Below are 56,042 nucleotides of genomic sequence, written 5' to 3' on the forward strand. Positions count from 1 at the left end.
AGGCCCTTGAGGATCTCGATCGCGTGTGCGACGGAGGGTTCCTTGACCTGGATCGGCTGGAAGCGGCGCTCCAGCGCGGCATCCTTCTCGATGTGCTTGCGGTACTCGTCCAGCGTGGTGGCACCGATGGTCTGGAGTTCGCCGCGGGCCAGCATGGGCTTCAGGATCGAGGCCGCATCGATGGCGCCTTCGGCGGCACCGGCGCCCACCAGGGTGTGGATCTCATCGATGAACAGGATGATGTCGCCGCGGGTGCGGATCTCCTTGAGGACCTTCTTCAGGCGCTCCTCGAAGTCGCCGCGGTACCGGGAGCCGGCCACGAGGGACCCGAGGTCCAGCGTGTACAGCTGCTTGTCCTTGATGGTCTCCGGGACATCGCCGCGGACGATCGCCTGGGCCAGGCCCTCGACGACGGCTGTCTTGCCGACGCCGGGCTCACCGATCAGCACGGGGTTGTTCTTGGTGCGGCGGGAAAGGACCTGCATGACGCGTTCCATTTCCTGCTCGCGACCGATCACAGGGTCCAGTTTGTTCTCGCGCGCCGCCTGGGTCAGGTTGCGGCCGAACTGGTCCAGGACGACGGACCCGGCCGGAGTCCCCTCAGCCTGCCCGGGGCCGACACCGGCGCCCGTGGCTTCCTTGCCCTGGTAACCCGAGAGCAGCTGGATGACCTGCGAGCGGACCCGGTTCAGGTCTGCGCCGAGCTTGACGAGCACCTGGGCGGCAACGCCTTCGCCTTCCCGGATGAGGCCGAGGAGGATGTGCTCGGTACCAATGTAGTTATGGCCCAGCTGCAGCGCCTCGCGCAGCGAGAGCTCCAGGACCTTCTTGGCGCGGGGGGTAAAGGGGATGTGGCCGGAGGGCGCCTGCTGGCCCTGGCCGATGATCTCCTGGACCTGCTCGCGGACACCGTCGAGCGAAATGCTCAAGGATTCAAGGGCTTTGGCGGCAACACCTTCACCCTCATGGATCAGACCCAAGAGGATGTGTTCGGTACCAATGTAATTGTGGTTCAGCATGCGTGCCTCTTCTTGGGCAAGCACAACTACGCGACGGGCACGGTCCGTAAATCGCTCAAACATTTCGCCACACTCCTAGCTACGACGTACTTTGATGCTACGTGGCCGGGTTCGAGATTTGGGGCTTGTTCGCCACAGGGGAAACCGGAGGGTTGCGCAACCGCGTCCGGACCGGGTCCCGGACACGGGGCAAGAACCGTCCGGGACCCTCCGGGCGGGCGCATCCGGACCTTCCGGAACGGCGCGATGTGCCCTCGGGAAGGGCGCATCCGGCCCTTCCGGAAGGGCGCAATGTGCCCTTCCGGAAGGGCGCAACCGGCCGATGAGCGGGCCGTTCCGGCCGGGCGGACCGCCGGACGGGCGCCGCCGGACGGGCGCTTTCGCCGCCGGCATGGCAAAGGTTCTCGAATTGCCGAAGATGGCCGCTAAGCCTGGACCCATTGCGGCCATCTTCGGCAAATGGTTCACCTCGTGCTGGACATGTGCCTGGAAATGCTGCAGGGAGGAACATGCGCGGCGGAGCCTGTTCATCGCCGGACGGGCGGGCCGATCCACCGGACGGGCGCTTTCGCCGCCGGCATGGCAATGCCCCCGTCAGATAACGGGGGCATTGGCATTTGACAGACGCTCGATTTCGACGCCATGTAACGTGCTTGCGGCTTGATGCTGCGCCCTCATGCCGGGCCCGGCACTGCGCCCTGCCGCGGGTCCCTGCTAGGAATTGGCCTTTTGGTAAGCTTCCTGAATTTCAGCCTGGATGCGTCCGCGGCTGTTTACCGCATAGCCGTTGTCCCGTGCCCACTGACGGATCTGGGCAGAGTCCTGATTGCGCCCGCTGGAAATTTTCGTGCGCGTGGCGCGTCCGCTTGACGTTTTGCGCGCGTGCGTCACAAATCGGTCCACTGCGGAGCGCAGTTCTGATGCATTGCTTGACGACAGGTCTATTTCGTAGCTGACGCCGTCAAGGCCAAACCGGACAGTTTCGTCCGCGGATCCCCCATCCAGATCATCAACGAGGATGATTTTTACTTTCTGTGCCATAAAGGACTCTCTTTCCAAAGATCGAGCGTTTAGAAAAGCAGGATGTATCTGGAATAAGTATCCTCCGCGTTACAGCAGGGAGTCAAAGCGCAAAACTCTGTCCAAAGGAAAACCTAAGGCGGCAATAGGGAACTATTACTTTTTCCGGGTAATTAGCTTCCCGGGGTCCCGGAATCCGGTCCTTTGGCCCTAGTTTCGGCTTCGGCATGGGCGCGGGCTTCTGCCTGCCGCTCTGATTTGTCGGCATTGAATATGGATTTCATGGCAAACCAGAAAAGCAGGCCCACCACGATGGGGGGCAGCAATACGGCGATATAGTCCATGCTCAGTGTCCTTCGGGCTTCAACAGGGGGAAGAGGATCGTTTCGCGGATGCCGGCTCCGGTGAACAACATCACGAGCCGGTCGATGCCGAGGCCGATCCCGCCCATGGGCGGCGCGCCGTACTCGAGCGCACGGAGGAAGTCTTCGTCCAGCTGCATTGCCTCCACGTCACCCGCGGCGGAACGGCGGGACTGTTCAGTGAGGCGTTCGCGCTGGATGACCGGGTCGATCAGTTCGGAGAACGCCGTGCCCCGCTCCATGCCGCCGATGATGAGGTCCCAGGCCTCGATCAGGCGGCCGTCTTCGCGGTGCTGGCGGGCCAGCGGCTGCGCGGACGGCGGATAGTCGTAGACGAACGTGGGGTTGAGCAAAGTCGGCTCCACCAGTTCGCCGAAGAGTTCGACGACGAGCTTCTCGGCCTCCCAGGCGGCGTCGACCTTGACCTCGTGCTTGGCAGCCAGCTCCAGCAGCTCGGCAACCGTGGTGTCGGGGGTTATTTCCTGGCCCACGAAGTCGGACAATCCCGGGTAGACAGCCAGCCAGGTCCATTCGCCGTCGAGGTTGATCTCCCCGGCTTCGGTCTGGAGCACGCGGCCCACACCGGCGGCGTCGGCGGCGTCCAGGATGATCTCCTTGATCCGGTCCGCCATGACGAACTGGTCCGCCCACGCCTCGTAGGACTCCAAGGTGGTGAACTCGGGGCTGTGCGTGGAGTCCACGCCCTCGTTGCGGAAGACCCGGCCCATGTCGTAGACGCGGTCGATCCCGCCGACGACCGTGCGCTTGAGGTAGAGCTCGGTGGCGATGCGCAGCGTCATCTTCTGGTCGAAGGCGTTCATGTGCGTCTCGAAGGGACGGGCCGTGGCGCCGCCGTGAACCAGCTGCAGCATGGGGGTTTCCACCTCAACGTAGCCCTGGCGGTGCAGGGTTTCGCGGATGGAGCGGGTGATCGCGGCGCGGGTGTAAACCATCTCGCGGGCTTCGTCGCGGACAATGAGGTCCACGTAGCGCTGGCGGACACGCGTTTCTTCATTCAGCCCGGCGTGCAGCACGGGCAGCGGGCGCAGCGCCTTGGAGGCCATGGTCCAGGAATCCGCCATGACGGAGAGTTCGCCGCGGCGTGAGGAGATGACCTCGCCCTTGATGAAGACGTGATCGCCGAGGTCCACGAGGGACTTCCACTCCGCGAGCGCCTCCTCACCGATGTTGGCCAGGCTCAGCATGACCTGCAGCCGCACGGCCTTGCCGTCCATGCCGCCCTCCTGGAGGGTGGCGAAGCAGAGTTTGCCCGTGTTGCGGATGAAGACGATGCGGCCGGTCACGCCAACGGCGTCGCCGGTGGTTTCATCGGCCTGCAGGTAGGCGTATTTCTCCCGGATTTCCGTGAGCGAGTGCGTGCGTTCGACACCCACCGGATATGCCTCGACGCCGCGTTCGATCAGCTTGGCGCGCTTCTCCATGCGGATGCGGGTCTGTTCGCTGGCATCATGCGGCTCGGCGGCGGTGTTCGGGGCGGGGGTGTTTTGGGAAGTCACAATCCCCAAGTTTACCGTCGATTTGCGTCCGGGAAGGTCCCGGCCCGGTTCTGCCCGGACGGCAGCCAGGCGGGCGGGGTGCGGGAATAGACTCGAAGTTGTGGAGACATGGACAGTGAGGACCGACGACGGCAAGGGACACCTTGAGCTGCACACCATCCGCCCGGTGGGGCACGGACCGGGCAGGGCAGCCGCGTCCGACGACGCCGTGGCGGCCCGCGGCGAAGGATCCGGCGTCGTCGTCGTACACGGGACCCTGATCACCGATGCGCTCTACCAGTCCTTTGCCCGAAAACTTTGCCGGCTGCTGGACCAGCCGGTGCACTGCTACAACCGCCGCGGACGGGCCGGTTCCTCGCACCAGCCGCCCGACTATTCCGCCGCCACCGAGGTTGCCGACCTGGCAACCGTGCTCCGCGAGACCGGCGCCAGCGACGTTGTGGCCCACAGTTATGGCGGGTTCGTGGCCCTCGAGGCCGCCCGGCGCCTGCCGATCCGCAGGATGGTGACTTACGACGCCGCCGTGAGCCTCTCCGGGAACCTCACCCAGCGCTGGCGGCCGGAACTGGAAAGGTCCGTGGCTGCCGGCGAACTCGACCACGCCTGGGCGCATTTGGTGCAGGGCCTGGAGACGGCCGGCCCGGTGTCCATGCTGCCCCTGGGCGCGCTGCGCATGCTCAGCATCCTCTCGGCCCGGACCAGGCTCGGCGCCGAAATGCGGCAACTGCTGCCCACGGCTGTCGCCGAGATGCGCGCCGTCCTGGATGCCGACGCCGAACTCGAGGATTTTGCCGCCATCACCACCCCCACGCTCATGCTCAGTGGCGGCTGGAGCCCCGGCTACTTCGCCGACACGAGCCACCAGCTTGCCGACGCCGTCCCCGCAGTCAGCTTCGCCGTGGTCCCCGGGCAGCTCCACGAGGGCCCGATCCGGCCGGGAAGCCGGCTGGCCCTCCGCACGGCCCGGTTCCTCCGCGGCGGACCCGGGGCCGCGGCCCCGCCGCCCGTCAGCCTGGCCGGCAGCCTTGCAGCCGCGGGCGTGCCGGCCCGGTGGCGGCGAAGTGGGCCCGGCCGCTGAGGGCGGCGGCGCGACCGACCGCTAGAATCGGGGGCGACCCTTTCGAAAGGACCCCCTTGGCCAAGCTCTACTTCCGCTACGGCGCCATGAACTCCGGCAAATCTACGGGGCTTCTGCAGGCGGCCTTCAACTATGAGGAACGCGGCCAGCGGGTCCTGCTGGCCAAGCCGGACGTGGACACCAAGGGTGACTCCGACGTCGTGTCCCGCCTGGGCATGACCCGTTCGGTGGACTTCCTGATCCCCGCCGGCGCATCGGCCCGCGACCTGTTCACCGCCCAGGCCCACGGAGACGATCCCGACGCCCTGCTGCAGCACGTGGACACCCCGCCGGTGGCCTGCCTGCTGGTGGACGAGGCCCAGTTCCTGGAACCGGAGCAGGTGGACGACCTCTTCCGCATCGCGGTCCTCGACAACGTCCCCGTCCTCGCCTACGGCATCCGCACCGACTTCCGGACCCGCGCGTTCCCCGGTTCCCTGCGCCTGCTGGAGATCGCGCATACCCTCGAAGAGCTCAAGACCATCTGCCGCTGCGGACGGAAGGCCATCTTCAACACGCGCCGGATCGGGGACCACGTGGTGTTCGACGGGAACCAGGTTGCGATCGACGGCCAGGACGTCTGGTACGAGTCGCTCTGCGGCGCCTGCTACCTCGAGGTCTCCGGCGGCCGGCTGGGCAACTAGCGCCGGCGACAGTGCAGCGCAGCGTGGCGGGACCACAACTGAACTGCGGTCATACTGAGCTGCGCCTTGCTGGACTGCGCCCTACTGGACTGGCGCCATAGTGCACCGCGGCGTACTGCACTGGGGCGTGGCCTCGGCTAGGCTCGGAGCATGACCCGCGAGAACATCAGAACCCCCGACGGCGGAACGATCGAGCTTTTGAGCACGGGCGCCGAGCTCGCCTCGGCGGGTTCGGGCATCGTCGTCGTGCCGGCCTCGATGGTGACGGCCGCCGACTACACCCGTTTCGCGCAGAAACTCAGCGCGTCACTGGGACGGCCGGTGCACACCTTCAACCGTCGCGGCCGCGGCGCTTCCTCCCCGCAGCCTGAGGACTACACCCTCGACGTGGACATCCACGACCTCGACGCCGTCATGAAGCACACCGACAGCACGGACGTCTTCGGCCACAGCTTCGGCGGGGCAGTAGCCCTGCACGCGGCCCGCACCCTGCCGGTGGAACGTCTGGCCGTGTATGACCCCGCCGTGTCCGTCAACCACAGCGTCACGGCGGACTGGACGCCCGAATACGAGCGGGCGACCGCAGCCGGCGACGACGACCGTGCCCTCGCCGTCCTGCTCAAGGGCTTGGAGACCGGCAGCGCCCTGTCCCGGATGCCGCTGTCCATGCTGACGCTGGCGAACAAGCTTTCGGCGGGCACCCCGATCGGCAAGCAGCTGCGCGACCTCATGCAAACCGGTGTCCGTGAGATTAAGGCGATCATCGCCGCGGACATGCCGGCCGAACCCTTCCTGGAACTGCCGCTGGAAACGCTGATCATCGTGGGCGAGAAGAGCCCGGCTTACTTCGGCGTGGCCTGCGCCCAGATCCACGATGTCCTCTCCGGCTCCAGTTATACGATCCTGCCGGGCATGGGCCACGACGGTGTCAACAAGGCGCCGGACAAGCTGATCGCCGAGCTCAGCGCGTTTTACGCAGGCTGACCTTCGGCCTCAAACCAACGCGGGGTCACCTCGCGCCCTTCCCGGACCCCCGGACCGGCGCTACGTGACCCCGCGTTGGTTGTTGGCTGCTACTAGTGGGCGCCCGGGTGTGCCGCGCCTTCGGTTTTGCGCATCATGGTGGAGAGCACGACGGCGGCGACGGCTATGACGGCCGCCGTCAGGAACGCAGCATGCATGCCGGCGACCATGCCCGAGGCAACGGCCACGAAAGCGTAGATCGAGACCAGGAGCGCCGTTCCGGCGGCACCGGCCACCTGCTGCAGTGTGCTCATGATGGCCGAGCCGTGGGAGTACAGGTGCGGCGGCAGCGGGTTCAGCCCGGTCGTGAAGGCGGGGGTGAACAGCAGCGCCAGGCCCAGGCTCAGTGCCACGTGCAGGGCGATGATCCACCCCAGCGGCGACGTGGCGTCCAGCATGGAGAACTGCCAGAGGGACAGCACCATCATGATCGAGCCGGTCACTGTCAGCGGCAGGGGCCCGACCCTGTCGAATACGCGGCCGATGAAGGGCCCCAACAGGCCCATGGCGAGGCCGCCGGGCAGCAGCACCAGGCCGGTCTCGAGGGACGTCAGGCCGCGGATTTCCTGCAGGTACAACGGCAGCAGGATCACCGCGCCGAACAGCGCGATCATGGCCACGACCAGCAGCAGCACGGACACGGTGAACATCCGGAAGGTGAAGGCGCGCAGGTCCAGCAGGGGGCCGTCGGTCTTCTGCAGCTTCAGCTGGCGCAGGACGAACGCTGCCAGGGCCAGCACACCCACGGCCAGTGCCACCACGGCGGGGGTGCGGGAGCCGACCTGGCCGCCGCCGATCTGGCTCAGGCCATACACCAGGCCGCCGAAGGCGGGGACCGTGAGCACCACGGAGAGGGCATCGAGCCGGGTCTTCTCGGTTTCACCGATGTTGGTCAGATACCTGGCCCCGATGGCAAGTGCGGCGAGCGCGATCGGCAGCACGAAGACGAACATGAACCGCCAGGAAAAATGCTGAAGGATCAGGCCGGAAACTGTCGGGCCCAGTGCCGGCGCCACCGAAATGGCGATGCTGACGTTGCCCATGACGGCGCCGCGGCGCTCCAGTGGCACGAGCGTGAGGATGGTGGTCATCAGGAGCGGCAGCATGATGGCGGTGCCGCCGGCCTGGACGATTCGGGCCAGCAGCAGGACTTCGAAGCCCGGCGCGAGGGCGGCCAGCAGGGTGCCGCCGGAGAACAGCCCCATGGCCAGCATGAACACGGCACGGGTGGTCAGCCGCTGCAGAATGAATCCGGTGGTGGGAATCACGACGGCCATGGTGAGCATGAAACCGGTAGACAGCCACTGCACGGTGGGCGCATCGACGTTCAGGTCCACCATCAGCCGTTGCAGGGCCACATTCATGATGGTCTCGTTGAGGATCACGACGAAGGTGGCCACCAGCAGCGTGGCGATGATGGCCACGGACTCCCGGGACATCTTTGCCGGCGCGGTGGGCCCCGCCGGCGAGGCCGGCGCCGTGGTCGCGGTGGATGCCGCGGGCGCGGGCGGAGTGGCCGATCCGGGGATGGCGGGGGCAGCGCCCGGTGCGGGATCGCCAGAGGCGTTGGAAGAGACGTCTGTTGACATGGGAATTCCCTCAGGGAGTTTGGTGTGGGTCCGGCGAGCGTCGGCGCTGCTGCAGGTTGCAACAGTCTAAGGCCCGGGGTCATTCCCGTCACCGGAAAACCAACGCGGGGTCATTTACAGCCCATCGGAAGTGTCGACATGGGCGGTAACTGACCCCGCGTTGTTTCTGGGTTTGGGGCTAGGAGTTCAGGGGCGCGTTGTCGATCAGGCGGACGGGGCCGACCTTGGCGGCGATGATCGCCAGCCCCTCGCCGCGGAACGGGGTGTCCCGGCAGTTCTCCGCGAGGGGCTCGAGGGTGCGCGGATCCACCACCTCGAAATAGTCCAGCTCCACGAGCGGCTGGGAGCGGACGAGGGCCTGCGCGGATTCGATGTCCAGCGGCTCATGGGCGTTGGCGCGCTCCTCGATGAGCCGCAGCGCGCGGGAGAGCACCAGGGCCGCCTCGCGCTGGTCTCCGGAGAGGAAGCGGTTGCGGCTGGACAGCGCCAGGCCGTCGGCCGAGCGCACAATGGGCACCGGCACGATCTCCACAGGAAAATTCAGGTCAGCCACCATGCGCTGGACCAGGGCCAGCTGCTGCGCGTCCTTCTGGCCGAAATAGGCGCGGTACGCGGGCTGGCCGCCACCGGGCAGGCCGGCCCCAGGGATGCCGTAGTGGAGCAGTTTCGCGACGACGGTCAGCGCGCCGTCGAAGTGCCCCGGCCGGGACGCGCCTTCCCACTTTTCGCCCAGGGGTCCCGCCGTGATCCGCACGAGGGGTGCCCCGCCGGGGTAGACCTCCTCAACACCCGGCGCGAACGCCAGGTCCACCCCTTCGGCGTCGAGCAGCGCGAGGTCGGCGTCGAGCGTCCGGGGGTAGCGTTCGAGGTCCGCGGCCTCGCCAAACTGCAGCGGGTTGACGAAGATGGTGGCCGCCACGACGTCGTTCTGGGCGACGGCCGTCCGGGCCAGCTGGGCATGTCCCTCGTGCAGGGCGCCCATAGTGGGCACGAGGCCCTGGGACGTGCCGCCTTTCTGCGCCAGCAGCCGGGCGCTGGCCGCGCGGAGCTGGGCAGCAGTGGTGACGAGTTGGATTGCCATGTCAGGGTCCTTCCGGGGCGGGCGTCCCGTTCTGGCCGGGGACGCCGAGCGCCTGTTCGATGCCGTCGAGTTGTTCCGGCTTCAGGAGCCCGCGGCTCCCTGCCCGGCGGGCTGTCGCCCGGGCCATGGCCACGTACGCCTCAAGAATATCGCCGGCCGCGCCGCCGTCGTACTCGCGGAGGGCGCCGGCGTGCGCGGCCACCGTGCCGGTGTCGCCGCGGGCCACGGGCCCGGTCAGGGCTGTTTCGCCGGAGGCGAGGGCGTTCTCGAGGGTGGCGCGCAGCAGCGGGCCCAGCATCCGGTCCGGGGCGTCGACGCCGACGTCGCGGAGCAGCTGCGAGGCCTGCGCCACGAGCGTGACCAGGTGGTTGGAGCCGTGCGCGAGGGCAGCATGGTAGAGGACGCGGTCGGCCTCGGCGATCGCGACGGGCTCGGCGCCCATTTCGACGACGAGTGCCTGGGCGATCGGCAGCATCGCGGCGTCGGCCGTGACGCCAAAGGTGCAGTCCAGAAGCCTGGTGAGGTCCAGGCTCATGCCCGTGAACGTCATGGCCGGGTGCAGCGCGAGCGGCACGGCACCGGCGGCGCGGACCGGATGCAGGATCCCGACGCCGAAGCGCCCGGAGGTGTGCGCCACGAGCTGGCCGGGCTGCCAGGCGCCGAGCTTGGCCAGTCCGTTCACCAGCGGGCCCAGGGCATCGTCCGGAACGGCAAGCAGGACCAGTTCGGCACGCTCCACGATGTCCTGCACGTCCAGGATCGGGACGCCGGGCAGGAGCGTTTCGACGCGTTCTTTGCTGGCGTCCGAAACGGCGGACGCCCCGATGACGGCGTGCTCGGCTCCGCGCAGCGCCGCCCCCAGGACGGCGCCGACCTTCCCTGCGCCAATGATTCCGACGCCGAGGCGTCCTGGTTTAGCCATGATGCGGGCCTTCCTGGGGGTCTTCTGCGGGTGGGGCGGCCGGCTGGGCCGCCGGCTCCAGCCAGTGTTCACTCTTCTGGTGCTTGCGCGCGGCGCGGGCGCGGGCCGACTGGGCATCGAACAGGGCACGGGCTTCGTCGAGGCCGGCCTGGATGAGCCGCGGGGCCACCGGACCCGCCGTGGTGTGCAGGACCAGGTCCGCCACCCGGAACCGCCGGGCGAGCGGGCCCTGCTGGAGCGCCATGGACTGGGTGCGCTGGTGCGGCACCACCACGAAGTTCCGCCACCAGCGGCCCGACCTCAGGAGCAGGGCGGTCTCCGTTGCCGCGAAGCCGTTGCGCCGCCAGCCCAGCGGCGCCAGGAGCCGGGCCCGGCGCGGGCTGGTGACGAAGCCGCCGCCGGCGTCCTTCCCGGCTGCGCTGCCCGGGGTCCCGGCCGGGTCCGCGAGGCCGGAGATCCCCGCGGTGAACAGCCCCACCGGGTCCTGGGTCCCGGGATCCGGGAGCACCAGGGAGAGGATTTCCATGACGTCGCCGAGGTGTCCCACCGGAAGCAGCGTGGTCCGGGCCGACCCTTCGCCGGCGCTGCCAGCCAGGCCGTAGCCGGCCACGTTGACCTGGATCCGGTACCAGCCGAATATCCGCCACAGCGGCGGCTGGCTGACCTTCAGCGCCTGGATCCTGCCCGGCGGAACGGTCTGCGCCTGCGTGTCGAGCAGGCCGTAGCGCAGCCGGATGCCGTCCGGGGAAATGGCGGCCGTGAAGTTGTAACCCTTGTTGAACGAGGACCAGTAGGAGGCGATGAGCCCGATCGCGGCAGGGATCAGGAAGACCGTGAAGTTCCGGTTTTCCGTGACGGCGGAGAGCATCACCGAGGCTATGCCGCCAGCCAGGATCACGACGCTTTGTTCGCTCAGGAGCAGCGAGCCCACCAGGCGCGGCGGCGGCACGGTGAGCACGGCCTGTTCTGGGGCTTCCACGGCGGCTGGCGCCAACTCTCCGGTCTCCGGGTCCCCCTCCGGCGCCGGCGTCCCGCCCGCGGCACCGGAGGCGCGGGCCAGGATTGTTGCGCGGAGCTGGCGGGCCTCGCCCGCGCGCAGGTACGCCAGGCGCACCGCGGACTGGCCGGCATCGGCGACTTCGAACCGCAATTCAGCCAGTCCGAAGATCCGTGCCAGCAGCGGTTGCACGACGTCGATCGCCTGCACCCGGTCCAGCCTGGCCTGCCGCTGCTGCTTGAACAGGAACCCGGTGTTGACGCGCACGTAGCCGCCGGCCACCTGGTAGCGCGTGAAGTACCAGCTCAGCACATAGCCGAGAACGGTCAGCAGAATCAGGGTGCCGCCGCCGAGCAGCAGCCAGGGCGCCCGTCCGGCCAGCCGCTCGTCAAAGATCGGGCCGCCCTGCAGGAACCGTTCGAAACTGTCCCGTCCAAAAAAGAACAGCAGTGCAGCCAGCGCCACCCAGCCGCGGACAAAAGGCGACGCGGGGTGCACGCGCAACCAGCCGGCGTCGGGAGTTCCTTCGATACCGGAGCCGACGGCGGTCCCGTCGGCGGCGCGTCCGGCACTCTCCGGTGTCAGCGCCATCCCGTCACGGCCTTCCCGTCACAGCCCGGCCAGCCGGGCTTCACCGCGGGCGGACAGTTGTTCGCGGAGCCGGGCGCCTTCGCTCGCGGGCAGCCCGGGAATCTCGGCGCTGGTCGCGGCGGCCGCGGTGTGCAGCTTCAGTGTGCACAGGCCCAGCTGACGTTCGACCGGGCCCACGGCGATGTCGACGTACTGCATCCGCCCGTAAGGAACCACAAGCGTGCGCTGGAAGAAGATGCCGCGCCGGATCAGGAGGTCATCCTCACGCTCGGCGTAGCCGATTGAGCGCACCTGCCGGGGAATCAGCACGAGCCGCCACAGGGCCAGCAGCAGCGCGACCGCGGGCAGGGCGACGGCCAGCCAGACCGGCAGCCAGGTCCACACGCCGGTCAGCACCAGGACGAGCGGAAGCGACAGCAGCGCCACCGCGATCAGGGTTCCCAGCGCCCATCCCACGACGCGAACGGTGACGTACTTCGGGGAGACCCGGAGCCAGTCGATGCCCGGAGGATCAATCGCTTCGGTACGCATATTCGCCTTCCGCCGAGGGCTTGCTGCGCTTTCCCTGCACGCCGGGCCGGGAATCGGCGTCACCGTCCTCGGGGGGAATCCGGCAGAACCGCTCGACGACGAGCCCGACGATCACCATGATCAGCCCGCCGCCAGCCATGGCCAGGGCCTGCCAAGTGATCTCCTGGTTGCTGCGCAGGTTCCACAGCCGCAGTTGCTCCACCACGATTCCCGCGTGCCAGCCCAGCAGGACCGACCCGGTGTAGGCGCAGGCCTGCGCGAGGACCAGGGTCCAGGCAGCCAGGATGGGGTTGAGGATTTTCTTCTTCTTGCCGTTGCGCCACCGGAGCACGCGGATGCCCAGCACCAGCGTGAGGGCCACGATCACGCCCATGGTCACCAAGCCCGTCAGCGGCAGCACCGGGGTGGCCAGCCCGTAGCGGCCGGAGAGCATGGTGGCGAACCAGCCGGCCACGGCCAGGACCACGCAAATGGCCAGCAGGAGCAGGGGGCTGGTCAGCTTCACGGCCGCTCCGCCGCACCGGGCAGGCCGGTGATCTCCGTGGCTGTGGCATCCGCTGCGGCCTGGCCGTGGAAGCCGTCAAAGGTGGCAAGGTCGGCGAAATCGGCGGCTTTCGCCGCGAGGTCGCCCACGCGTTCGCCGTTGAGCTCCGCCGCGGGATCGATCAGCGACCACGGATAGAGCACGAACGCCCGTTCCCCGGCCCGGGGGTGCGGCAGGGTGAGCTCGGGATCGGAGCTGACCACATCCCCGTACGTGATGATGTCCACGTCCAGGGTCCGCGGCCCCCACCGGACCTCGCGCACGCGCAAATGCTTCTGCTCCACGTCGTGGCAGTGCTCGAGCAGTCCGCGCGGCGGCAGCGACGTCTCGACGGCAATCACCATGTTCAGGAAGTCAGGCTGGCCCGGCGGGCCTCCCACGGCCTTGGTCTGGACGATCGGCGAGATGGCCAGCAGGCGAACCTCCGGCGGGTCGACGAGGTCCGCGACGGCGGCGGACAGCGTGTCGCTGCGCTCCCCCAGGTTGCTCCCCAGTGCGATCACGGCACGGGTGTAGAGCGGGCTCACGTCCGCCTCCGGTGCACGCTGACGGCGACGTCGCCAAAGTCGACTTCGATCGGGGCCTTGGGCTTGTGCACGGTGATGTCCACGGCGGTGACGGGGAATTTCTGCAGGACGTCCTCGGCAATCCGCACCGCGAGGGCCTCGATCAGGTTCAGCGGCTCACCGGTGATCCAGTCCCGGATGCACTCGGCCACCTCGCCGTAATGCGCGGTGTCCAGGACGTCGTCGGAAGCGGCCGCCTTGCTGAAGTCCAGGTGCAGCACCGCGTCGACAACGAAGGGCTGCCCGTCGCGGCGCTCGAAATCGAACACACCGTGATGGCCGACGGCGGTGACGCCGCTCAGCGTGATCTGATCCATGGTGCCGGCCGGATCAGTTGGTGCCGGCGTCGGCGGAACCGGCCGGCGCCGGGGGGACCATGCGGGCGGCGACCTTGACGGCGTCCAGGCTCGCGCCGACGTCGTGCACGCGCACAGCCCAGGCGCCGCGGAAGGCGCTGATGGCGGTGACGGCGGCGGTGGCGGCGTCGCGTTCAACCGGCTGGGCGGCCTTGCCGGCCACGGTCAGCAGGCTGCCGAGGAAGCGTTTGCGTGAGCCGGCGACGAGGACCTTGTGGCCCATGGCCTGCAGGACATCCAGGTGCTGCAGGAGCTCCCAGTTCTGGCCGTCGTTCTTGGCGAAGCCCAGTCCCGGGTCCACAATGATCTGTTCCGGCGCGACCCCGGCGGCGTACAGCTTGTCGCGGACGCCGGCGAGCTCCGTCACGACTTCCCCGGCGACGTCACGGTAGTCCGTCAGGGAGTTCATGGTGCTGGCGTCGCCGCGGCGGTGCGTGAGGATGTAGGGGACCTTGGTGCGGGCGGCGAGGTCGGCCATCTCCGGTTCCATGGTCAGGCCCGAGACGTCGTTGATGATCGCGGCGCCGGCCTGCAGCGCCGCGGCAGCCGTCGCGGCGTGGGTGGTGTCGATGCTGACCAGGGCGCCGGCCTTGACCAGGGCCTCGATGACCGGCAGGACCCGGCGCTGTTCCTCGTCAGCGCCGACTGCCGTGGCACCCGGGCGGGTGGACTCGCCGCCGACATCGATGATGTCCGCCCCGGCGTAGAACATCCGCAGCCCGGCCGCGATCGCCGTGTCCGCTGTCGCGTGGGCTCCGCCATCGCTGAAGGAGTCAGGGGTGACATTGAGGATTCCCATCACCAGTGTCCGGTCCGTAGGCAGGTCCTGGAACTTCGCCGCCGGGCGCGGCTTGCGCAGGATGGGCAGGGGCGAAGTGGCGGGGCCGGTGCCCGGGGCTGCAGCTAGGGAGTCCATGGTCTGTGTTCTTACCTTCCGAGTATGAGGCTCATGGCTTCGGCACGGGTGGCCGGGTCATGGAGTTGCCCGCGCACTGCGCTGGTGACGGTCTTGGCGCCGGGCTTGCGGATTCCCCGCATGGACATGCACAGGTGTTCGCATTCGACGACGACGATCGCGCCACGCGGATTCAGGTGCGTGACGAGGGCCTCGACGATCTGGGTGGTCAGGCGTTCCTGGACCTGCGGGCGCTTGGCGAACATGTCCACCACCCGCGCCAGCTTGCTCAGGCCCGTGACCTTGCCGTCGTGGGACGGGATGTAGCCCACATGCGCCACCCCGTGGAACGGCACCAGGTGGTGCTCGCAGGTGGAATAGAACGGAATGTCCTTGACGAGCACGAGTTCCTCGTGCTCGAGGTCGAAGGTGGTGGCCAGGATCTCGGCGGGGTCGTGGTGCAGGCCGGCAAACATCTCCACGTAGGCCTTGGCCACCCGCTTCGGGGTGTCAACGAGGCCGCCGCGGTCCGGGTCTTCACCGATCGCCAGCAGGATTTCCCTTACCGCCGCTTCGATCCTGGGGCGGTCCACTTTGGACTTTGAATGCGGGGCTCCCCCGTCCCCCGCCGAAGCAGCGGCGGGAGCGGGAACGTCGTCGTCGAAGTTAGAAGTCACAGAAGAAGCCTAGCCGGGATGACCATCAGTCCCGATATCTGTTGCACCGCCCTGGAAGGACTCCTGCCCGCCGACTCCTTGGGCATGCGGGGGCTGGGCATCCAGGGGCTCTTCGAGCCGGGCGTGGGTGGCTTCCTCCTGCGCTTCACGCTCCGCCTTTTCGCGGCGCGACTCCACCGGTCCGGCGGACTGGAGCGTGCGGGTCTCCTTGGAGAGCCAGACGTCGCGGAAGTCGCGCTTGCGGATGTTGGTGAAGATTTGCGCGATTTCGGCCTGGTTCAGCGTTTCGCGTTCGAGCAGTTCCAGCGCGAGCTCGTCCAGGACGTCCCGGTTCTCGGTCAGGATGGCGTAGGCCTCATCGTGCGCGCCGTCGATCAGGCGGCGTACTTCCTCGTCGACGATGTACGCGATCTGGTCCGAGTAGTTGCGCTCGTGCCCGGCGTCGCGGCCAAGGAACGGCTCGCCGCCGCCCTGGCCGAGGCGGACGGAGCCGACCCTTTCGCTCATGCCGAACTCGGTGACCATCTTCCGGGCGATTCCGGTGGCCTTTTCGATGTCGTTGGACGCACCCGTGGACGGATCGTGGAAGACGAGTTCCTCGGCGACGCGGCCGCCCATGGCGTAGGCCATCTGGTCGAGCAGCTCGTTGCGGGTGACGGAGTATTTGTCATTCTCCGGGACCACCATGGTGTAGCCCAGGGCACGGCCGCGGGGCAGGATGGTGATCTTGGTGACCGGGGCGGAGTTCCGCAGGGCAGCCGCGACCAGGGCGTGGCCGCCCTCGTGGTACGCGGTGACTTTGCGTTCGTGTTCCTTCATGACCCGGCTGCGCTTCTGCGGGCCCGCCATGACGCGGTCGATCGCCTCGTCGAGGGCGCGGTCATCGATCAGGTTCGCGTTGGAGCGGGCCGTCAGCAGGGCGGCCTCGTTCAGGACGTTGGCGAGGTCCGCGCCGGTGTAGCCGGGGGTCTTCTTGGCAACGGCCTTGAGGTCGACGCCGGTGGCCATCGGTTTGCCCTTGGCGTGCACCTGCAGGATCTGGTCACGGCCGATCAGGTCGGGGGCTTCGACCGAGATCTGCCGGTCAAAACGGCCCGGGCGCAGCAGTGCGGGGTCCAGGACGTCGGGGCGGTTGGTGGCGGCGATCAGGATGACGTTGGTCTTGACGTCGAAGCCGTCCATTTCCACCAGCAGCTGGTTCAGGGTCTGCTCGCGCTCGTCGTTGCCGCCGCCAATTCCGGCGCCGCGGTGCCGGCCGACGGCGTCGATCTCATCGACGAAGATGATCGCCGGCGCGTTGGACTTGGCCTGCTCGAAGAGGTCGCGGACACGGGACGCGCCCACGCCGACGAACATTTCCACGAAGTCGGAACCTGAGATGGAGAAGAAGGGCACGCCGGCCTCGCCGGCAACCGCGCGGGCCAGGAGGGTTTTGCCGGTACCCGGAGGGCCGTAGAGCAGCACGCCCTTGGGGATCTTGGCGCCAACGGCCTGGAACTTGGCCGGTTCCTGGAGGAATTCCTTGATCTCCTCGAGTTCCTCGACGGCCTCATCGGCGCCGGCGACATCGCTGAAGGTCACCTGGGGCATGTCCTTGTTGACAAGCTTGGCCTTGGACTTGCCGAACTGCATCACCTTGGACCCGCCGCCCTGCATCCGGGAGAGCAGGAACCAGAACAGGACGCCGAGCAACAGGACGGGCACCAGCAGGGAGAAGAGCCCGGAGAACCAGTTGTTTTCGATCGGCTGGTCGGTGAAGCCGCCGGACGGTTTGGAGTCCGTGACCGCCTTGACGACGTCCTGGGCGCGGGCGTTGACGAAGTAGAACTGGACGTTCTTGCCCTTGTCCTGCCCGTCGACCTGCAGGTTGTCCTTCAGGACCAGGTCCACCCGGTTCTCGGCGTCAAAAATCTTTGCCTGTTCAACTTTGCCGCCTGCTGTCAGCAGCTCAAGGCCCTTGTCGGTGTCGATCCGGCTGGCGCCGCCCGGCGCAAGCGTGGCAAATGCCAGCAGCAGCATGGCCACCACGACGACAATCCAGATGCCGGGGCCCTTGAAGAAACTCTTAGCTTTCATCTGTTCGGGGCTGGCCCCGTCCCTCCTGGTAGTGGTGCACGGCGACCGGTCTGCGCGCGTGTGGTGCTGCGTCAGGTTCTAGCTATACACCGTCGCACTACCTCACGCACGGCAAAGGGCAAAAGTTCCCTGTGGGCGTAGCGGGACCGGGCCTCCGGCCGCCCGGGGCCCGGACGGGGTGCCTTCGCGTGAACGATCTACTCGTAGACGTGCGGGGCCAGGGTGCCGACGAAGTCCAGGTTGCGGTACTTCTCGGCGTAGTCCAGGCCATAGCCCACCACGAACTCGTTGGGGATGTCATAGCCGACGTACTTGACGTCGATCTTGACCTTGGCGGCCGTCGGCTTGCGGAAAGCGGTGCAGATTTCCACCGACGCAGTGCCGCGGGATTCCAGGTTCGTCTTGAGCCAGGACAGCGTGAGGCCGGAATCGATGATGTCCTCGACGATCAGGACGTCTTTGCCCATGAGGTCGGTGTCGAGGTCCTTCAGGATGCGGACCACGCCTGAGGACTGCGTGCCCGAGCCGTACGAGGACACGGCCATCCAGTCCATGGAGACGTGGGTGTGCAGGGCGCGGGCCAGATCTGCCATGACCATGACGGCGCCCTTGAGCACGCCGACGATCAGGAGGTCGCGGCCCTCGTAGTCCTTGTCGATCTGCGCCGCGAGTTCGGTGATCCGTTGCTGGATCTGTTCCTTGGTGTAGAGAACGTGTTTGAGGTCTGCCTGGACGTCGTTTGAATCCACCAATGGCTCCTGTGTAGATGCGGGGTGCGACTAATTTCGGGGCGGCTTTTGAGGCCGGAATACAAGCTTCCCACAGCGGGCGGCTTCGCGGGGAACACCGGCGGCGGCTGACGGCTCCGCCGCAAGGAGCTGCGCGAGTGAGAGCCGGTAGACGCTGACCGCTCCGGGAAGCTCCACCGGGCCGGCCGACCCCTGCCGGCGCAGGAGCGCTTCCGCCGCGAGCAGGCGCTGGTAGCTGGGCTGCTGACCTCCGACGGCGGCGGCGGCCTTGGCGATCACCCGGAACCTCACGGCCGGGGCAAGATCCCTCAGCTCGGCCTCCGGAAGGCTGATCTCCTCCCCTGTCTGCTGGCGCAGCCGCTCGAACGTGTCATTCGCCACGTCCTCCAGGTAATCGGCGTCGAGCTGAAGGATCGCGGCCGTGCGGGCGAGCGATTCGGCCACGCCGGGGCCAAGCTTGTCCTCCAGCAGCGGCAGCACCTCAACCCGGGTCCGGGACCGCGCGTACACGGGATCGGTGTTGGACGGGTCGTGCCAGGGTTCCAGGTCCTCCACCCGGCAGATCTCCAGGGTGTCCGCACGCCGCAGGCCCAGGAACGGGCGCAGCAGCCGGCCGCGGGCCGGCCGCATCCCGGCGAGGGACCGGGTACCGGACCCGCGCGCCAGGCCCAGGAGCACTTGTTCGGCCTGGTCATCGAGGGTGTGGCCGAGCAGGATCGCGGTTGCACCTGCCTCGTCCGCGGCGGCCTCAAGGGCCGCATGGCGGGCGTCCCGGGCGGCGGCCTCTGGGCCCGCGCCGCTGGAGGCGACGTCGACAGTCCTGACCGTCACGGGAGAGAGCCCGAGCTCCTCAAGGGTCCGGGCCGTGGTGGCGGCGACCCCGGCCGAGCCCGGCTGCAGCTGGTGGTCCACGACGACGGCGCCGACAGAGACAGGATGGCCGTCCACGTGACCCCGGCGCCCGAAATAGGCGGCGACGGCGGCGAGAGCGAGCGAGTCCGGGCCGCCGCTGCAGGCGACCAGGACGCGGTCCGGGTAGCCGGCCCCGGCGAGGGCGTCCTGCAGCATTTTTCGTGCCGTGCCGACCACCGGCGCGAGGCGGCCGGGCCGGCGTCGTCCGCTGGAAATCGAGGTCGAACCGGCGCCGTCGGGGGCAGTCATGTCGGCTAGAGGCCCATCCGGTCGAGCCAGAGCTTGGAGTCGTGGATCTCGGGTTCGCTGGGGAGGTGCTCCGCGGACTCCCAGACTTTGTTGAAGCCTCCCATGCCGGCCGCGGCCACCACTTCCCGGACGAACTTGGCGCCGTCACTGTACTGGCGCATCTTGGCGTCGAGGCCGAGCAGGTTGCGGATGAATTTCTCGATCATGCCGCGGTCCTGGCCGCGGTCGTTGAAACGTTGCCGGATGGTCTTCACCGAGGGAACGATGCTGGCGTCCACGGCGTCCATGACCACATTGGCGTGACCCTCGAGCAGGCTCATGAGGGCAGTCAGGCGGGACAGGGCCGCCTTCTCCTCCGGGTTCTGGAGCAGGTCCAGGATGGCGCCGCGTCCGGGCGCGGCGCCCGGTGCCGCGCGGTCTTTCAGCGACTTCGCGACCGCCGAGGCCCGTTCCATCAGGGAATCGACATTGCCCAGCAACAGTCCGCTGAGGTTCTCGATCTCCTGGAGCATGTGGTGCCGCAGCCAGGGTGCGGCGGCGAACTGCACCCGGTGGGTCTGTTCGTGGAGGCAGACCCAGAGCCGGAAGTCCGCGGGTTCGACTTTCAGTTCGCGTTCCACGGAGATGATGTTCGGCGCGACGAGCAGCAGCCGTCCGGAAGCGGGGGCCGTGGAGTTTTCGGCCAACGCGGAGAATGGATCGTACTGGCCCAGGACTTTGCTCGAGAGGAAGGCCAGGATGGCGCCGAGCTGGCTGCCGGTGATGGCGGCGCTGACCCCGGCAGCTCCGGGGCTGAGGGAACCGCGGCCCTCCAGCAGCTTCCCCATGGCGGGCTTGAGCATGACGGCGAAGCTCTGCGTGTTGGCCTTGGCCCATGAGGCCCGGTCCACGACCAGGACCTCGGAGTCGCGCAGGTCCCGGGCGGCGTCCAGGCCGGTGATGTGGTGGACGTGCGGCACGGAAATGTCCGCCATGTGCCGCAGATTTTCGACGGCGGCGGCGATCTCGGCGCCGCCCAGGACGGGGCCCGCCGGCGTCAGCCGGGCTGCCGTGGACGCGGCGAGCTCCCAGTTGATCAGATCCGGGACCTGGGCCGATGCCCCACTCGGCGTCTTGGCTGATGTCTCGCTTGATGTCTGGCTTGCAGAGGACTCCATGGGGTCCATCAGATCACAGGGGCCCGACAATGCGCCTTAATTTTCGCTGACCGGCGAACCGGCCGGGGCTCCGGGACCCCGGCGCGCGGGCCAGACCGGCGCGGGCGGTGCCAGACCGGCGGGTGGGGTCCCGGCGGCCCGGCGACGTCAGCGGCAGCCGCAGCCGGCGAGGACCGCTGCGGAGCGGTCCAGTGCGGCTTTGTTCGCGGCGCCGGGGGTCAGCCCGTTGCCGACGAAGGAAAATACCAGGAGCCGGCCGTCGGCGTCGACCACGGAACCGCTCAGCGCAATGACCGTGTTCAGTGTGCCCGTCTTGGCGCGGACCAGCCCGGCGCCCGCCGCCGATGCCGCATCCGTGTAGCGGTCCCCCAGGGTGCCGGTGAGCCCGGCGACCGGGAACCCGCTAAGGGCGGCGCGCAGCCGGGGGTCTGTGCCCGAGGTCATGGCCCGGACCACGTCCGTGAGCTGGCGGGCCGAGACCCGGTTGGCCAGGGCCAGGCCGGAGACGTCCGCGGCCCGGAGCGAGTCAGTGGGAACGCCCATGTCCTGGACCTGCTGCAGCACGACGGCAATGGCGTCGTCGCTGCTGCCGGGCCGGCCGACGCCGAGGGCGGCCATCCGTCCCATCACCTCTGCAAGGTAGTTGTCCGAGGTCTGCAGCATTAAGTCCACCTGCTGCCCCACCGTGGCGGACTGGACCTCGGCCAGGACTTTGGCGTGCCCGCCCTCCGGCGCGTCACCGGGCCTGCCCCGGGCGACGCCGGGGGCCACGGACAGCCCACCGGCCTCCGCGGCCGCCGTGAGCCGGGCGGCGAACACCTCGGCGGCGGTCATGGCGGCGTCCTGCGGGCGGGGTCCGGTGGTCTTGGCGGGATCGAACCTGGCGGAGTTCAGCGCCAGCGGGTACAGGGGGGCCATCTCCCCGGCGGCGACGTCCTCGGGGCTCCACGCCTGGCTGAGCGAGGGGCCGCTGAAGAGGGAGTCATCCAGCAGGACGGTCACCGGCCCGGTGACGCCGCCGGCTTTGAGGGCATCGATGGTGGCCTTCGCGAGCGTGGTCAGCCCGGCGCGGCCCAGAACGGCGCCCGGGGCCGATTCTCCGGCGCCCAGAAGGACATCGCCCCCGCCGGCCAGGACCACGGAGCCGGGGGTCGGCCCTGCCAGCACGCGGGTGCTGAAGCGGCGCTCGGGGCCCAGGACACGCAGGGCGGCGCCGGCTGTGAGGAGCTTCATGTTCGACGCCGGAACGCGGGCCTCGTCGGCAGCCCGGTCGAAGAGGACCTGCCCCGTGGCAGCGTCCTGGACGATGCCGGTGAAGGTGCCGGCGCCGTCGGGCTTAAGGGTCTTGTTCAGCTGCGCGGCGAGGGCGGCGCCGGCCGGAACCGGCGCGGAAACGCTGAGGGGCCCGACTGCCCCAGAACTGTTGCCGGGATGGCTCAGGGTGGCCGGGATCTGCTGCCAGGGCGGTGCTGTCTGCGAGGCGTCGGAGGAGCTGTCATGGCCGAGGAACGCCGGGGCGATGGCGATCCCGGCCGGCACTGCCAGGGCCACCACAAGGAGGGTCTGGAGCAGCAGCGCGGGAATCCTGCGACCCCTGCCGGGCGCCGGCGCGGTACCCTCGCGACTGGTTCTCGGTTTCATGCTGCAGCTGGTCCTTAGTCCTGAAATGTCCCCACTAGTTCCTGAAACCAGCGCCTCTCGCTATATCCTCAATAGTAGTCGGCGGCACCGACAGCCCTTATGCACGTGCCGCGCACCCCCTGAATTCGTCAAGGAGCATTCCATGAAGCATGACGTGACCATCGAGATCCCCAAGGGATCGCGCGTCAAGTACGAAGTCGACCACGAGACCGGCCGCGTCCGCCTGGACCGCGTCCTGTTCACGTCGATGCAGTACCCCACCCACTACGGTTTCTTCGAGAACACCCTGGGTGAGGATGGAGATCCGCTGGACGCGCTGGTGCTCCTGCAGGACTTCGACCTCTACCCCGGCGTGATCGTCGAGTCCCGCCCGATCGGCGTGTTCAACATGACCGACGACGGCGGCGGCGACGCCAAGGTCCTGTGCGTCCCGACCGATGCCCGGTTCGACCACATCAAAGAGATCAGCGATGTCAGCGAGTTCCTGATCAAGGAAATCGAGCACTTCTTTACCCGTTACAAGGACCTGGAGCCGGGCAAGTGGGTCAAGGCCGAGGGCTGGGGCGACCGCGCCGCCGCCGAAGCCGAACTGGCTGCTTCCATCAAGCGTTACGTTCCGGCAGCCGGCCACTGACCGTTCCTGCACTCCAGCGCGGGGTCACGTACCGCCCATCCGGGGTTCCGGAACGGGCGGTAGGTGACCCCGCGTTCTTTAAATTGGCAGGGCCGCGGTGATGCGGACTCTCGGCGTCGACCTCGCCGCCGCCGCGAAGAAGACGGCAGTGGCCGTCGTCGAATGGGACCACGGCGCGGCGCGCCTGGCGCATCTGTCGTTGGACGTGGGCGACGAGGAGATCCTCCGCCTCTTCGGCACCAGCGCCATGACGGGGATCGACTCCCCCCTGGGCTGGCCGGACGCGTTTCTTCCCTTCATCGCCGGGCACCTGACCTTCGAACCCCGTCCGGTGCTGGACCATGACGGGATCGAGGGCCGCCGGCTGCTCGCCTACCGTGACACCGACCGTTTCGTCACCGGCACCACCGGCCTGATCCCGCTCAGCGTCTCCGCGGACCGGCTGGCCCACCCGGCGATGCGTTGCGCGGTGATCCAGGCGAAGATCGCGCGGGAATACGGGCCGCAGGCCAGGGACGGCAGCGGCCGGCTCGCCGAGGTGTACCCGGCCGCATCGCTGAAGCTCTGGGGGATCCATGCCCGCGGCTACAAGGGGCGCGGGGCGCCGGAGGCGGAAAAGTTGTTCTCAGCGGTGGCGGATCTGGCCGTGAAGGCGCCGTGGCTGGACCTGGCGGAGTACCGGGCCGATCTTGCGGCGTCCGATGACATGTTCGATGCCCTCATCGCCTCCCTGTCCGCGCGGGCCGTAGCCCTCGGCGCGACGCTGCGGCCCGGGCCCGGGCACGCCGCGGCGGCCCTGACAGAAGGCTGGATCCACCTGCCCCGGGGCGGGCTGCACGAGCTCCCGGGCTAGCCCCGGCGGGCTCTGCTCACATCCGCAGCGACCAGCTGCTGATCTCCGCCGGGTCCTCGCCGTGCTCCCGGGTGTGGTCGCGGGCCCGCATGCGGCTGTCCTGCAGGGACTGGCGCAGCAGCGAGTGCCTCCCGGACAGTCCGGGGACCCGGTCTATCGCGTCAATTGCCAGCTGGAACCGGTCGATCCCGTTCAGCATGGCCATGTCGAACGGGGTCGTGGTGGTGCCTTCCTCCTTGTAGCCGCGCACATGCAGGCCCTCCCGGTTGGTGCGCCGATAGGTGAGCCGGTGGATCAGCGCGGGGTAGCCGTGGTAGGCGAAGATCACCGGTTTGTCCGCCGTGAAGATGCCGTCGAAGTCCCGGGCCGTCAGCCCGTGCGGGTGCTCGCTGGCGTCCTGGAGCCGCATGAGGTCGACCACGTTGACCACCCGCACTTTCAGCCCGGGCGCCCCCTGCTTCAGGAGCTCGGCCGCGGCGACGGTTTCGACCGTCGGGACGTCGCCGGCGCAGGCCAGGACGACGTCGGGCTCCTCACCAGCGACTTCGGAGCCGGCGAACTCCCAGATGCCCAGGCCGCGGCGGCAATGATGCGAGGCCGCGTCGGGCCCGAGCCAGGTTGGCGAGGGCTGCTTGCCGCTGACCACGATGTTGACGTAGTCGCGGGAGGCCAGGCAATGCTCCATCACGGCCAGCAGCGTGTTGGCATCCGGGGGCAGGTAGACCCGGATGATTTCGGCCTTCTTGTTCACGGCGTGGTCGATGAAGCCGGGGTCCTGGTGCGAAAAGCCGTTGTGGTCCTGCTGCCACACGTGGGAGGACAAGTGGTAGTTCAGTGAGGCCACGGGCTGGCGCCACGGCAGCTGCCGGTGGACTTTGAGCCATTTGGCGTGCTGGTTGAACATCGAATCGATGATGTGGATGAACGCCTCGTAGCAGTTGAACACCCCGTGCCGGCCCGTCAGCAGATATCCCTCCAGCCAGCCCTGGCAGAGGTGTTCGCTGAGGACTTCCATCACCCGCCCGGCACGGGCAATATGCTCATCCAGCGCATCAATCCTGTACTGCCAGACCTTGTCGCTGGCCTCGTAGACGTCCTGCAGCCGGTTCGATGCCGTCTCGTCGGGGCCGAAGAGCCGGAAAATCTCGGGGTTCAGCGCTATGACGTCGCGCAGCCAGGGGCCGAGCGTCGCCATGGGGCTGATCCTTTCGATGCCGGGTTCGGCGACGTCGACGGCGTGCCGGCGGTAGTCAGGCAGGTTGAGCGGGCGCAGCAGGATCCCGCCGTTGGCATGGGGGGTTGCGCTCATCCGCAGCGCACCGGCCGGCGCGTTCCTGGCCGTCTCCGGCCTCAGGCGTCCGCGGTCGTCGAAGAGTTCCGCCGGCCGGTAGGACTCGAGCCACTGCTGCAGCTGGCTCAGGTGCCCAGGATTGGTGCGGACTTCGTTCAGCGGGACCTGGTGGCTGCGCCAGGTGCCCTCCACCTGCTTCCCGTCCACCGTCTTGGGCCCGGTCCAGCCCTTGGGCGAACGCAGCACGATCATCGGCCACTGCGCCGCACCGTCCTGCGCCGCGCCGTCCTGGACAGTGCCGTCCTGCGCAGTGCCGCTTCGGTGGCGCTGCTGGATGGTCCGGATCCCGGCCAGGCAGGCGTCCAGTGCGGCCGCGAAATCCCGGTGTGCCGCGGCGGTGTCCGCCGGATCGGCCACGGTGACGAAGTGCGGGACGTGCCCATAGCCGCGCAGCAGCTGTTCCAGCTGCGCCTCGGGCATTCGGGCCAAAATCGTGGGGTTGGCGATCTTGTAGCCGTTCAGGTGCAGGATGGGCAGCACGGCGCCGTCGGCGGCCGGGTTCAGGAAGTTGTGCGAATGCCAGCTGGCAGCCAGCGGCCCGGTCTCGGCTTCGCCGTCGCCGATGACGACGGCTGTGATCAGGTCCGGGTTGTCGAAGACAGACCCATACGCGTGTGCCAGCGAGTAGCCGAGCTCGCCGCCTTCGCTGATCGAACCGGGGGTCTCCGGGGCGGCGTGGCTTGGAATGCCGCCAGGGTAGGAGAACTGCCGGAACAGCTCGGACAGGCCGGCTTCGTCGTCACCAACGTGGCCGTAAATTTCCGAATAGGTCCCCTCCAGCCAGGCGTTGGCCACCACCGCGGGGCCGCCATGGCCGGGACCGGCGATGAAGAGCATCTCCTGGCTGTCCCGGCGGATGGCCCGGTTCAGGTGGGCATAGACAAAATTCAGTCCGGGTGTGGTCCCCCAGTGGCCAAGGAGCCTGGACTTCGTGTGTTCCGCGCGGAGGGGTTCGCGCAGCAGCGGATTGGACCGGAGGTAGATTTGCCCCACCGAGACATAGTTCGCCGCCCGCCACCAGCGGTCCACCAGGTCCAGTGCCGCGCTGTCCAGGATGCCTGTGTCCAGGCCCGCATTGTCCAGGCCCGGGCCGTCGGCCGGCATCTGTGTGCGGGTGGTTCCATTCACGTCTCTGCTCACTGGGGTCCTCGCATCGTGGGTCCTGCCTCGGCACATTTGGTCCATCGCAACACGTTCGGCGGACGGGGCACAACCCCGGTCCGTCACCGGCCGCCGGCAACTTGCCCCGCAAGTGCCAGCAGGTAGTGTGTCATCCAGAATGTTCACGCTGACCATCAATCAAACCGACAGCCGGCGCGACGGCGACCGCGTGCCGCAGCTCCTCAAGGACCTGCGGCACATTCCGGCGCGCCTTGATTTTGACCGGTCCGTCGAGGACGAGGTCCAAGGGATCCTGGACTGTCCGCATCAGACGGTGGAAGCGGCCATGATCGCCCTGCGCAGCGGCAGCTGGTACGTGGGCATTGGCGTGGGCCCGGTCAATGAACCCCTGCCGAACCAGATCAAGGACGCCTCCGGGCACGGGCTGATCTATGCCCGGCGCGCGGTGGATCGTCTGCGGAACCACAAGGACCGTGTCCGGGTGGCCGTGGAGGGGCCGCTGGCCGATCTTGCCGCAGAGGCTGAAGCCGTGCTGCGCCTCCTGGGCCACATTGTGCACGACCGCAGCCAGGCTGAATGGCGGGTACTGGACCTGCTCACCCCGGGGGTGCGGGGTCAGCAGAAGGCGGTCGCAGAGGAACTTGGGATCACCACCCAGGCCGTGAGCAAGGCCGTGGCCCGGTCCCAGTGGAACGAAGAGCACGCGGCCCGGCCCGCTGCGGCGCGGCTCCTGAGCCTTATCCTCGACGTCCGCTAGCCGTCCCGGCCCCTCCTCGGAACCGCCCGACCCTGCCGCGCCCTCGAGGCCTTAGAGGAGGCTGCGAAGCACGTGCGCGGCGCCGTCGTCGTAGACCGATTTCGTCACTTCATCCGCGGCGGCAATCACCTCAACGGGGGCCTGGCCCATGGCCACGCCGCGGCGCGCCCAGGTCAGCATCTCGATGTCATTGCGGCCGTCGCCGACGGCGACAGTGCGGTGGGTTTCGATGCTGAGCCGGTCGCGGAGCTGTTCCAGCGCGCTGGCCTTCGTGACACCGGCGGCGGCGATGTCCAGCCACGCCGTCCAGCCCACCGAATACGTGACGCCGGCGAGCCCGATGTGGCGGATCGCGGTGTTGAATTCTTCGGGCGTGTTCTCCGAACTGAAGACCACCACGCGCACGGCGGTTGCCTCCAGCATGGTCTGGAAGTCGACGCCGACCGCTTCGACGCCGAAGCTGGCGTCCTGGAAGCGTTCCGTGGACAGGAAGTTGCCGTCCCCGTCCTCGAGCGCGTACTTGGCCGAGGGGAGCCGCTTGCGCAGCGCGCGAAGAACCGGCCCGGGGTCAAACGTTGCCTTGTGGAGGATTTCGTAGCCCTCGGGCAGGCCGGAGTCGACGCGCAGGATCACCCCGCCGTTGGAGCACACGGCGTAACCGTTCTCGATCCCGATGTGTTCGATGACGGGCAACGTGGCGTTGAGGGAGCGGCCGGTCGCGATCATGACGTGGTGGCCTGCAGCCACCACGGCCTGGGCGGCCTCGCGGACAGGAACCGACATGTGCCCGTCGTGGTCCACGAGGGTGCCATCGACGTCCAGGGCGATCAGCATCTTGTCGCCGGCGCGGTTCCGGGAGTTGGCCGCCCGGGCCGCGCTGGCCGGGGCCGCCGTGTTCTGGTCTGCCGTGTTCTGGTCTGTCGTGTTCTGGTGTGTGGTGCGCCGGTCATCGTTGCCGGCGACTGAGGATTCAGTCATTGTTGTCATCTCACAAGTAGAGCAGAGACCCCCGACTGCCGCTAGGACACACGCCACAGCAAGGCGTGAACTTGCGGTAAACACCCACAAAATCTCCCCGCTGTGGATGTTTACCCGGCGGCCATCGGAGGCCTGGCTGGGGTCGGGACGTGGGTTAGAGGACGGGGAAGACGGTCATGCCGCCGAGGTACTTCTGCAGGGCGGCGGGCACGTTGACGGAGCCGTCGGGGTTCTGGTGGTGCTCCAGGATGGCGACGATCCAGCGGGTGGTGGCCAGGGTGCCGTTGAGGGTGGCGACAGCCCGAGTGCCCTTGGGCGCACCGTCCTCGTTCAGAACCCGTTCCCGGATGTTCAGCCGGCGCGCCTGGAACGTGGTGCAGTTCGACGTCGAGGTCAGCTCCCGGTATGCGCCCTGGGTGGGGACCCAGGCCTCACAGTCAAACTTCCGGGCCGCCGAGTTGCCCAGATCGCCGGCGGCGGTGTCAATGACGCGGTACGGGAGCTCGCACTTGGCCAGCATCTCCTCTTCCCATGCCAGCAGGCGGGCGTGCTCGGCGGCAGCGTCCTCAACCGTGGTGTAGATGAACATCTCCACCTTGTTGAACTGGTGGACCCGGATGATGCCGCGGGTGTCCTTGCCGTGCGAGCCCGCCTCGCGCCGGTAGCACGAGCTCTGGCCGGCGTAGCGGATGGGGCCGGAGGAAAGGTCCAGGATCTCGTCAGCGTGGTAGCCGGCGAGGGCCACCTCCGAAGTGCCCACGAGGTACAGGTCGTCTTCGGCGAGACGGTAGATCTCGGCGTCGTGCTTGACGTCAAAGCCCGTGCCCTGCATGGTTTCCGGGCGGACGAGGGTGGGCGTGATCATGGGGACGAACCCGGCGTCGATCGCCTGTTCCATGGCCATCTGGAGCAACGCCATTTCCAGCCGGGCGCCGACGCCGCGCAGGAAGTAGAAGCGTGAACCGGAAACCTTCGCCCCGCGTTCCATGTCGATGGCCCCGATCAGCTCACCGATCTCGAGGTGGTCCTTCGGCTCGAAGTCGGGGAATTCGCGCGGCGTGCCCACGGTCTTGACCACAATGTAGTCGTCCTCGCCGCCGGCCGGGACGCCGTCCTCGATCAGGTTGGGGATGGTCCGGAGGAGTTCGTCCTGGGCGGCCTGGACGAGATCGGCCTCGGCGGACGCCGCTTTGACGGAGGCCGCCAGAGCCTTGACCTCGGCGAGGAGGGCCTGCTTTTCCTCGCCCTTGGCCTGGGCGACCTTCTTGCCGTACGCATTCTGCTCGGCCCGCAGGTTCTCGAACCGGATCAGGGCTGCCCGCCGGGCAGAGTCCCCAGCGATGATCGCGTCCACCGCGGATTCGTCGGCGCCTCGGGCGCGCTGGCTGGCACGGAACTTGTCCGGATTTTCGCTGAGGTCTTTTACGTCGATCACCAGACAAGAGTATCCAATCCGGTCACGGTTGCCCGGCAAGCCGGCCTGCATGCACTGGCGGGATACTGTTGGATCACAATGCGCGACTGGCTGCTCTACCTCGTCATCGCTGGGGCCCTGGTCTTTGCCGCCTCCAGCTGGTGGGGGGTGCGCCGGCTGAAGGTCAAGCACACCCGCCGTGCCGTATGGGAGGAAACCCACAGCCCGGGCCCGGGCCGCCAGAAGGTGGCCGTGGTCCTGAACCCCATCAAGGCCAAGTCCGCCGAGGCCCGGCGCCAGATCGAAGCCTCGTGCGCGGCGGCCGGATGGCCGGCGCCCCGCATCTTTGAAACCACCGCGGAGGACCCCGGCTTCTCGCAGGCGCGGGCCGCGGTGGCCTACGGGGCCGACGTCGTCCTGGCCGGCGGCGGCGACGGTACCGTACGCGTGGTGGCGGAGGTCCTCGCCGGGACGGACACCGCCATGGGCGTGATCCCGCTGGGCACCGCGAACCTCCTGGCCCGCAATGTGCATCTGGAGGTCAACGACCTGCCCGGCAACGTGCAGGCCGCCCTGTTCGGGCACCAGCGGTTCATCGATACGGCGCGGATCACCCTGGAAAATTCCCTCACCGGGGAGTCCGCGCAACACACGTTCCTGGTGATTGCGGGCATCGGCATGGACGCCGAAGTAGTCAGCGACACCCTTGACGGCCTGAAGCGGGCGGTGGGCTGGCTGGCATACACGGAAGCCGGGGCCCGGCACCTGCTGGGGCGCCGCAAGAAGGTCTCCATCGCGCTGGATGGCCAGCCTGAGCAGGCCCGGAAGATCCGCAGCGTCCTGTTCGCGAACTGCGGCCTGATCCCCGGGGGAATCGACTTCATCCCGCAGGCCATGATCGATGACGGGATGCTGGACGTGGTGGTGATGAGCCCGCGCAGTGCGATCGGCTGGCTGGCCATGTACACAAAGATCGTCCTGAAGCACAAGAAGGACCTGCCGGTCATGACGTATTACCGGTGCGGCAAGATCACCATCCGGTGCCCGGAACCTATGCCCACCCAGGTCGACGGCGATCCTTCCGGCGAGGCCACGATGCTCACCGTCGAGGTGGACCCGGGATCCCTGCTGGTCCGGGTCAAGGACGGCACCGTAGGGCGCTAGGCCGACGGTGCCTGGAGCGTGCTGCTGCAGCGCGCCAGGGGCGAGGGGCTAGGCGCTGGCGGCCTTCTTGGCCTCTGCCGCTTTCTTCGCCTCGGCCGCAGCCTTGGCGGCCCGGGCTTCGGACTGCTCACGGATCATTGCCTGCTCCTCTTCGAAGCGCAGGCGGTCCGCGCGGTCGGCGTCGTCGCCGTCCCAGTCCTGATTTTCAGCTGTCGGCTTGGGATTGACAATCATTCCCTGGCCGTCATTTTCTGTGCTGGTGCCTGACATGACCCGCTCCCTCCCGTAGGGGAATTCCCCAATATGGATCAGGCAAGCATACGCACAGTTGGGAGGGGGTGGAAGTGCGCCATATGGCATTTGCCTACGCTCTGGGCGAAGCCCCCGGGGTATATTTCGGCAGAGCAGATGCGCCGTCCAGTATGTCTTTCACCCACGCATGCGCGGCGCGGAATGCCTGGTCGGAGGTATGCGGTGCGACGCTGGTCCGGCGGCCGTCGGCACGCCGGTAGGACCCGAGGAAGCGGGTGGCCGGGCTGATCCGGTGAAGACCTGCCAGCGCGTCGGCCACCCGGGCGTCGGCGACATGGCCGTCGGCGTCAATGCTGAAGAAATAGTGGCCCAGGTACTGCCCGGTGGGCCGGGATTCGATCCGGCTCAGGTTCACGCCGCGGGTGGCGAACTGGTCCAGGATCTCCATCAGCGCGCCCGGCCGGTCTTCGGGCAGCGGCACCACGACAGTGGTCTTGTCGGCTCCGGTGGGGGCCGGCAGTTCGCCCGGGCGGCCCACCAGCACGAACCGGGTGACGGCTCCGGGGTTGTCGCCGATGTTTTCCGCCAGCACCTTCAGGCCGGGCTGCTCGGTGGCCACGATCGGGGCGCAGATCGCGGCGTCGTAGTGGGCGCCGTCGCCATCCAGCAAACCCATGGCGGCAGCGGCGGTGGACGAACCGGGGATGTATTCCGCATTGGGAATATTTGCGTCCACCCAGAGCCTGCACTGGGCCCAGGCATGCCCGTGGGTGGAGACGCGCCGGATGTCCCCGAGCGCCACGCCGGGCCTGGCCACCAGGACGAAGCTGATGGGCACCAGGGCCTCGCGGAGGATCCTGAGGTCCTGGCCGGTGGCGATGGCGTCCAGGGTGGCGGTGACCCCGCCCTCGACCGAGTTCTCGATCGGCACCATGGCCGCATCGGCGGAACCGTCCCGCACCTTGTCCAGCGCCGTGTTCACATTCGAGGACGGGATGCGGATGGCCTCCGCCGCGTCCGGGACCTGCATCAGGGCCGCCTCGGTGAAGGTGCCCTCGGGTCCGAGGAATGTGTAGGTGGGCGTTGGTGCGGGCATCAGTTCTTCCTTGTTCAGTTACAGGACGACCGGTTTGAGGCCGTTGTCGGACACCAGCGGCATGCCGGTCTCGACCCACTGGTCCATGCCGCCGCCCACATTCACGGCGGAATATCCCATCCCGACCAGCCACTGGGTGGCCCGGAAGGAGCGGCCGCCGGTGCGGCAGATGACGTAGACGTCCTCGTCCGGGTCCAGTTCCTCGATCCGGGCCGGCAACTGGTCCATGGGAATGTGCAGGGCACCCTCGGCGTGGCCCGCAACCCACTCGTAGTCCTCGCGGACGTCCACGATCTTGGCACCGTCGGGGATGCCAGACACGCTTACGCTCTGGAAGTCGCTCATGTTGACCCTTTCCGCAGAATTCAAGCTCCGATCCCAGCGTATCCCCCGCCGCTGGCAGCGCGCCCCCGCTGGCGGCACGTTACGCTTCTGGGGACCGCAAAGGAGACCTCATGGCTGCCGAACACCCCGCGGAGCGGCCGGGCCGCGGCCCCCGCCACGGGACATGCCCTCCCCTGGCCGCGAGCGCTGGGCATGATGCCAATGTGCCCTTCCGCCCCTCCCAGGAATGGGCATGTCCCCCGGGCAGCCGGCCCGCGCGGCCCCACCTACGGCCGGAGTCCCGCCTCCTTGGCTGAAATCCACGAGCTCTCCGCCGTCGAGCTGCGCGACGCGCTCCGTTCAGGAGAGCTGTCCGCCAGGGCCGCCACCGATCATTTCCTGGACCGGATCGACGCCCAGAATCCGCACCTCGGCGCCTTCATCACTGTCACCGCGGACCAGGCCCGGAAAGACGCCACGGCAGCTGACCGGCGCTACGCCCTCCGGAACCGAAACGGCGGGGCCTTGCCCCCGCTGCATGGAATGCCGGTCGCCTTCAAGGACCTGACGGATGTGGCAGGGATCATCACCACGCATGGAAGCGCGGCCCTGGAACGCAAGCCGGCCCTGGCCGACGGCGCGGTTCCCGCCGCGCTCAAGGCCGCCGGGGTCCTCTCGCTGGGCAAGACGCAGGTCCCGGAGTTCGGCCTGACCGCCTACAGCGAGAACCGGATCGCCCCGCCGTCGCGCAATCCGTATGCACTCAGCCGCAGTTCGGGCGGCTCCTCGGGCGGCAGCGCGGCGGCGGTGGCCGCGGGGCTGTTGCCGTTCGCCCCCGGGTCCGACGGCGGGGGCTCCGTGCGGATCCCGGCCGCGGCATGCGGGCTGGTCGGGTTGAAGCCCGGACGTGGGCTTGTGCCGGCCGGGGAAAGCTCGGGCGATCCCGCGCAGCTAGTGGTTGCCGGACCGCTCGCCCGCTCCGCCGCCGACGCCGCGCTGCTGCTGGATGCATTGGTGCCGGGCCCCGGCAACGAGGGTGCGGGCGAACCCGGTGCCGGCGGTCCGGGCATGGGCGGCCGGGCGCACGCCAGCTACCACGAACTAACCGCCAGGGAGCCCCGCCGGCTGAGGATCGGCGTAAGTCTCGACAGCCCGTGGCAAGCGAAGTTTCCCTTCATCCCGGACAGTGAGGCGCTCGACGCACTCGCGGATGGCGTCTCGCGGCTGGAGGCGGCGGGGCACGAGACCTCGGAAGCCGCGATTCGCTACGACAACCGCTACCCGGATGCCTTCACCGCAGCGTGGACGGCAGGCATTGGCAGCGCGCGCATCTCGCCGCAGCGCGAGGCGCTCCTGACGCCGCTCACCAGGACTTTCCGCCGGCGGGCACAGCAGCGCAGTGCAGCCAAAGTCAACGAATCCCTCGGGTTCCTCCGGCAGTTCCAGCAGGACACGATTGCCCAGTACGCCCAATGGGACCTCATGGTGACGCCGGCCCTGGCACAGACGCCCCGCCCGGTGGGCTGGTTCACGGGCGCGACCCACGGCGGAGGCTACTGGCCGGCCGCGGAATGGGCGGGCGACGCCGACGGCGACTACCGCAAACAGTGCGAGTACGCGCCGTGGTCATCCATGGTCAACGTCTGCGGGCTGCCGGCCATCAGCATCCCGGTGCACTGGACCGGCGGCGCCCCTGGTTCCGGCCTGCCGATGGGCATCCAGCTGATCGGGCCGATGGGCTCCGAGGGGCTCCTGCTGCAGGTGGCCGCCCAATTGGGCTTCTAGCCATGGACCCGGCACCCGCCCGGGGACATGCCCACTCCTGACGCCGCGCGCGGGACATGTCCGGCGCTCACATCGGGCACCGGACATGCCCATCCACCACCAGTCGGGACATGCCCGTTCCTCGCGCCGCAGATCGGACCCGCCCGCCCCTAACTCCGCGCAAAGGACATGTCCAGCGCTCGTCACGGACATGTCCGCCCCTGGCTGTGACGAGTGGACATAATGCCATGATGTCCACGCCCGGGGACCAAAAATGGGCATGTCCCCAACTGGCATTCAGGAACTCAGCCAACACGCACCCCCGGGCACCAAAAACGGGCATGTCCCCCGGTGAGGCCCAGGAAACCAGCCACCCCGTGCCCGCGGCAGCCGTCGGGCCTCCCCCCAAATGGACGCTGGCGGCGGCCGGCGGCTATCGTTCACTCAAACCCGACGAGGCGGCGAAAGAGGATCGATGAAGATCACCGGTGCAGTACTTGAGGAAATCGGCCGCCCCCGCCCCTTTGCGGAGTCCAGGCCGATCAGCATCTCCGAGCTGGAACTGGCGGCCCCCGGGCCCACCGAGATCCTTGTCCGGATGGAGGCCGCCGGGATTTGCCATTCGGACCTGAGCGTCGTCGACGGCAACCGGGTCCGGCCGGTGCCCATGCTGCTGGGCCACGAGGCCGCGGGCCGCATCGTGGCGGTCGGTTCCGGGGTCACGGACCTGCAGCCCGGCCAGCGCGTGGTCATGTCCTTCCTGCCCCGCTGCGAGAACTGCGCGAACTGCGCCGAGGACGGCCGGCTGCCCTGCACGGCAGGCTCCAAGAGCAACAACGACGGGACCCTGCTGCACGGATCCCGGCTCCTGAGCCGCGGCGGCGAGCCCGTCCACCACCACCTGGGCGTCTCAGGCTTCGCCACCCACGCCGTCGTGGACCGCGCTTCCGCCGTGCCGGTGGACGACGACATCCCCGCGGACATTGCGGCAGTGCTGGGCTGCGCCGTGCTGACCGGCGGCGGCGCGGTGCTCAACGCGGCCCGGCCCCGCCCGCAGGACAGCATCATGATCGTCGGCCTCGGAGGGGTGGGCATGGCGGCGCTCATCACCGCCGTCTCGCAAGGAATCTCGCGCATTGTCGCTGTGGACACGCTGGAGCAGAAACTCGATCACGCCCGCCGCCTCGGCGCCCACGAGACGTACACCCCGCAGCAGGTCCTCGACGGCGGGGTCAAAGCCAGGTTCGTGATCGAGTGCGCGGGAAATGCCCGCGCGTTCGAGACCGCGTTCGCCGCCACCTCCCCCGGCGGCACCACCGTCACGGCGGGACTGCCCTCCCCCGAGGCCCGCGCCCAGCTGGCGCCGCTGACCGTCACCGCCGAAGCCCGGACAATCGTGGGCAGCTACCTGGGCTCCGCCGTCCCGTCGCGGGACATCCCGAAATACGCCCAGCTGTGGCGGGAGGGGAAACTGCCCGTCGAGGAGCTCATCTCGGACCGGATCGCCCTGGCCGACATCAACCGGGCCATGGACCAGCTGGCAGACGGCCACGCCATCCGGCAGATCATCATGTTCGACGGCGGCGAGCCCGCCCAGGAGCCCGCCGGCGAGCCCGCCTAGGACACAGCCGCCACCCCGGGACGCCCCGCGAAATCGGCCGAAACAGAGGCGAACGAGAGGCGAAACACCATCCGGGTTGCTTGCCTCGGGCCTGCTCGAATGTGACAATCGCGCGTCACAATGTCACCATTAAGTAAATGAGCACAACTCATTTATCCAATCCCCCCGCTATAACGCCGGGCGATCCCTCGTTACGTCCCCCCACGAAGACACCGGGCGACACCTCGTTTTTTGGCCACCCAAAGATGCTGGCCAGCCTTTTCTCCGTAGAGATGTGGGAGCGCTTCTCCTTCTACGGAATGCAGGGGATCCTCCTCTACTACATGTACTTCACGGCTGCCCAGGGCGGCCTTGAGATTCCACAAGCTTTGGCGGCCGGCCTCGTCGGCGCCTACGGTGGCGGCGTCTACCTCTCCACAATCCTCGGCGCCTGGCTCGCGGACCGGCTCTTCGGGTCCGAGCGGGTGCTCTTCGGCGCTGCCGTTCTGATCATGGCCGGCCACATCGGGCTGGCACTTGTGCCCGGCATACCTGGCCTGATCGCCGGACTGGTCCTGGTGGGCGTCGGCTCCGGCGGCCTGAAGGCCAATGCCACCGCCCTCGTCGGCAGCCTGTATGGGGAGAAGGACGAACGCCGCGACGCCGGGTTCTCCATCTTCTACATGGGCATCAACGCCGGTGCGCTGATCGGCCCGCTGGTCACGGGCTGGCTGCAGGAAAGCCAGGGCTTCCACTGGGGCTTCGGCGCCGCCGCCGTCGGCATGGCCATTGGCCTTGTCATCTACTCGCTGGGCCGCAAGAAGCTGCCCGAAGAAGCACACCGGGTACCGAACCCCCTCCCGGCCGCCCAGCGCACCCGCTACGGCCTGGTCTTCGCCGGCATCGCCGTGATCATCGCCGTGCTGCTCGTGACCGGCACGGTCAACGCCGAAAATCTGGCCATGTCCATGGCCTACGCCGCAATCGGCGCGTCGGTGCTGTACTTCGCGCTGATCTTCAGCAGCAAGAAGGTCACCCCCACCGAGCGCGGACGGGTCGCGGCATTCATCCCGCTGTACATCGCCTCCGCCGCGTTCTGGGCCCTGTTCCAGCAGCAGTTCACCTTCATCGCCGTGTACTCAGAGGAAAAGCTGGACCGGAACCTGTTCGGCTGGGAAATGCCTGCCGCCTGGGTCCAGTCCATCAACCCGGTGTTCATCATCATCTTCGCCGGCATCATGGCCGCACTCTGGACCCGGCTCGGCCGCAAGCAGCCCGGTTCGGCCCTGAAGTTCTCGATCGGCCTGTTCGTGATGGGCCTTGCGTTCCTGGCCTTCATCCCGCTGGCCGGCGGTGGCAAGACCCCGCTGCTGGCTCTGGTTGGCATCCTGCTTCTGTTCACGCTTGCAGAGCTGTTCCTTTCCCCCATCGGCCTGTCTGTGACCACCAAGCTGGCGCCCAAGGCCTTCCACACCCAGATGGTGGCGCTGTTCTTCCTGTCCGTGTCCCTGGGCACCACCCTGGCCGGCATCCTGTCCGGTCTGTACAACCCGCAGGACGAGCTGCCCTACTTCATCGGCATCGGCGGAACCGCAATGCTGCTGGCTGTGGGTCTGGCGGTCGCCTCACCGGCGATCAAGAAGCTCATGGGCGGCGTACGCTGACCCGATGAGCACCGCACGTCGGGTTCCGGTTGCTTCGCGCGTCTACACCCCCGCCCCCGGCGAGGCGTCCGACGTCGAACTCATGCCGGCAGGCGATGTCACCGACGGCGTGGTGCGGGTTGGCGGAACTATCCGCCGCCCGCACCAGCCGCAATCCCTCGCCGTCGCCGGGTACCTCGACTGGCTGGACGACGCCGGTTTTGAGGGCTCCCCCCGATTCCTCGGCCGCGACACGCAGGGCAGGGACGTCCTGACCTTCGTGCCGGGAGACTGCGCCGGGTCGCCGCCGGAACCCTGGGTCCAGTCCGAGGACCTGCTGGCCTCCGTGGCCCGCCTGGTGCGGCGCCTGCACACCGCGTCCGCGGGCTTCGTGCCGCGGGCCCACGCGTTTCCGCCCCGGCCGGTCCGGCCGAACCCCACCGACGCCGCCGGACTCATCTGCCACCTGGACGTGACACCCCAGAACGTGGTGGTCCGGGACGGCGTGGCCGCGGGACTGGTGGATTTTGACCTCGCCGGACCCGCCACGGCACTTCACGATTCGCTCAACACCGCCATGCACTGGGTGCCGCTCCGCGACCCGTCAGATGCGTGGCCGGGCTGGGAAGACCAGAATCCGTTCCACCGGCTGCGCGTCTTCGCCGACGCCTACGGCTGGAGCGATGATGAACGACGCCGGGTGCCCGGCGCCGGGATCGACGCCGCGGCGCTCGGCTACGAGCGGATGCGGCACAACGCCGCGGCCCTGGGCGGGGGCTGGGCGCGGATGTGGCAGGACGGCGTGGGCGGCCAGATCAACCGCCGGCGCGCCTGGCTTGAGGCCAACGCGAAGCCCCTGGTGGCTGCCCTGACAGCCTGACCCGGCGCGGCTCCGCCGCCGCAGGGCAGACCTAGGCTCCGTACCCGCTGTTGCGCGCGGTGCCTATGACCAGTCCGAAAATGACCAGGACCAGGATGGTCACGGCGATGCCCACGTACCCCATCACCAGGCCGGCGATCGCCATGCCCCGGCCGGCCGGTTCGCGCCGCAGGGCCATGTGCCCCAGAATCACGGCGGCCAGCTGCGGGAGCAGGAAGAATCCGAAGCCCACCAGCGCGGCGATGCCGCAGCACATGCTGGCGATGCTCAGACTCTTGGGCGACTGCGGCGCGCCGTAGTATGCGGGCTGGCCGTAGGCGTTGGGGCTGCCCGGCTGGGCATACGGCGACGGCTGGCCATACGGCGCGGCCGGCTGGCCGTAGATCGGGGGGTACGGGCTTGCGTACTGGCCGCGGTCATGTGCCGCCTGTCCGGTGTAGGGCTGCTGTCCCGGGTAAGGCTGCCCGACGCGGGGCTGCTCGCCCGTGTCGGGCTGCTGGCCTGGCTGCTGGCCTGTGTAGGGCTGCTGGCTTGTGTAGGGCTGCTGCGGGGATTCGGGTTGCGCGAACTGCTGCGTCGCCGACGGTCCCTGGTCCTGGCCGGCCGGTGGTGCCTGCCCCGGCGGAACGTCAGGTTGCTGGTCCGGGAGGCGCAGGGTCGGCTGGTAGCCCTCCGGGGTCTCGTCTTTGCCTTGTTTTGGCTGTTCAGTCATGGCTTGTCCCCTCAAGAAGTCTCTGGATCCAGCGTACCGCCGCACGGTTGGCTTGGGACCGGGCCTATTGGCGGGTTTTCTTTCGTCACAGGAACGGGTTTGGCGCGAAACCGTGTTGCACCCCGCCCTCGTCTGGCATGCTGGTGCCATGGCTAGCCGCGCGGGCACTGTTGCCCAACCCCAAGACCTTGTTGACCTCACTGCGCTTTTGGATGCGTATTACGACGTTTCGCCGGACCTCTCGGACCCGGGCCAGCGGGTGGCCTTCGGCACCTCCGGGCACCGGGGATCGAGCCTGAAGGCGTCCTTCAACGAACCCCACATCCTCGCCATCACGCAGGCGATCGTGGAATACCGGGCAGGCCAGGGCATCACCGGCCCCCTCTACATGGCCAAGGACACCCACGGCCTGAGCGAGCCCGCACAAAACTCCGCCCTTGAGGTGCTGGCCGCCAACGGTGTGCACGTCCTCATCGACGCCCGCCACGGCTACACGCCCACCCCCGCCCTGAGCCACGCCATCCTGACGCACAACCGCAAGGCCGCCCCCGGCGCGCCGCAGGCCGACGGCATCGTGGTGACCCCCAGCCACAACCCCCCGGGCGACGGCGGGTTCAAGTACAACCCTCCGCACGGCGGCCCCGCGGACACCGACGCCACCGGCTGGATCGCCAACCGCGCCAACGAGCTGCTGGAAAACGGCCTGCGCGGCGTCAAGCGGATTCCTGTGGCCGAGGCCCTCGCCGCCGGGACCACCGGCAAGTTCGACTTCCTGAGCAGCTACGTCGATGACCTCCCCTCGGTACTGGATCTCAATGCGATCCGCGAGGCGGGCGTCCGGATCGGCGCCGACCCGATGGGCGGAGCGTCGGTGGACTACTGGGGTGAAATCGGTGAGCGCCACCACCTGAACCTCACCGTGGTCAATCCCACCGTCGACCCCCAGTGGGCTTTCATGACGCTGGACTGGGACGAGAAGATCCGGATGGACTGCTCCTCGCCGTCGGCGATGGCGTCCCTGATCAACCGCATGTCCGAGGGCGCCAAGTTCGACGTCGCCACCGGCAACGACGCCGACGCCGACCGCCACGGGATCGTCACACCTTTTGTTGATGGACAGGGCGGGCTGATGAACCCGAACCACTACCTCGCCGTCGCCATCGATTATCTGTACCGGCACCGGACCGGCTGGAACCCGCAGTCCGTGATCGGCAAGACCCTGGTTTCCTCATCCATCATCGACCGCGTGGCCGAGAGCCTGGGCCGCAAACTTGTCGAAGTGCCCGTGGGCTTCAAGTGGTTCGTCCCCGGGCTGCTGTCCGGAGAGGGCGCCTTCGGCGGCGAGGAATCCGCCGGTGCCTCCTTTAACAAGATGGACGGGAGCGTCTGGACCACAGACAAGGACGGCATCCTGCTGGCCCTGCTGGCCTCGGAGATCACGGCGGTGACGGGCAAATCACCGTCGCAGCTGTACAAGGGCCTCACCGACCAGTTCGGCGACCCCGTCTACGCCCGCATCGACGCGGCCGCCACCCGGGAGCAGAAGGCGGCGCTGGGCAAGCTCTCGCCGTCGGACGTCACCGCGACCGAACTGGCCGGCGAAACGATCACGGCCAAACTGACCGAAGCGCCGGGCAACGGCGCCGCGATTGGCGGCCTCAAGGTCGTTACCGAAAACGCCTGGTTCGCAGCCCGGCCTTCCGGCACGGAAGACGTCTACAAGATCTACGCCGAGTCCTTCAAGGGTGCCGACCACCTCAAGCAGGTCCAGGCCGAGGCGAAGGCGCTGGTGGACGGGGTTATCTCGTAGTTCAGCCGCCGGTGGCCAGCTCGGCGCGGTCCCTGCCAAGCGTCTTTGCCTGGTAGAGGGCCGCGTCGGCCGAGATCACTGCGGCGTCGAGGCTGCCCGGTCCGGCGCCGGTGGACGCGATGCCGTAGCTCACGGTGGGCAGCCGGGGAATGACTGCGGACCCGGATTGATGGAGCCGGACGCTGATGTCGGCAGCGATTTCCCGTGCCCGGTCCGGCGTGACGCCAGGGAGCAGGAGGATGAATTCCTCACCGCCGTAGCGGCCCACGAGGTCGGTGGAGCGGACGGTGCCGGCGCAGGCCCTGGCAAAGGCCTGCAGGGCGGAGTCCCCGGCCGAGTGGCCGAACTGATCGTTGATGGCCTTGAAGTGGTCCAGGTCCGCGAGGATGATCGATGCCGTGGTGCCGGTGCGGCGCAAACGGCGCAGTTCATTTTCGGCGAGGTCCAGGAACGCAGAACGGTTGAGCAGGCCCGTGAGGCCGTCCACGGTGGCCCGGGACCGGAGATCCTGGGTCTGCTGTTCGTAGCTCAGCTCGGCCATGGTGAAGGAAGCAACCACCAGCGTGATCGTCGAGAACACCGTCATGGGGACGGAGCCGAACACCGACGTGAAGACGGCACCGTCCGGTCCGTTCGCCAGGAAAGCGACGAGCCGGCCCAGGTAGAACACGGCCAGGATGCCGGCGCCCACTGCGAGGGGGCGGTGGACCCGCGAGTAGTCGCGCTCGAGCAGGAACAGCTCCCGGGATCCCAGGCCGATCAACACGGCCATGAATCCCAAGTATACCGGGCCTCCCGCCCAGACGTTGGTGGCCGGGTGGTCGATAAAAGAAGCGACGGCGGTGGCGGCAGGACCGGCCGCGAGCTGCCAGGGCCGGAGGGAAGGCGCGCGGAGGGACCGTCCGCCGGCCCAGATGCTGGCGGCACCGGCGACCAGAAGCACGTTGCCGGCAGGGATGGCCCACCCCTGGTGCGCCGTACCGTCCAGCAGGTACGCGGCATTGCCGACCAGGAACAGCAGGAGCGCCATGCACCACCAGCCGCTGTAGTGCGACCGGGTGCGCCGGAACGTGATGAAGTAGAAAAGCATGAGCAGTGTGAGGTCGACAAGCGCCAAGGCAACCCGCAGTGTCGCGGCGTCAAGCATCATTTAGTGGTCCCCCCGGTCCGCTGTGATTTGCCCGAATACTCACTTCGTCATCGAATAACCGTCGAATGGCTGCCGAAGTTGACCCAAGTATGGCACCCGGTCCGCAGGAATCCAGCGCCGGCGTCCCGGATATGACGTCGGGCCCTCCCAAGAGGCCATTCTGGCGCCTACGCCTGGCCCACGGTCCACAACTTCAGGATCCGGCGCGTGGCGTGCCCGCCGTCGGGCGCCATGTCCACGAGCGCTATTCGGTCAAGCGCGAACGTGTCGCCCTGCCGAAGCCGTTTGTCGCCGTGGTGCGAGACGTGCGGCCGGTACCCCTCCAGGGTGTAGGCGGGGGTTGAGATCCGGCCGGGCAGCTGATCCACGATCCGGACCAGCTCATTGTGGAGGACCTGCAGCTCATCGCTGGGTTCAATCAGGTTGACCGGGATGGACCCTGCGCGCCCGAACCCGGCTTCGCCGCCCACGTTGATCCGGCAGCCCAGGGCAGCGGCGACCGGGTCCGCCATGAGGGCGGCGATATGGTCGGCGAGGGGATCGCCCGCGGCCGGCGGCGTGCCCGGCCCGGGTTCCGCGCGGGTTTCCTGGCCGGGTTCGACGACGTCGGACTTCACAATGTCGTCGGACTTCACAATGTCGTCGGACTTCACCACGCCGACCTTAGCCACGTCGAACTTGACCAGGGTGAGGTGCAGCGGCCAGTCATCCCGGGGAAACTCGAGCCCCTCGGCTACCGGTTCCACGAAGGCCACCGCGATCAGGTTCCGCATGGGAAAAGTGTGCCACCCCGCGGCACCTCCGGGGCCGGGCGGGCGCGGCAAACGCACAGTGCCGGCGGCGACGGCGGGGACTAAAATGGGAAGTGGCCCTGGATGTGGGCCTTGCGCTGAACCGCAGAATCGCATCCCGCGTGCCTCCGGCCTGTCCCCCATGGTGCCGGAGGCACCTCCGCGGGTGGACAGCGCCGGAGGCACCTCCGCGGGTGGACAGCGCCGGAGGCACCTCCGCGGGTGGACAGCGCCGGAGAACGGTGGCTGTTAGACGGTGCGGACAACGTCCTCGTAGGCGAATTTCGGCTTTGCTTCGCCCCAGGCGTCTGCCCCGGGCTGGCCGATGTTGACCACCAGGAAGCTCTTCTGGCTCCCGTCGGGGAAGAACGCGGCGTCGATCTTGGCGAAGTCGGCACCGGTCATGGGACCTGCCGCGAGGCCCAGGGTGCGGACCGCGAGGATGAAGTAGCCGGCCTGCAGGTGGGCGTTGTTGTTGCCGGTGGCCGCGGCGAGATCCGGCGCGGCGTCATACATGGCCTTGGGGGCGTTGTAGCCGGGAAGGAACGCGTCCCACTGGTTCTGCCAGGCGGTGTCGTAGCTCAGGACCGCGACGAGCGGAGCTGATGCCGTCTTGGCGCGGTTCCCGGCGGCCAGCGCATCAACGAGCGTGGCGCGGGCTTCGTCGGAACGCACGTACGTAACGCGCAGCGGCTGGGAGTTGAAGGCCGTGGGGCCGAACTTCGTCAGTTCGTAAATCGCGCGGGCCTGCTCGTCGGTGACGTCGCCGGTGAAGGCGTTCGCCGTGCGGGCTTCGGCGAAGATGGCGTCGACGGCGGCGGCCTCGATTACTGCTTCATCGTGGGCGAGTGTCATGGGCATCCCTTTCGCTGGGCCGGCGCACTCTTGGGCGGCCGGCGTCTCCTGCTGTCAATAGTTGCAACTTCAACGGACCGCGCCTGCTTCCCGCTGCGTCCTGTGACCTCGGGCACATCGCCCGGCGCGCACCACGCCGGCCCGGCGGGACGGCCGGTAAATGCTGCGCGGTAAAGTTGCTCCGGAAGATTCCTTCCCGCCCGCCCCACATTCTCTGAAAGGCTCCCGGCATGAGCATGCTCGGCACCAAATGGAAGCTCCACGGCAACGGCAAGTCCGTCCGCCCCGGCGAGGTCGTCAGGCCGGATGAGCGGCTCACCTGGCCCCTGACGGTAGGGATCGGGATGCAGCATGTTGTGGCCATGTTCGGTGCCACCTTCCTGGTCCCGATCATCACGGGCATGCCGCCAGCCACCACCCTGTTCTTCTCCGGCATTGGCACGCTCCTGTTCCTGGTCATCACGCAGGGACGGGTGCCCAGCTACCTCGGTTCCAGCTTCGCGTTCATCGCCCCGATCATGGCTTCCCAGCAGCAGTTCGGCGTCCCCGGGGCACTCGGCGGCGGGGTGCTGGCGGGCGCGACCCTCGCCGTCGTCGGCGCCGTAGTGCAGAAGTTCGGCGCCGGCTGGATCAACCGGGTCATGCCGCCGATCGTGACCGGCGCGATCGTGGCGCTGATCGGCCTGAACCTGGCGCCCGCGGCGAAGGCCAACTTCGACCAGGCCCCCGTCACCGCCTTCATCACCCTGGCCGTCATCATCGTGGTCAGCGTGCTGTTCCGCGGCATGCTGGGCCGGCTGAGCATCCTGGTGGGCGTCCTGGTGGGCTACCTGGTTGCGATGATCCGGGGCGAGGTGGACTTCTCCAAGGTGGACAGTGCCGCGTGGGTGGGCCTGCCGCATTTCCAGACCCCCGAATTCCACCTGGGCGTCGTGGGCCTCTTCGTGCCGGTCGTACTGGTGCTGGTGGCGGAGAACATCGGCCACGTGAAGTCCGTGTCCGCCATGACGGGGCAGAACCTCGACGGCGTCTCCGGCCGCGCGCTGCTGGCCGACGGCGCCGCCACCGTGCTTGCCGGTCTTGGGGGCGGGTCCGGGACCACCACGTACGCCGAGAACATCGGCGTCATGGCCGCCACCAAGGTGTATTCGACGGCGGCGTACTGGGTGGCCGGCGCCTTCGCTGTGATCCTGAGCTTCTCGCCGAAGTTTGGCGAGCTTATCGCGACCGTGCCCGCCGGCGTCCTGGGCGGCGCGGCCACGATGCTGTACGGCATGATCGGCGTGCTGGGCGTGAAAATCTGGGTCCAGAACAAGGTGAACTTCTCCAACTCGATCAACCTGACCACGGCCGCCGTCGCCCTTATTGTCGGGATTGCCGACTATACCTGGACCATCGGCGACTTGAAGTTCACCGGGATTGCGCTCGGCTCGGCCGCGGCCCTGGTGATCTACCACGGCATGAAGGCGATCGCGAAGGTGCGCGGCACGGTGGCCGAACCGGAAACCGAAGATCCCTCGCCGGCCGCAGCTTCGACGGCCGCGGTCAAGGCAGCCGTCAAGCGCCCGCCCAGGAAGCGCCGCTAAAGAACGCCGCCGGAAGCGCGCGCCGAGCGGGCAATCCCGCAGACGAGAAAGGCCGGACTCCGCCCACGGGCAGGAATCCGGCCTTTCCGCTGTCACGGCCGGCAGCGCCGGCAGCGGCTGGGCGGGGCGGCCCTAGGACTAGCCGGCGTCGAAGGCGTCCTTGTCATCGTCGCGGTCCTTCGGCGACTTGCTCTCCGGCAGGTCCGTCCCGGAGCCGTCCGGCAGACCCGCCGCGTCCTGTCCGGACTCGGAGGAGAAGGGCCGCCCGGCGTCGGGCTCTTCCGTGTTGGCCCCGTCCATCTCCGCTTCCGACGACGGCACTGCCGTCTCGGAATTCTCCGCGTCGTCCGGATCGAATCCGGGGGTTGCGCTGGCGTTTTCTGAACTCATCTGTTCCTCCGTTCCTCCGAAGCGTCCTGCTCCGGGTTCTCCTGCACTGTCTTGGTCTTCTGCACCGAACTGGCTCAGGTCCGGCGCCCCGGCCGGATACGTCTCGCCGTCGGGGCTGTCCTGGTTCAGCCCGGCGGCGTCGAAGGCCTCCTCCTCGCGGGGCTGGGCAAATGTCTTCTCATCGCCGCCCATCTCCTGCTCGGCGGTCGGCGTACCGTAGCCGCCCGCTTCCTCGGTGACGGTCTTGGGATCCTGCTGGTTTTCAGTCATGTCATTCCTCCTGGTGCTGGAAATGGGACTAGCTGGCAGTGGACGGTCCGGGTGGGTTCAGAGGCCCTTGCCTCCGGTGACCGGAAGGACGGCCCCGGAAATGTAGGAGCCGTGGTCGGAGGCGAGAAGGACATAGGCGGCCGCGAGCTCCGCCGGCTGGCCCGCCCGCTGCAGGGGCGTGTCCTGGCCGAAGGACGGGAGCTTGTCGGGCCATTCGGTGGCCGGAATCAGCGGTGTCCAGATGGGACCCGGGGCCACGGCGTTGACCCTGATCCCCTTGGGTCCGAGCTCCTGGGCGAGGGCTTTGGTGAAAGCCACCTGGGCCGCCTTGGTCATGGCATAGTCAATGAGTCCCGGGGACGGGTTGAAGGCCTGGATCGAGGCAGTGGTGATGATCGACGCACCCGCTTCCAGATGCGGGACCGCGGCGCGGGCTGTCCAGAGCAGGGAGTACAGATTGGTCTTGAAAACGCGATCAAACTCTTCGGTGGGCAGTGATTCGAAGCTCTCGCGGTTTTTCTGGTAGGCCGCATTCAGCACCAGGACGTCGAGGCGCCCGAATTCGGCCAGCGCCGCCTTCACGATGTCCGCGGCGAAGTCCTCGCTGCGGCCGTCGCCGGGGAGCAGCAGGGCCTTGCGGCCGGCCTTCCGGATCCACCCGGCGGTGTCCTGCGCGTCGTCTTCTTCCTCCGGCAGGTAGGAGATGGCGACGTCGGCCCCCTCACGGGCGAAGGCGATCGCCACCGCCCTGCCGATTCCGGAGTCGCCGCCCGTGATCAGGGCGGCCTTGCCGCTCAGGGCACCGCTGCCGCCGTAGCTTTCCTCGCCGTGGTCCGGTTTGGGCTCCATGGGCGCGGTGAGGCCGGGCTGCTTCTGGACCTGTTCCGGGAAGGGGCCGGAATGGTAGCCGGCGCGGGGATCGCGCGGCTGGTCGGGCTGCTTGGGCTGGTCCTGCCGTTCGATTGAGTCGCTCATAGTCCGCCTAACAACGTGTCGGTTTCCCGGGATGTTCATCGGTCCCGGGTGGCCGGGGCCCGCTGAAACCATCCCAGCCAAGTAATCAGTTTCTACCCTAACCGCAATATCATCAGCAAGCTTAGTACCAACTTGTTTTTGGCAACTCTCAAGCCTAGGTTGAGGGTGGGACCGCATGCTGCGGTGTGTCCCCTTGGTTCCAGAATTTTGCGAAGGAGTACCGATGACTGGCCCAGTGGCGCCGAAGAACTACGGCAGGGACGAGTCCCTTGCCGAGCGGATGGACCGCAACTGGGTCGAACTGCTGCAGGAACTGCGCGTACTCCAGACCGGTGTCCAGATCCTCGCCGGGTTCCTCCTGACGCTGCCGTTCCAGTCGCGCTTCGAGACGCTCGATGACTACCAGACCCGCCTGTATCTCGCCAACGTCGTCCTGGCCGCCCTGACCACGGCCACGATCCTGCTGCCCGTGAGCGTGCACCGCCGGCTGTTCCGGCAAGGGCTGAAGCAGGCCCTTGTGAGCAGCGCGGACATCATCGTCAGGTTTTCGTTGACCGGGGTGGGGCTGCTGAGCGTGGGCACCACCTCACTCATCTTCGATGTCACCGTAGGCCGGACGGCGGGCGTGATCGCCGGCGTCGGGCTGCTCGCTGTGCTGGTGCTGCTGCTGGTACTTGTCCCTGCCTGGATCCGTCGCCGGGCCCGCAAAGAGGAGTCGCTATGACAAACGTTTCACATGAGCGCCACACCGCAGGCACGGGAACCATGGGCAAGTGGGTCAAGGAACACGGACTGCTTCTAGCCAATATCGGGCTGTTCGTCGTGTTTTTCGGCGGCATGGTCCTGAGCGGGGCAAGCACCTACAGCGACGAGCAGCTGGCCCACGGCGAACCGGCCGTGACCGTCCTGCAGTACCTTGGCACCGGGAACTTCCTGGAGGCGACTTTCGAGAACTGGGAGTCGGAATTCCTGCAGATGGGCATGTACGTCATCCTCACCGTCTTCCTGTTCCAGAAGGGGTCATCCGAGTCCAAGCCGATGGGCCGGACCGCCCCGCAGGACGAGGACCCACGGCAGGCAAAGCTCAAGGAGTCCACGCCGTGGCCCGTGCGCCGCGGCGGATGGGTCCTCAAGCTCTACGAACACTCGCTTTCGATCATGTTCCTCCTGCTGTTCCTGGCGTCGATTGTCCTGCACGCGGTTGGCGGTGCGGAGGACTACAACGGTGACCAGGAGGCGCACGGGCAGCCCACCGTGACGGTGCTAGGCTATCTGGCGACGAGCCGGTTCTGGTTCGAGTCCTTCCAGAACTGGCAAAGCGAGTTCCTCGCCGTCGCGGTTTTGGTGGGCGCCTCGGTCTACCTTCGCGAGAAGGGCTCCCCCGAGTCCAAACCCGTGGCCGAACCGCACTACGAGACCGGCGCCTAGAGGCCCCTCCTGGCCGGCCCGGCCGACAGGGGCCTCAGGCGCCTTCGAGGACCTGGCTGGTGACCCAGGTAAGGTACTTTGCGGCGTTGGCTACTGCGTCCTGGGGGCTGCCGGCAACGTCCAGCAACTGTGCCGCGGCCACCACGCCGTGACGGGCAAGGTCCTCCGGGGTGACGAGGATCCGGCCGGCCACCACGACCACCGGAATGCCACGTGCCTGGGCGGCATCGGCAAGGGCGATCGGCGCCTTGCCTGTCAGCGATTGGCTGTCCATGGAGCCTTCTCCGGTGATGACCAAATCAGCCACCGCGAGTTTCGCGTCCAGCCCGGTGAGGCCGGCCACCAGCTCGAAGCCGCCTTCCAGGGCTGCCGTACTGAAGGCCAGGAACGACGCCGGGAACCCGCCGGCCGCCCCGGCGCCGGGCACGTTGACGTCCCGGCCGGTCGCCTGGCGCAGGACCGAGGCCCAGTTGCGCAGGCCGGCGTCAAGCAGCTCCACCGCATCGGCGTCGGCGCCTTTTTGCGGGCCGAACACGTGTGCCGCGCCGTCGCTGCCGAACAGCGGGTTTTGGACGTCGACGGCGATCCTGAACTTCACCCCGGCCAGCCGCGGGTCGAGGCCGCTGACGTCCACGGATACGACGTCGGCAAGCGACCCGCCGCCGAGGGGCACCACGTTGCCGGCGGCGTCCAGCGGCTTGAGTCCGAGGGCGCGGAGGGCGCCGCTGCCGCCGTCGCTCATGGCCGAACCGCCCACGCCCAGCACGATTTCCGTGGCACCGGCGTCCAGCGCGGCGGCGATCAGCTGGCCGCAGCCATAGCTGTGGGCGCGCAGCGCGTTGGCCGGTGTGGGTTCCATGTGGGCCAGCCCTGAGGCCTGCGCCGTTTCAATCACCGCGGTGGCCCCGCCGAAAGCATCAGCCCGGATGGCCCACGCGGCACCGATCGGGGCCAGGATCGGGCCGACGACCGCGTTGAGCCGTTCCTCGTAGCCGGCCGCGACGGCCGCCTCGAGGGTCCCTTCCCCGCCGTCGGCCACCGGAAACTGGATGGCGTCGGCCTCGGGGTAGACACGGAGGGCGCCTTCGGCAATGGCCACGGCGGCTTCGACGGCGGTGAGGGAGCCCTTGAACTTGTCCGGGGCGATGAGGATGCGCATGGCTCCATCCTGCCAGTCCGGCGGCCCCGGATGGTGCTCGACCGCCGGTACCGGGACAAATCCACGCCACCGGGAGTAACCTGTCTGCCACACATATTCCAGACCGGGCCCGCCCGGCAGAGGACGACGTTGGAAAGCAACGGAGAGGGGGACCGGTGAGCCACTACGGAAACGGCGTTCCGGGCGTGACCGAGTTACTGCTGGTCCGGCACGGTGAAAGCCAGGGCAACGTTGCCGCCACGCTGGCTCATCAGGCCGGCGCGCATGTCATCGACGTCCCGGCCCGGGATGCGGATGTCGGATTGTCGGACACTGGACGGGAGCAGGCGCTGGCCCTGGGCAGGCTCCTCGCGGGCTACCCGGACGGCCGGCGCACGCCAGTCTGGTCCTCGCCCTACCTGCGCGCACGCCAGACCGCGGAACTCGCCGTCCAGACCGGCGGCTGGCAAACATCTATCCTGATCGATGAGCGGCTGCGCGACCGTGAGCTCGGCATCCTGGACATGCTCACTTCGACCGGGGTGGAAGCCCGACTCCCGGAGGAGGCCGGCCGGCGGCGGTGGCTCGGCAAGTTCTACTACCGCCCCCCGGGCGGCGAGTCCTGGGCGGACGTCGTGCTGCGGCTCCGCTCGCTGCTCGCCGACCTCGACAACAGGCATCCGGGCGGGGGTGTCCTGCTGGTCTGCCACGACGCCGTGATCCTGCTCATCCGCTACATCCTGGAGGGCCTCACGGAGGAGCAGCTCCTGGACATCGCGGCCGCGTCCACCATCCTCAATGCCTCCGTCAGCCGCTTCGTCCGGCCCGACGGCCAGGGGGAATGGCAGCTGGAGGCCTTCAATATGGCCGACCACCTCACGAGCGAAGGTGTCCCGGTAACCCAGCACTCGGGAGACGCCGATGTCCACCCACGCTAACTCCCGGCAGGCGAAACGCCGTCCTCAGGCCAAGGCCGTCACCCCGGCTTTGCTGCGTGCCTGGCCGCTCCCTGACGGCGGCTCCGGGAAGGATGACCGGGGCTCCGTGCTGGTGATCGGCGGTGCGCGCAAGACGCCCGGAGCGGCGTTGCTCGCCGGCGTCGCCGCCCTCCGCGCGGGCGCCGGCCGGCTGACCCTGGCCGTGGCGGAGTCCGTGGCGGTGCCGCTCGCCATCGCCCTGCCCGAAGCCGGCGTCCTTGGCCTGCCGGAAACGACGACCGGGACCGTGGTCGGTTCCGCCGCCGGGTCCCTGGCCGCCGAGCTGGAAACCGCGGACGCCATCCTGGTGGGGCCGGGCCTGGACGACAAGGACCAGACCACGGCACTGCTGCGCGAACTCCTCAAAGCCACCCCGGGCAGCCCGCCGTGCATTGTCCTGGATGCTTTTGCCCTGGCCAGCGTGCCGGAGCTCGAAGCCGAACTGGCGCCGTGGGCCGGCCGGCTGATCCTGACCCCGAACATCACGGAGGCGGGCATCCTGCTCGGGCGGGAAGTCGAGGACCTGCACCGCCAGCTCCCTGAGGTGGCCGACAAATACCGGGCCGTGGTCACCTGCCAGGGGGCCATCGCGGAAGCCCGCAGCAGCAGGGCTGCCGCGTCCGGGGCCGGCCTCTGGGAGATCACCACAGGGCACAGCGGGCTGGGCACCTCGGGCAGCGGGGATGTGCTCTCCGGCGCCATCACCGGCCTCCGCGCCAGGGGAACGGGCAACGCGCAGGCCGCCTGCTGGGGAACGCATCTGCATGCTGCGGCCGGAGACCGCCTTGCCAGCCGGCTGGGCGGGCTGGGCTATCTCGCCCGGGAGCTCACCGACGAATTGCCGCCGCTCATGATGGAACTTTCCGCCTGAGCGGAGCGGTCCTTCAGGACCAGGTCCCGCGCTCCTGGAGGACCGCCTTGAGCAGGTCCGCGCGGTCCGTGACAATTCCGTCGACACCAAGGTCCAGCAGCCGGTGCATTTCCGCGGGCTCGTTGACTGTCCACACATGGACCTGCAGCCCGTGCCGGTGTGCCCGCCGGATGAAGCCCGGCGTCACGACGGGCACGGCGCCGTAGCGGACGGGGACCTGCAGGGCGTGGACTCCGCGCAGTGCCCGGCGCACCACGGCGGACATCAGCGGCGTCGGCAGCACGGGGCCCAGCAGGACGAACACGGCGTTGGACACGATGCCGGCCGAGCTCGCGGCGGGACGGCTCAGCTGCTTCAGCACTGCCCGGCGCCGCCGGTCCGAGAAACTGGCCACCAGCACGCGGTCGTGCAGTCCGTGGCGTTCGATCGCCGAGGCCAGGGTGCTAACGGAGTTCCAGTCCTTGACGTCGATATTGAGCCGGACGTCCGGGAAGGCAGCGATCAGCTCATCGAACCGCGGGATCGGTTCGGTCCCGCCGATCCTGGCCCTTGCCACGGTTGAGGCCGGAAGGTCCGCGATTTGGCCCCGGCCCTCCGTGATCCGGTCCAGGGTCTTGTCGTGAAAGAGCACCAACACGCCGTCGGCCGTGGTGTGCACGTCCGTCTCCAGATGCCGGAACCCGAGGTCGACGGCGGCGCGGAACGCGGCCATCGAGTTCTCCAGCCCGTCCAGCGAGAAGCCCCGGTGGGCCAGCGCCAACGGCGCCCGGGAACCGCCCGGGGCCCGGGTGGTGGAGCCCTCCGGGCCGCCGTCGCGGTCCCCACGAGGGGCAAAGTAGGGGTGCACGTCAGTCACACCTGAAGCGTACCCGAGCCTTGGTCTGCCGGGATTGGGTTCGACCGGGGCTGGCGGCCGGGACTGGTGGCCGGACCCATCGGGGCCGGGGTTCGACCGGGGCTGGCGGGCCGGGACCATAGGGGCCGGGGTGCGGGCCTCAGTGGGACGGGGTGTCAGGAGCCTGCTGGCGGATTTCGACGCCGTCGCTGCAGTGCAGCAGCGTGCGGCCGCGGCCGCCGTCGAGGTCGACCCAGACCACGCTGTGGTCCGCCGTCACGGCGTCCACAAGCCCGCCGGTCTCAAAGCCCGGGGCGAGCCGGACGCTGACGCGGTCGCCCTGGCGCAACTGCCGCCAGTGCCGGTCCGGTTCCACCGGATGCAGGGGTTGTTCGTCCGTGTTGTTGATGCGGTGCCTGGCCATGATGTCCCCACTCTCGGTCAAACGTTTCGTCGCGAGCTTCCAGCCTAGGAGGCCAAGGTGAACGCCAGTTGACCGTCCGCTGGGAATCCGGTGTCCGCCGGGAAGCGGGCCGCGGGTGCGACCTCGCCGGGGGTGGGGATGTGGGCGGGCCGCGGGTGCGACCTCGCCGGGTGTGGGACCGGGTGCTGGGCCCGGGGTTTTAGGGCAGCCGAACGCCGAGTTCGGCGAGCTTTGACTCGAGGATCTGGGCGACGCCGTCGTCGTCGAAGTGCGGGGCCTGCCGGCCGGCGGCCCGGATCGCTTCCGGGTGGCCGCTGGCCATCGCGTAGCCGTGCCCGGCCCAGCGAAGCATCTCTATGTCGTTGGGCATGTCCCCGAACGCCACCACGTCCGCGGCGCCGATGCCGAGGGCCGAAGCATATTCAGCCAGGGCCACGGCCTTGTTCACGCCGGGCAGGGACAGCTCGAGGAGGGCCATGTTCGGGGCCGAGTGCGTCGCGGCGGCAAGATGGGCGACGGCGGGCGTCACCTCGGCCAGGAACTCGTCGGCGGTGCCTTCGCGGACAATGGCCAGGAACTTCGCCACGGCGTCCGCCTCGGTGAGGGTGGTGTGAAGCGGGGCCGGGGTGAATTCCGCGAGCAGTTCGCTCGAGCCGTTTTCGATAAAGCCCGGTTCCAGATGGAAGCCGGTCAGGGTTTCGGCGGCAAACAGCGCGGAGGGACGCAGCCGCTTGATGATGCGGCGGACCTCGAACATGGCGTCGAGGTCCAGTGTCCGCGCCGAGAGCAGACGGTCCGCCTCGAGGTCCCACACGACGGCGCCGTTGGAGCAGATGACCGTTCCGGTATGGCCCAGTTGGTCCTGCAGGGGGTGGAGCCAGCGCGGCGGCCGTCCGGTGACGAACACCAGTTCCAGCCCGGCGTCGCGGCAGGCGTGGAACGCGCGGACGGTCCGGTCGCTGATTTTGCCGTCATGGCCGAGGATCGTTCCGTCAATGTCACTTGCTACCAGCCGCATAGTGCCAGTCTACGTGCGCCGGGGCGGCAGGCCCCCGCGGCCGCATTCGCCGAGGTGTGCGCCGAGTTCGCCGGACCGCGTCGGGTTCGCCGGACAATTCCGGCGAACCCGGGAGCTACCGGCGTACTCGACGGCGGGATGGGGCGGCAAGCGGGCCGGCGGGATGGGGCGGCGGCGGGCTCAGTGGCGTTCGAAGATTCCGGTCAGCGTGCCCCGGCCCAGGGTGTGCTGCGACAGCTTCGCCTCCAGGCTGCCCGGGGCGGTGTGCTCGTTGAGTCCCGACGGAGCGACGTCGAGCGCGTGGACCGTGATGACGTACCGGTGCGGCCCGTGACCGGGAGGCGGCGCGGCGCCAAGATAGCCGTGGAACCCGCCGTCGTTCCTCAACTGGATGGCGCCCGCGGGAAGGAGCCTGCCGCCCTCTGCGCCCGCTCCTGCCGGCAACGAGGTGACGTCGGCGGGGACGTCCAGCACGGCCCAGTGCCAGAAGCCGCCGCGGCCCGGGGCGTCCGGGTCGAACATCGTCACCGCGTAGCCCTTGGTGCCGGCCGGGGCGCCGCTCCAGCTCAGCTGCGGGGATTCGTCCCGGCCGCCGGCGCGCATTTTGCCGCTGCGCTGGGCAGCCGGGAGCGTCTGGCCCTCCGCGAAGGATTCACTGCGGACGGGGAACACCGGAACATCGTGTCGTGTCATGGCTGCCTTTCACTCACTGCAGGGGTTGGGCCCCCATTTCCATCCGTGCCAGCTCCGCGCGCGTGGGCGGGTTCGCGCCGGCGCGGGACACGGTGACCGCCGCTGCCCGGGAGGCATGGGCGAGGACATCGCGGAGGCTTTCGGCGGAGAGTTCGCGCAGGCCCTTGCGGTTTTGTGCCCCGTCCAGGCCCAGATCCACCACGCCGGACAGGAGCGCGGCCATGAAGGAGTCCCCGGCGCCGACTGTGTCCGCGACGTTGATCTCGGGGGCGGGGAACTGCGCCTCACCTGCGGCGTTGATGCCCCAGGGCCCCTTGCTGCCGCGGGTCACCACCACCATTGCCGGCCCTTCGGAGCCGCTCATCGCCTGCCAGCGGCGGGCCGAGTCCAGTGGGTCCACGCCCGGGTAGAGCCATTCGAGGTCCTCGTCGGAGGCCTTCACAACGTCGGCGAGGCGCACGAACTTTTCGGCCTGCCCGCGGGCGTAGTCCACGTCCGGGATGATGCTGGGACGGCAATTGGGGTCGAAGCTGATGGTGGCGGACGGGTGGGCGCGCTCGACGGCGGCAAACACGTCGGCGGCGCCCGGCGCCAGCATGGTGGCGATCGAACCGGTATGCAGCAGCGTGGTTCCCTGGAGCAGGAACGGCAGGCGCGCAGCGACGCCGGGAAGCTCCCAGGCGAGATCGAACGTGTACGTGGCCGCGCCGGCGTCGTCGATCAGGGCGGCAGCCACACTGGTGGGCAGCTCGTCGGGTCCCAGCGGGAGTAGCACGGAGCTCGACTTCAGGTGCGCGGCCAGGGCCTCACCATACGCATCGCGGCCGTAGCGGCCGATGAACTGGACCGGATGGTCCAGCCGCGCCAGCCCCACCGCCACGTTGAGGGGGCTGCCGCCGACATGGGCTTGGACGCCGGAGGACCGCTGGACTACATCAACCAGCCCCTCGCCAATAACTGTGAGCATGACCATACTCTGCCAGAGAATGCGCTCCGGTGCCGTGTGTTGCGCCCGCCTCCCGCTTCCGCCGTGCCGGCGCCGCTGCCGCCTCTGCCGCCGCTCCCGGGCCGCGGCACTCAGGCCGCGGTGGTGTCCAGCGCGATCCCCGCGGACGCGGCGTGGGCAAACCTGGCGTCGATGTGGACCACGTCCCGGCCTGCCCGCTGCAGGAGGCTGGCGGCGATCCCGGCGCGGTACCCGGAACCGCAGTGCACCCAAAGTTTCCCGGCGGGAATGTCACCCAGGCGCAGCAACAGCTCGTGCAGCGGCACGTTGACCGCGCCCACCACGCGGGCGGCGGCGAATTCGTCGGCCCGGCGCACGTCCAGGACGGTGTCCTCAGGCGCCCGGCCGGCGAGCACGCCGTCCCAGCGCACACGCGGGTAGGAGGCGAGGCCGGCCTGCGGGGCGAGGGTGTGCGGCTCGGTTCCGACGGCGGCGTCGGGGGATTCGATGCCGATCCGGGAGAGGTCGCGGATGGCGTTCGCAATATCTTCCCGCGAGCCCACCAGGGTCAGCGGTTCGCGCCACGGCAGCACCCAGCCCAGATACGTGGTGAAACTGGAGCCGGAGCCATACTCAAAACTGACGCTGCCCTTGAGGTGGCTGCTGGCGAACGCCACGCGCCGGCGCAGGTCCACCACCCACTCGCCGTCGTCGAGGCGCCGGGTGAGTTCGGCGGCATCGAGCGACGCCGGAACGGCCAGTTCGGCGGGCCCCGGGCCACGGACGTTGGCCGGGCTCATGTGCGCGTAGTAGGACGGGTGGTCCGTGAGGTTGGCGATGAGCTGGCGGACGAAGTGGTCCTCATCGGGGTCCGTCAGGGCGTGGTTGGCGGCAAGCTGCTCGCCGATGGTGGAGGACCGGGCACCGCTGGCGGGTCCGGAGGAGCAGAACGAGCCGAATCCGTGGGTCGGGAACAGCGCGGCGTCGGGGCCGGCCTCGGCGGCGAGGCGACGGGCTGAGGCGTACTGGTCGTGGGTCAAGCCAACCGTGTCCGCCTCGGCAACAAGGTCCGTGCGGCCCACCGAGCCATACAGGAGGCTGCCGCC

The 56,042-nt window shown here is 68.6% G+C and carries 55 protein-coding genes (1 of these 55 running past the window's edge); 17 read left to right on the forward strand and 38 right to left on the reverse strand.

The genetic code is table 11. The features are described 5' to 3' along the window. From B5X90_RS17410 to lysS, 4 genes are all read right to left on the reverse strand, one after another. On the reverse strand, positions 1–1,082 hold a 1,082-nt coding region (locus tag B5X90_RS17410; RefSeq protein WP_143264801.1), incomplete at its 3' end, for a Clp protease N-terminal domain-containing protein. A gap of 651 nt (positions 1,083–1,733) precedes the next feature. Further along, positions 1,734–2,060, reverse strand: coding sequence for a histone-like nucleoid-structuring protein Lsr2 (locus B5X90_RS17415; protein WP_028276918.1), 327 nt, complete (start codon positions 2,058–2,060; stop codon positions 1,734–1,736). 152 nt (positions 2,061–2,212) lie between these two features. Next, positions 2,213–2,383 carry a hypothetical protein gene (locus B5X90_RS21305; RefSeq protein ID WP_179129184.1) on the reverse strand — a complete coding sequence of 57 codons (171 nt, stop codon included), beginning with the start codon at positions 2,381–2,383 and terminating at the stop codon, positions 2,213–2,215. Positions 2,384–2,385: 2 nt separating this feature from the next. Then, positions 2,386–3,918, reverse strand: a complete 1,533-nt coding sequence (gene lysS, locus B5X90_RS17420; protein ID WP_079555212.1) for a lysine--tRNA ligase — start codon at positions 3,916–3,918, stop codon at positions 2,386–2,388. 100 nt (positions 3,919–4,018) lie between these two features. Here lysS and B5X90_RS17425 point away from each other — a divergent pair, with 100 nt between their 5' ends. The 3 genes from B5X90_RS17425 to B5X90_RS17435 all read left to right on the forward strand — a co-directional run bounded on the left by B5X90_RS17425 (position 4,019) and on the right by B5X90_RS17435 (position 6,663). Then, positions 4,019–4,996: an alpha/beta fold hydrolase gene (locus tag B5X90_RS17425; RefSeq protein WP_079555213.1), complete on the forward strand. Its 978-nt coding sequence runs from the start codon at positions 4,019–4,021 to the stop codon at positions 4,994–4,996. A gap of 56 nt (positions 4,997–5,052) precedes the next feature. After that, positions 5,053–5,679, forward strand: coding sequence for a thymidine kinase (locus B5X90_RS17430; RefSeq protein WP_028276920.1), 627 nt, complete (start codon positions 5,053–5,055; stop codon positions 5,677–5,679). Positions 5,680–5,829: 150 nt separating this feature from the next. Beyond that, a complete protein-coding gene (locus B5X90_RS17435; RefSeq protein WP_079555214.1) occupies positions 5,830–6,663 on the forward strand; it encodes an alpha/beta fold hydrolase in 834 nt (277 codons plus the stop codon). Between the two features lie 92 nt (positions 6,664–6,755). Here B5X90_RS17435 and B5X90_RS17440 read toward each other — a convergent pair whose 3' ends face one another. From B5X90_RS17440 to dacB, 15 genes are all read right to left on the reverse strand, one after another. After that, a complete protein-coding gene (locus B5X90_RS17440) occupies positions 6,756–8,291 on the reverse strand; it encodes an MDR family MFS transporter (RefSeq protein ID WP_079555215.1) in 1,536 nt (511 codons plus the stop codon). Positions 8,292–8,469: 178 nt separating this feature from the next. Next, on the reverse strand, positions 8,470–9,372 hold the full coding sequence (gene panC, locus B5X90_RS17445; protein ID WP_079555216.1) for a pantoate--beta-alanine ligase: 903 nt from the start codon (positions 9,370–9,372) through the stop codon (positions 8,470–8,472). 1 nt (position 9,373) lies between these two features. Then, entirely contained in the window at positions 9,374–10,294 is a 921-nt protein-coding gene (locus tag B5X90_RS17450; protein ID WP_079555217.1) for a Rossmann-like and DUF2520 domain-containing protein, read from the reverse strand. Next, entirely contained in the window at positions 10,287–11,882 is a 1,596-nt protein-coding gene (locus tag B5X90_RS17455) for a PH domain-containing protein (RefSeq protein WP_079555218.1), read from the reverse strand. The genes B5X90_RS17450 and B5X90_RS17455 overlap by 8 nt, the downstream gene beginning before the upstream one ends. A gap of 18 nt (positions 11,883–11,900) precedes the next feature. Further along, positions 11,901–12,413: a PH domain-containing protein gene (locus B5X90_RS17460; protein ID WP_079555219.1), complete on the reverse strand. Its 513-nt coding sequence runs from the start codon at positions 12,411–12,413 to the stop codon at positions 11,901–11,903. After that, positions 12,394–12,918 (reverse strand): DUF3180 domain-containing protein, encoded by a 525-nt coding sequence (locus B5X90_RS17465; RefSeq protein WP_028276927.1) that lies wholly within the window; start codon positions 12,916–12,918, stop codon positions 12,394–12,396. Before B5X90_RS17465 ends, B5X90_RS17460 begins: the two co-directional genes overlap by 20 nt. Continuing rightward, positions 12,915–13,484 (reverse strand): 2-amino-4-hydroxy-6-hydroxymethyldihydropteridine diphosphokinase, encoded by a 570-nt coding sequence (gene folK / locus B5X90_RS17470; protein WP_079555220.1) that lies wholly within the window; start codon positions 13,482–13,484, stop codon positions 12,915–12,917. Before folK ends, B5X90_RS17465 begins: the two co-directional genes overlap by 4 nt. Then, entirely contained in the window at positions 13,481–13,840 is a 360-nt protein-coding gene (gene folB / locus B5X90_RS17475; protein WP_079555221.1) for a dihydroneopterin aldolase, read from the reverse strand. The genes folK and folB overlap by 4 nt, the downstream gene beginning before the upstream one ends. A 13-nt stretch (positions 13,841–13,853) precedes the next feature. Continuing rightward, positions 13,854–14,795: a dihydropteroate synthase gene (gene folP, locus B5X90_RS17480; RefSeq protein ID WP_079555222.1), complete on the reverse strand. Its 942-nt coding sequence runs from the start codon at positions 14,793–14,795 to the stop codon at positions 13,854–13,856. An 11-nt stretch (positions 14,796–14,806) separates the two neighbouring features. Then, the gene (gene folE, locus B5X90_RS17485) at positions 14,807–15,451 is read right to left on the reverse strand and encodes a GTP cyclohydrolase I FolE (protein WP_079555223.1); all 645 of its coding nucleotides are present in this window, start codon (positions 15,449–15,451) and stop codon (positions 14,807–14,809) included. A gap of 9 nt (positions 15,452–15,460) precedes the next feature. Further along, the gene (gene ftsH / locus B5X90_RS17490; RefSeq protein ID WP_079555224.1) at positions 15,461–17,527 is read right to left on the reverse strand and encodes an ATP-dependent zinc metalloprotease FtsH; all 2,067 of its coding nucleotides are present in this window, start codon (positions 17,525–17,527) and stop codon (positions 15,461–15,463) included. A gap of 197 nt (positions 17,528–17,724) precedes the next feature. Further along, the gene (gene hpt / locus B5X90_RS17495; RefSeq protein WP_018774939.1) at positions 17,725–18,276 is read right to left on the reverse strand and encodes a hypoxanthine phosphoribosyltransferase; all 552 of its coding nucleotides are present in this window, start codon (positions 18,274–18,276) and stop codon (positions 17,725–17,727) included. A 30-nt stretch (positions 18,277–18,306) separates the two neighbouring features. After that, positions 18,307–19,344, reverse strand: coding sequence for a tRNA lysidine(34) synthetase TilS (gene tilS / locus B5X90_RS17500; RefSeq protein ID WP_179129186.1), 1,038 nt, complete (start codon positions 19,342–19,344; stop codon positions 18,307–18,309). A gap of 98 nt (positions 19,345–19,442) precedes the next feature. Further along, on the reverse strand, positions 19,443–20,594 hold the full coding sequence (locus B5X90_RS17505) for a zinc-dependent metalloprotease (protein ID WP_079555225.1): 1,152 nt from the start codon (positions 20,592–20,594) through the stop codon (positions 19,443–19,445). A gap of 147 nt (positions 20,595–20,741) precedes the next feature. Then, positions 20,742–22,235 (reverse strand): D-alanyl-D-alanine carboxypeptidase/D-alanyl-D-alanine endopeptidase, encoded by a 1,494-nt coding sequence (gene dacB / locus B5X90_RS17510; RefSeq protein WP_256860312.1) that lies wholly within the window; start codon positions 22,233–22,235, stop codon positions 20,742–20,744. Positions 22,236–22,377: 142 nt separating this feature from the next. On the opposite strand from dacB, the gene B5X90_RS17515 reads away from it, so the two are divergent. Together B5X90_RS17515 and B5X90_RS17520 are read left to right on the forward strand one after the other, a co-directional pair. After that, entirely contained in the window at positions 22,378–22,869 is a 492-nt protein-coding gene (locus B5X90_RS17515) for an inorganic diphosphatase (protein WP_018774943.1), read from the forward strand. 100 nt (positions 22,870–22,969) lie between these two features. Continuing rightward, a complete protein-coding gene (locus B5X90_RS17520; RefSeq protein ID WP_079555226.1) occupies positions 22,970–23,722 on the forward strand; it encodes a DUF429 domain-containing protein in 753 nt (250 codons plus the stop codon). Between the two features lie 16 nt (positions 23,723–23,738). On the opposite strand, the gene B5X90_RS17525 is transcribed toward B5X90_RS17520, so the two are convergent. Continuing rightward, the gene (locus B5X90_RS17525) at positions 23,739–26,177 is read right to left on the reverse strand and encodes a phosphoketolase family protein (RefSeq protein ID WP_079555227.1); all 2,439 of its coding nucleotides are present in this window, start codon (positions 26,175–26,177) and stop codon (positions 23,739–23,741) included. 175 nt (positions 26,178–26,352) lie between these two features. Between B5X90_RS17525 and B5X90_RS17530 the strand changes: the two genes are divergently transcribed. After that, positions 26,353–26,952 (forward strand): MarR family transcriptional regulator, encoded by a 600-nt coding sequence (locus B5X90_RS17530; RefSeq protein WP_079555228.1) that lies wholly within the window; start codon positions 26,353–26,355, stop codon positions 26,950–26,952. A 51-nt stretch (positions 26,953–27,003) separates the two neighbouring features. Here B5X90_RS17530 and B5X90_RS17535 read toward each other — a convergent pair whose 3' ends face one another. Together B5X90_RS17535 and serS are read right to left on the reverse strand one after the other, a co-directional pair. Further along, complete coding sequence (locus B5X90_RS17535; protein ID WP_079555229.1) at positions 27,004–27,939, reverse strand: HAD family hydrolase; 936 nt, start codon at positions 27,937–27,939, stop codon at positions 27,004–27,006. 145 nt (positions 27,940–28,084) lie between these two features. Further along, positions 28,085–29,365, reverse strand: coding sequence for a serine--tRNA ligase (gene serS, locus B5X90_RS17540; RefSeq protein WP_079555230.1), 1,281 nt, complete (start codon positions 29,363–29,365; stop codon positions 28,085–28,087). 78 nt (positions 29,366–29,443) lie between these two features. Here serS and B5X90_RS17545 point away from each other — a divergent pair, with 78 nt between their 5' ends. Beyond that, the gene (locus tag B5X90_RS17545; RefSeq protein ID WP_079555231.1) at positions 29,444–30,508 is read left to right on the forward strand and encodes a diacylglycerol/lipid kinase family protein; all 1,065 of its coding nucleotides are present in this window, start codon (positions 29,444–29,446) and stop codon (positions 30,506–30,508) included. Positions 30,509–30,556: 48 nt separating this feature from the next. Here the strand turns inward: B5X90_RS17545 and B5X90_RS17550 are convergent, their stop codons facing one another. The 3 genes from B5X90_RS17550 to B5X90_RS17560 all read right to left on the reverse strand — a co-directional run bounded on the left by B5X90_RS17550 (position 30,557) and on the right by B5X90_RS17560 (position 32,201). After that, entirely contained in the window at positions 30,557–30,778 is a 222-nt protein-coding gene (locus B5X90_RS17550) for a hypothetical protein (RefSeq protein WP_018774949.1), read from the reverse strand. A gap of 94 nt (positions 30,779–30,872) precedes the next feature. Further along, positions 30,873–31,856 (reverse strand): prephenate dehydratase, encoded by a 984-nt coding sequence (gene pheA, locus B5X90_RS17555; RefSeq protein WP_079555232.1) that lies wholly within the window; start codon positions 31,854–31,856, stop codon positions 30,873–30,875. Positions 31,857–31,874: 18 nt separating this feature from the next. Further along, positions 31,875–32,201 (reverse strand): rhodanese-like domain-containing protein, encoded by a 327-nt coding sequence (locus B5X90_RS17560; RefSeq protein WP_079555233.1) that lies wholly within the window; start codon positions 32,199–32,201, stop codon positions 31,875–31,877. Between the two features lie 288 nt (positions 32,202–32,489). Between B5X90_RS17560 and B5X90_RS17565 the strand changes: the two genes are divergently transcribed. The 4 genes from B5X90_RS17565 to B5X90_RS17580 all read left to right on the forward strand — a co-directional run bounded on the left by B5X90_RS17565 (position 32,490) and on the right by B5X90_RS17580 (position 38,067). Further along, positions 32,490–33,965 (forward strand): amidase, encoded by a 1,476-nt coding sequence (locus B5X90_RS17565; RefSeq protein ID WP_079555234.1) that lies wholly within the window; start codon positions 32,490–32,492, stop codon positions 33,963–33,965. Between the two features lie 454 nt (positions 33,966–34,419). Then, complete coding sequence (locus B5X90_RS17570) at positions 34,420–35,565, forward strand: alcohol dehydrogenase catalytic domain-containing protein (RefSeq protein WP_079555235.1); 1,146 nt, start codon at positions 34,420–34,422, stop codon at positions 35,563–35,565. A 245-nt stretch (positions 35,566–35,810) separates the two neighbouring features. Beyond that, on the forward strand, positions 35,811–37,208 hold the full coding sequence (locus tag B5X90_RS17575; protein ID WP_372702895.1) for a peptide MFS transporter: 1,398 nt from the start codon (positions 35,811–35,813) through the stop codon (positions 37,206–37,208). A 4-nt stretch (positions 37,209–37,212) separates the two neighbouring features. Next, complete coding sequence (locus B5X90_RS17580) at positions 37,213–38,067, forward strand: phosphotransferase (protein ID WP_179129185.1); 855 nt, start codon at positions 37,213–37,215, stop codon at positions 38,065–38,067. 31 nt (positions 38,068–38,098) lie between these two features. Here the strand turns inward: B5X90_RS17580 and B5X90_RS17585 are convergent, their stop codons facing one another. Further along, positions 38,099–38,779 carry a DUF4190 domain-containing protein gene (locus B5X90_RS17585; RefSeq protein ID WP_079555236.1) on the reverse strand — a complete coding sequence of 227 codons (681 nt, stop codon included), beginning with the start codon at positions 38,777–38,779 and terminating at the stop codon, positions 38,099–38,101. Positions 38,780–38,927: 148 nt separating this feature from the next. Between B5X90_RS17585 and pgm the strand changes: the two genes are divergently transcribed. Continuing rightward, the gene (gene pgm, locus B5X90_RS17590; RefSeq protein ID WP_079555268.1) at positions 38,928–40,589 is read left to right on the forward strand and encodes a phosphoglucomutase (alpha-D-glucose-1,6-bisphosphate-dependent); all 1,662 of its coding nucleotides are present in this window, start codon (positions 38,928–38,930) and stop codon (positions 40,587–40,589) included. Position 40,590: 1 nt separating this feature from the next. On the opposite strand, the gene B5X90_RS17595 is transcribed toward pgm, so the two are convergent. The 3 genes from B5X90_RS17595 to B5X90_RS17605 all read right to left on the reverse strand — a co-directional run bounded on the left by B5X90_RS17595 (position 40,591) and on the right by B5X90_RS17605 (position 43,385). Next, on the reverse strand, positions 40,591–41,739 hold the full coding sequence (locus B5X90_RS17595) for a GGDEF domain-containing protein (protein WP_079555237.1): 1,149 nt from the start codon (positions 41,737–41,739) through the stop codon (positions 40,591–40,593). Between the two features lie 167 nt (positions 41,740–41,906). After that, on the reverse strand, positions 41,907–42,512 hold the full coding sequence (locus B5X90_RS17600; RefSeq protein WP_079555238.1) for a hypothetical protein: 606 nt from the start codon (positions 42,510–42,512) through the stop codon (positions 41,907–41,909). Positions 42,513–42,779: 267 nt separating this feature from the next. Next, the gene (locus B5X90_RS17605; RefSeq protein ID WP_079555239.1) at positions 42,780–43,385 is read right to left on the reverse strand and encodes a malonic semialdehyde reductase; all 606 of its coding nucleotides are present in this window, start codon (positions 43,383–43,385) and stop codon (positions 42,780–42,782) included. Between the two features lie 230 nt (positions 43,386–43,615). Between B5X90_RS17605 and B5X90_RS17610 the strand changes: the two genes are divergently transcribed. Further along, on the forward strand, positions 43,616–44,971 hold the full coding sequence (locus B5X90_RS17610; RefSeq protein ID WP_079555240.1) for a uracil-xanthine permease family protein: 1,356 nt from the start codon (positions 43,616–43,618) through the stop codon (positions 44,969–44,971). Positions 44,972–45,109: 138 nt separating this feature from the next. Here the strand turns inward: B5X90_RS17610 and B5X90_RS17615 are convergent, their stop codons facing one another. Continuing rightward, a complete protein-coding gene (locus B5X90_RS17615) occupies positions 45,110–45,631 on the reverse strand; it encodes a hypothetical protein (RefSeq protein WP_079555241.1) in 522 nt (173 codons plus the stop codon). A 57-nt stretch (positions 45,632–45,688) separates the two neighbouring features. Continuing rightward, a complete protein-coding gene (locus B5X90_RS17620) occupies positions 45,689–46,606 on the reverse strand; it encodes an SDR family oxidoreductase (protein WP_079555242.1) in 918 nt (305 codons plus the stop codon). 223 nt (positions 46,607–46,829) lie between these two features. Here B5X90_RS17620 and B5X90_RS17625 point away from each other — a divergent pair, with 223 nt between their 5' ends. Beyond that, positions 46,830–47,330: a DUF6328 family protein gene (locus B5X90_RS17625; protein WP_079555243.1), complete on the forward strand. Its 501-nt coding sequence runs from the start codon at positions 46,830–46,832 to the stop codon at positions 47,328–47,330. Then, complete coding sequence (locus B5X90_RS17630; RefSeq protein ID WP_256860313.1) at positions 47,327–48,034, forward strand: DUF6766 family protein; 708 nt, start codon at positions 47,327–47,329, stop codon at positions 48,032–48,034. Before B5X90_RS17625 ends, B5X90_RS17630 begins: the two co-directional genes overlap by 4 nt. 34 nt (positions 48,035–48,068) lie before the next feature. Here the strand turns inward: B5X90_RS17630 and B5X90_RS17635 are convergent, their stop codons facing one another. Further along, complete coding sequence (locus tag B5X90_RS17635; RefSeq protein WP_079555244.1) at positions 48,069–49,193, reverse strand: glycerate kinase; 1,125 nt, start codon at positions 49,191–49,193, stop codon at positions 48,069–48,071. 155 nt (positions 49,194–49,348) lie between these two features. Here B5X90_RS17635 and B5X90_RS17640 point away from each other — a divergent pair, with 155 nt between their 5' ends. Continuing rightward, the gene (locus B5X90_RS17640; protein ID WP_079555245.1) at positions 49,349–50,110 is read left to right on the forward strand and encodes a histidine phosphatase family protein; all 762 of its coding nucleotides are present in this window, start codon (positions 49,349–49,351) and stop codon (positions 50,108–50,110) included. Beyond that, positions 50,094–51,020 (forward strand): NAD(P)H-hydrate dehydratase, encoded by a 927-nt coding sequence (locus B5X90_RS17645; RefSeq protein ID WP_079555246.1) that lies wholly within the window; start codon positions 50,094–50,096, stop codon positions 51,018–51,020. Before B5X90_RS17640 ends, B5X90_RS17645 begins: the two co-directional genes overlap by 17 nt. A 13-nt stretch (positions 51,021–51,033) precedes the next feature. On the opposite strand, the gene B5X90_RS17650 is transcribed toward B5X90_RS17645, so the two are convergent. The 6 genes from B5X90_RS17650 to B5X90_RS17675 form a co-directional block, all read right to left on the reverse strand. Further along, the gene (locus B5X90_RS17650) at positions 51,034–51,876 is read right to left on the reverse strand and encodes a glycerophosphodiester phosphodiesterase (RefSeq protein ID WP_079555247.1); all 843 of its coding nucleotides are present in this window, start codon (positions 51,874–51,876) and stop codon (positions 51,034–51,036) included. Positions 51,877–52,015: 139 nt separating this feature from the next. Further along, complete coding sequence (locus B5X90_RS17655) at positions 52,016–52,279, reverse strand: hypothetical protein (protein WP_079555248.1); 264 nt, start codon at positions 52,277–52,279, stop codon at positions 52,016–52,018. Positions 52,280–52,478: 199 nt separating this feature from the next. Beyond that, entirely contained in the window at positions 52,479–53,297 is an 819-nt protein-coding gene (locus B5X90_RS17660) for a Cof-type HAD-IIB family hydrolase (RefSeq protein WP_079555249.1), read from the reverse strand. A gap of 180 nt (positions 53,298–53,477) precedes the next feature. Further along, positions 53,478–53,990 carry a YbhB/YbcL family Raf kinase inhibitor-like protein gene (locus B5X90_RS17665; RefSeq protein WP_079555250.1) on the reverse strand — a complete coding sequence of 171 codons (513 nt, stop codon included), beginning with the start codon at positions 53,988–53,990 and terminating at the stop codon, positions 53,478–53,480. Positions 53,991–54,003: 13 nt separating this feature from the next. Further along, positions 54,004–54,957 carry a carbohydrate kinase family protein gene (locus tag B5X90_RS17670; RefSeq protein WP_079555270.1) on the reverse strand — a complete coding sequence of 318 codons (954 nt, stop codon included), beginning with the start codon at positions 54,955–54,957 and terminating at the stop codon, positions 54,004–54,006. Between the two features lie 110 nt (positions 54,958–55,067). Then, positions 55,068–56,042: the 3' portion of an MBL fold metallo-hydrolase gene (locus B5X90_RS17675; RefSeq protein ID WP_079555251.1), read on the reverse strand. Its footprint extends 387 nt past the window's final position; the window shows 975 of its 1,362 coding nt (coding positions 388–1,362); the start codon falls outside the window, past its right edge — the gene reads right to left on this strand; its stop codon occupies positions 55,068–55,070.

It is taken from the genome of Arthrobacter sp. 49Tsu3.1M3 (assembly GCF_900168135.1).
GTDB lineage: Bacteria > Actinomycetota > Actinomycetes > Actinomycetales > Micrococcaceae > Arthrobacter.

Bases quoted from the DNA above. Each gene is read 5' to 3' on its own strand.
- B5X90_RS17415 (WP_028276918.1), bottom strand. From the start codon at position 2,060: ATGGCACAGAAAGTAAAAATCATCCTCGTTGATGATCTGGATGGGGGA.
- B5X90_RS21305 (WP_179129184.1), bottom strand. From the start codon at position 2,383: ATGGACTATATCGCCGTATTGCTGCCCCCCATCGTGGTGGGCCTGCTT.
- B5X90_RS17435 (WP_079555214.1), top strand. From the start codon at position 5,830: ATGACCCGCGAGAACATCAGAACCCCCGACGGCGGAACGATCGAGCTT.
- B5X90_RS17440 (WP_079555215.1), bottom strand. From the start codon at position 8,291: ATGTCAACAGACGTCTCTTCCAACGCCTCTGGCGATCCCGCACCGGGC.
- panC (WP_079555216.1), bottom strand. From the start codon at position 9,372: ATGGCAATCCAACTCGTCACCACTGCTGCCCAGCTCCGCGCGGCCAGC.
- B5X90_RS17450 (WP_079555217.1), bottom strand. From the start codon at position 10,294: ATGGCTAAACCAGGACGCCTCGGCGTCGGAATCATTGGCGCAGGGAAG.
- B5X90_RS17455 (WP_079555218.1), bottom strand. From the start codon at position 11,882: ATGGCGCTGACACCGGAGAGTGCCGGACGCGCCGCCGACGGGACCGCC.
- B5X90_RS17460 (WP_079555219.1), bottom strand. From the start codon at position 12,413: ATGCGTACCGAAGCGATTGATCCTCCGGGCATCGACTGGCTCCGGGTC.
- folB (WP_079555221.1), bottom strand. From the start codon at position 13,840: ATGGATCAGATCACGCTGAGCGGCGTCACCGCCGTCGGCCATCACGGT.
- folP (WP_079555222.1), bottom strand. From the start codon at position 14,795: ATGGACTCCCTAGCTGCAGCCCCGGGCACCGGCCCCGCCACTTCGCCC.
- ftsH (WP_079555224.1), bottom strand. From the start codon at position 17,527: ATGAAAGCTAAGAGTTTCTTCAAGGGCCCCGGCATCTGGATTGTCGTC.
- tilS (WP_179129186.1), bottom strand. From the start codon at position 19,344: ATGCTGCAGGACGCCCTCGCCGGGGCCGGCTACCCGGACCGCGTCCTG.
- B5X90_RS17505 (WP_079555225.1), bottom strand. From the start codon at position 20,594: ATGGAGTCCTCTGCAAGCCAGACATCAAGCGAGACATCAGCCAAGACG.
- dacB (WP_256860312.1), bottom strand. From the start codon at position 22,235: ATGAAACCGAGAACCAGTCGCGAGGGTACCGCGCCGGCGCCCGGCAGG.
- B5X90_RS17515 (WP_018774943.1), top strand. From the start codon at position 22,378: ATGAAGCATGACGTGACCATCGAGATCCCCAAGGGATCGCGCGTCAAG.
- B5X90_RS17520 (WP_079555226.1), top strand. From the start codon at position 22,970: ATGCGGACTCTCGGCGTCGACCTCGCCGCCGCCGCGAAGAAGACGGCA.
- B5X90_RS17525 (WP_079555227.1), bottom strand. From the start codon at position 26,177: ATGCCGGCCGACGGCCCGGGCCTGGACAATGCGGGCCTGGACACAGGC.
- B5X90_RS17530 (WP_079555228.1), top strand. From the start codon at position 26,353: ATGTTCACGCTGACCATCAATCAAACCGACAGCCGGCGCGACGGCGAC.
- B5X90_RS17535 (WP_079555229.1), bottom strand. From the start codon at position 27,939: ATGACAACAATGACTGAATCCTCAGTCGCCGGCAACGATGACCGGCGC.
- B5X90_RS17545 (WP_079555231.1), top strand. From the start codon at position 29,444: ATGCGCGACTGGCTGCTCTACCTCGTCATCGCTGGGGCCCTGGTCTTT.
- B5X90_RS17550 (WP_018774949.1), bottom strand. From the start codon at position 30,778: ATGTCAGGCACCAGCACAGAAAATGACGGCCAGGGAATGATTGTCAAT.
- pheA (WP_079555232.1), bottom strand. From the start codon at position 31,856: ATGCCCGCACCAACGCCCACCTACACATTCCTCGGACCCGAGGGCACC.
- B5X90_RS17560 (WP_079555233.1), bottom strand. From the start codon at position 32,201: ATGAGCGACTTCCAGAGCGTAAGCGTGTCTGGCATCCCCGACGGTGCC.
- B5X90_RS17570 (WP_079555235.1), top strand. From the start codon at position 34,420: ATGAAGATCACCGGTGCAGTACTTGAGGAAATCGGCCGCCCCCGCCCC.
- B5X90_RS17575 (WP_372702895.1), top strand. From the start codon at position 35,811: ATGCTGGCCAGCCTTTTCTCCGTAGAGATGTGGGAGCGCTTCTCCTTC.
- B5X90_RS17580 (WP_179129185.1), top strand. From the start codon at position 37,213: ATGAGCACCGCACGTCGGGTTCCGGTTGCTTCGCGCGTCTACACCCCC.
- B5X90_RS17585 (WP_079555236.1), bottom strand. From the start codon at position 38,779: ATGACTGAACAGCCAAAACAAGGCAAAGACGAGACCCCGGAGGGCTAC.
- pgm (WP_079555268.1), top strand. From the start codon at position 38,928: ATGGCTAGCCGCGCGGGCACTGTTGCCCAACCCCAAGACCTTGTTGAC.
- B5X90_RS17595 (WP_079555237.1), bottom strand. From the start codon at position 41,739: ATGATGCTTGACGCCGCGACACTGCGGGTTGCCTTGGCGCTTGTCGAC.
- B5X90_RS17600 (WP_079555238.1), bottom strand. From the start codon at position 42,512: ATGCGGAACCTGATCGCGGTGGCCTTCGTGGAACCGGTAGCCGAGGGG.
- B5X90_RS17605 (WP_079555239.1), bottom strand. From the start codon at position 43,385: ATGACACTCGCCCACGATGAAGCAGTAATCGAGGCCGCCGCCGTCGAC.
- B5X90_RS17610 (WP_079555240.1), top strand. From the start codon at position 43,616: ATGAGCATGCTCGGCACCAAATGGAAGCTCCACGGCAACGGCAAGTCC.
- B5X90_RS17615 (WP_079555241.1), bottom strand. From the start codon at position 45,631: ATGACTGAAAACCAGCAGGATCCCAAGACCGTCACCGAGGAAGCGGGC.
- B5X90_RS17620 (WP_079555242.1), bottom strand. From the start codon at position 46,606: ATGAGCGACTCAATCGAACGGCAGGACCAGCCCAAGCAGCCCGACCAG.
- B5X90_RS17625 (WP_079555243.1), top strand. From the start codon at position 46,830: ATGACTGGCCCAGTGGCGCCGAAGAACTACGGCAGGGACGAGTCCCTT.
- B5X90_RS17630 (WP_256860313.1), top strand. From the start codon at position 47,327: ATGACAAACGTTTCACATGAGCGCCACACCGCAGGCACGGGAACCATG.
- B5X90_RS17635 (WP_079555244.1), bottom strand. From the start codon at position 49,193: ATGCGCATCCTCATCGCCCCGGACAAGTTCAAGGGCTCCCTCACCGCC.
- B5X90_RS17645 (WP_079555246.1), top strand. From the start codon at position 50,094: ATGTCCACCCACGCTAACTCCCGGCAGGCGAAACGCCGTCCTCAGGCC.
- B5X90_RS17655 (WP_079555248.1), bottom strand. From the start codon at position 52,279: ATGGCCAGGCACCGCATCAACAACACGGACGAACAACCCCTGCATCCG.
- B5X90_RS17660 (WP_079555249.1), bottom strand. From the start codon at position 53,297: ATGCGGCTGGTAGCAAGTGACATTGACGGAACGATCCTCGGCCATGAC.
- B5X90_RS17665 (WP_079555250.1), bottom strand. From the start codon at position 53,990: ATGACACGACACGATGTTCCGGTGTTCCCCGTCCGCAGTGAATCCTTC.
- B5X90_RS17670 (WP_079555270.1), bottom strand. From the start codon at position 54,957: ATGCTCACAGTTATTGGCGAGGGGCTGGTTGATGTAGTCCAGCGGTCC.